Annotated in this window: 58 protein-coding genes (1 of these 58 only partly in view); 26 read left to right on the forward strand and 32 right to left on the reverse strand. The window is 55.0% G+C overall.

Annotated elements, in window-relative coordinates; genetic code table 11:
• Positions 1-181 (forward strand): hypothetical protein (locus ACOTX3_RS19630; RefSeq protein WP_421634980.1); only part of this gene is annotated, 181 nt, incomplete at its 5' end.
• Here the strand turns inward: ACOTX3_RS19630 and ACOTX3_RS19635 are convergent.
• Both ACOTX3_RS19635 and ACOTX3_RS19640 read right to left on the reverse strand, forming a co-directional pair.
• Positions 178-894, reverse strand: a complete 717-nt coding sequence (locus ACOTX3_RS19635) for an SDR family oxidoreductase (protein ID WP_045901095.1) — start codon at positions 892-894, stop codon at positions 178-180. The two genes, ACOTX3_RS19630 and ACOTX3_RS19635, sit on opposite strands and share 4 nt — an antisense overlap.
• Positions 895-1164: 270 nt before the next feature.
• On the reverse strand, positions 1165-1998 hold the full coding sequence (locus ACOTX3_RS19640) for a MipA/OmpV family protein (protein WP_045901097.1): 834 nt from the start codon (positions 1996-1998) through the stop codon (positions 1165-1167).
• 205 nt (positions 1999-2203) lie between these two features.
• Between ACOTX3_RS19640 and ACOTX3_RS19645 the strand changes: the two genes are divergently transcribed.
• The 3 genes from ACOTX3_RS19645 to ACOTX3_RS19655 all read left to right on the forward strand — a co-directional run bounded on the left by ACOTX3_RS19645 (position 2204) and on the right by ACOTX3_RS19655 (position 4920).
• On the forward strand, positions 2204-2881 hold the full coding sequence (locus ACOTX3_RS19645) for a response regulator (protein ID WP_020688169.1): 678 nt from the start codon (positions 2204-2206) through the stop codon (positions 2879-2881).
• Complete coding sequence (locus ACOTX3_RS19650; protein WP_045901100.1) at positions 2881-4269, forward strand: sensor histidine kinase; 1389 nt, start codon at positions 2881-2883, stop codon at positions 4267-4269. Before ACOTX3_RS19645 ends, ACOTX3_RS19650 begins: the two co-directional genes overlap by 1 nt.
• A 171-nt stretch (positions 4270-4440) precedes the next feature.
• Complete coding sequence (locus ACOTX3_RS19655) at positions 4441-4920, forward strand: RrF2 family transcriptional regulator (RefSeq protein ID WP_013096741.1); 480 nt, start codon at positions 4441-4443, stop codon at positions 4918-4920.
• A gap of 58 nt (positions 4921-4978) precedes the next feature.
• Here ACOTX3_RS19655 and oqxB read toward each other — a convergent pair whose 3' ends face one another.
• Entirely contained in the window at positions 4979-8131 is a 3153-nt protein-coding gene (gene oqxB / locus ACOTX3_RS19660; RefSeq protein WP_020688167.1) for a multidrug efflux RND transporter permease subunit OqxB, read from the reverse strand.
• Positions 8132-8154: 23 nt separating this feature from the next.
• Complete coding sequence (locus ACOTX3_RS19665; protein ID WP_246931853.1) at positions 8155-9330, reverse strand: efflux RND transporter periplasmic adaptor subunit; 1176 nt, start codon at positions 9328-9330, stop codon at positions 8155-8157.
• A gap of 334 nt (positions 9331-9664) precedes the next feature.
• Here ACOTX3_RS19665 and ACOTX3_RS19670 point away from each other — a divergent pair, with 334 nt between their 5' ends.
• Entirely contained in the window at positions 9665-10027 is a 363-nt protein-coding gene (locus ACOTX3_RS19670; protein WP_013096738.1) for a helix-turn-helix domain-containing protein, read from the forward strand.
• A 48-nt stretch (positions 10028-10075) separates the two neighbouring features.
• Here ACOTX3_RS19670 and ACOTX3_RS19675 read toward each other — a convergent pair whose 3' ends face one another.
• Positions 10076-10906, reverse strand: a complete 831-nt coding sequence (locus ACOTX3_RS19675) for an alpha/beta fold hydrolase (protein ID WP_020688164.1) — start codon at positions 10904-10906, stop codon at positions 10076-10078.
• A gap of 238 nt (positions 10907-11144) precedes the next feature.
• Here ACOTX3_RS19675 and ACOTX3_RS19680 point away from each other — a divergent pair, with 238 nt between their 5' ends.
• On the forward strand, positions 11145-11456 hold the full coding sequence (locus ACOTX3_RS19680) for a YebG family protein (protein ID WP_130626080.1): 312 nt from the start codon (positions 11145-11147) through the stop codon (positions 11454-11456).
• Between the two features lie 122 nt (positions 11457-11578).
• On the opposite strand, the gene ACOTX3_RS19685 is transcribed toward ACOTX3_RS19680, so the two are convergent.
• Positions 11579-11935, reverse strand: a complete 357-nt coding sequence (locus tag ACOTX3_RS19685) for an ASCH domain-containing protein (protein ID WP_097533532.1) — start codon at positions 11933-11935, stop codon at positions 11579-11581.
• A 159-nt stretch (positions 11936-12094) separates the two neighbouring features.
• Between ACOTX3_RS19685 and ACOTX3_RS19690 the strand changes: the two genes are divergently transcribed.
• The 4 genes from ACOTX3_RS19690 (at position 12095) to ACOTX3_RS19705 (ending at position 15161) form a co-directional block, all read left to right on the forward strand.
• The gene (locus tag ACOTX3_RS19690; protein ID WP_250116786.1) at positions 12095-12772 is read left to right on the forward strand and encodes a DUF1963 domain-containing protein; all 678 of its coding nucleotides are present in this window, start codon (positions 12095-12097) and stop codon (positions 12770-12772) included.
• 74 nt (positions 12773-12846) lie between these two features.
• Complete coding sequence (locus ACOTX3_RS19695; RefSeq protein ID WP_165876001.1) at positions 12847-13635, forward strand: phosphotransferase; 789 nt, start codon at positions 12847-12849, stop codon at positions 13633-13635.
• Positions 13636-13790: 155 nt separating this feature from the next.
• Complete coding sequence (locus tag ACOTX3_RS19700) at positions 13791-14534, forward strand: SDR family oxidoreductase (protein ID WP_250116822.1); 744 nt, start codon at positions 13791-13793, stop codon at positions 14532-14534.
• Positions 14535-14657: 123 nt separating this feature from the next.
• Complete coding sequence (locus ACOTX3_RS19705) at positions 14658-15161, forward strand: DUF523 domain-containing protein (RefSeq protein WP_038980538.1); 504 nt, start codon at positions 14658-14660, stop codon at positions 15159-15161.
• A gap of 24 nt (positions 15162-15185) precedes the next feature.
• On the opposite strand, the gene ACOTX3_RS19710 is transcribed toward ACOTX3_RS19705, so the two are convergent.
• The gene (locus ACOTX3_RS19710; RefSeq protein ID WP_038980540.1) at positions 15186-16025 is read right to left on the reverse strand and encodes an MBL fold metallo-hydrolase; all 840 of its coding nucleotides are present in this window, start codon (positions 16023-16025) and stop codon (positions 15186-15188) included.
• The gene (locus ACOTX3_RS19715) at positions 16022-16564 is read right to left on the reverse strand and encodes a hypothetical protein (RefSeq protein ID WP_038980541.1); all 543 of its coding nucleotides are present in this window, start codon (positions 16562-16564) and stop codon (positions 16022-16024) included. Before ACOTX3_RS19715 ends, ACOTX3_RS19710 begins: the two co-directional genes overlap by 4 nt.
• A gap of 134 nt (positions 16565-16698) precedes the next feature.
• Here ACOTX3_RS19715 and ACOTX3_RS19720 point away from each other — a divergent pair, with 134 nt between their 5' ends.
• Complete coding sequence (locus ACOTX3_RS19720) at positions 16699-17601, forward strand: LysR substrate-binding domain-containing protein (protein ID WP_250116787.1); 903 nt, start codon at positions 16699-16701, stop codon at positions 17599-17601.
• Positions 17602-17638: 37 nt separating this feature from the next.
• Positions 17639-18562, forward strand: coding sequence for a LysR substrate-binding domain-containing protein (locus ACOTX3_RS19725; RefSeq protein WP_038980547.1), 924 nt, complete (start codon positions 17639-17641; stop codon positions 18560-18562).
• Positions 18563-18608: 46 nt separating this feature from the next.
• Here ACOTX3_RS19725 and ACOTX3_RS19730 read toward each other — a convergent pair whose 3' ends face one another.
• The 6 genes from ACOTX3_RS19730 to ACOTX3_RS19755 all read right to left on the reverse strand — a co-directional run bounded on the left by ACOTX3_RS19730 (position 18609) and on the right by ACOTX3_RS19755 (position 25896).
• On the reverse strand, positions 18609-19079 hold the full coding sequence (locus tag ACOTX3_RS19730) for a hypothetical protein (RefSeq protein ID WP_114518767.1): 471 nt from the start codon (positions 19077-19079) through the stop codon (positions 18609-18611).
• Positions 19080-19230: 151 nt separating this feature from the next.
• Entirely contained in the window at positions 19231-20169 is a 939-nt protein-coding gene (locus ACOTX3_RS19735; protein WP_038980551.1) for an omptin family outer membrane protease, read from the reverse strand.
• Positions 20170-20412: 243 nt separating this feature from the next.
• The gene (locus ACOTX3_RS19740) at positions 20413-23484 is read right to left on the reverse strand and encodes an efflux RND transporter permease subunit (protein ID WP_038980552.1); all 3072 of its coding nucleotides are present in this window, start codon (positions 23482-23484) and stop codon (positions 20413-20415) included.
• Positions 23481-24587 (reverse strand): efflux RND transporter periplasmic adaptor subunit, encoded by a 1107-nt coding sequence (locus tag ACOTX3_RS19745; RefSeq protein ID WP_421631633.1) that lies wholly within the window; start codon positions 24585-24587, stop codon positions 23481-23483. The genes ACOTX3_RS19740 and ACOTX3_RS19745 overlap by 4 nt, the downstream gene beginning before the upstream one ends.
• Positions 24588-24661: 74 nt before the next feature.
• On the reverse strand, positions 24662-25276 hold the full coding sequence (locus ACOTX3_RS19750) for a TetR/AcrR family transcriptional regulator (protein WP_014831802.1): 615 nt from the start codon (positions 25274-25276) through the stop codon (positions 24662-24664).
• 152 nt (positions 25277-25428) lie between these two features.
• Complete coding sequence (locus ACOTX3_RS19755) at positions 25429-25896, reverse strand: DUF1348 family protein (RefSeq protein WP_013096727.1); 468 nt, start codon at positions 25894-25896, stop codon at positions 25429-25431.
• Positions 25897-25999: 103 nt separating this feature from the next.
• Here ACOTX3_RS19755 and ACOTX3_RS19760 point away from each other — a divergent pair, with 103 nt between their 5' ends.
• Positions 26000-26584: a TetR/AcrR family transcriptional regulator gene (locus ACOTX3_RS19760; RefSeq protein ID WP_250116788.1), complete on the forward strand. Its 585-nt coding sequence runs from the start codon at positions 26000-26002 to the stop codon at positions 26582-26584.
• Between the two features lie 51 nt (positions 26585-26635).
• Here the strand turns inward: ACOTX3_RS19760 and ACOTX3_RS19765 are convergent, their stop codons facing one another.
• The 4 genes from ACOTX3_RS19765 to ACOTX3_RS19780 all read right to left on the reverse strand — a co-directional run bounded on the left by ACOTX3_RS19765 (position 26636) and on the right by ACOTX3_RS19780 (position 28933).
• Positions 26636-27232 carry an NAD(P)H-dependent oxidoreductase gene (locus ACOTX3_RS19765; protein ID WP_045901123.1) on the reverse strand — a complete coding sequence of 199 codons (597 nt, stop codon included), beginning with the start codon at positions 27230-27232 and terminating at the stop codon, positions 26636-26638.
• Positions 27233-27306: 74 nt separating this feature from the next.
• Entirely contained in the window at positions 27307-27900 is a 594-nt protein-coding gene (locus tag ACOTX3_RS19770; protein ID WP_038419347.1) for a TetR/AcrR family transcriptional regulator, read from the reverse strand.
• A gap of 63 nt (positions 27901-27963) precedes the next feature.
• On the reverse strand, positions 27964-28734 hold the full coding sequence (locus ACOTX3_RS19775; protein ID WP_029883111.1) for a hypothetical protein: 771 nt from the start codon (positions 28732-28734) through the stop codon (positions 27964-27966).
• A 1-nt stretch (position 28735) separates the two neighbouring features.
• Positions 28736-28933: a hypothetical protein gene (locus ACOTX3_RS19780; RefSeq protein WP_013096722.1), complete on the reverse strand. Its 198-nt coding sequence runs from the start codon at positions 28931-28933 to the stop codon at positions 28736-28738.
• Positions 28934-29191: 258 nt separating this feature from the next.
• Between ACOTX3_RS19780 and ACOTX3_RS19785 the strand changes: the two genes are divergently transcribed.
• From ACOTX3_RS19785 to ACOTX3_RS19820, 8 genes are read left to right on the forward strand one after another with little or no spacing between them, the layout of a single operon-like run.
• Positions 29192-29626: a nuclear transport factor 2 family protein gene (locus ACOTX3_RS19785; RefSeq protein ID WP_013096721.1), complete on the forward strand. Its 435-nt coding sequence runs from the start codon at positions 29192-29194 to the stop codon at positions 29624-29626.
• Positions 29623-30342 carry an SDR family NAD(P)-dependent oxidoreductase gene (locus tag ACOTX3_RS19790; protein ID WP_058678963.1) on the forward strand — a complete coding sequence of 240 codons (720 nt, stop codon included), beginning with the start codon at positions 29623-29625 and terminating at the stop codon, positions 30340-30342. The genes ACOTX3_RS19785 and ACOTX3_RS19790 overlap by 4 nt, the downstream gene beginning before the upstream one ends.
• Positions 30339-31601 (forward strand): NAD(P)/FAD-dependent oxidoreductase, encoded by a 1263-nt coding sequence (locus ACOTX3_RS19795; protein ID WP_058678962.1) that lies wholly within the window; start codon positions 30339-30341, stop codon positions 31599-31601. The genes ACOTX3_RS19790 and ACOTX3_RS19795 overlap by 4 nt, the downstream gene beginning before the upstream one ends.
• Complete coding sequence (locus tag ACOTX3_RS19800; RefSeq protein ID WP_058678961.1) at positions 31598-32320, forward strand: DUF1365 domain-containing protein; 723 nt, start codon at positions 31598-31600, stop codon at positions 32318-32320. The genes ACOTX3_RS19795 and ACOTX3_RS19800 overlap by 4 nt, the downstream gene beginning before the upstream one ends.
• Positions 32317-33537, forward strand: a complete 1221-nt coding sequence (locus ACOTX3_RS19805; RefSeq protein ID WP_038980570.1) for an SAM-dependent methyltransferase — start codon at positions 32317-32319, stop codon at positions 33535-33537. The genes ACOTX3_RS19800 and ACOTX3_RS19805 overlap by 4 nt, the downstream gene beginning before the upstream one ends.
• A complete protein-coding gene (locus tag ACOTX3_RS19810; RefSeq protein ID WP_058678960.1) occupies positions 33534-34019 on the forward strand; it encodes a DUF2878 domain-containing protein in 486 nt (161 codons plus the stop codon). The genes ACOTX3_RS19805 and ACOTX3_RS19810 overlap by 4 nt, the downstream gene beginning before the upstream one ends.
• Positions 34016-34540, forward strand: coding sequence for a hypothetical protein (locus tag ACOTX3_RS19815; protein WP_058678959.1), 525 nt, complete (start codon positions 34016-34018; stop codon positions 34538-34540). Before ACOTX3_RS19810 ends, ACOTX3_RS19815 begins: the two co-directional genes overlap by 4 nt.
• A complete protein-coding gene (locus ACOTX3_RS19820; RefSeq protein WP_058678958.1) occupies positions 34537-35064 on the forward strand; it encodes a DUF3833 domain-containing protein in 528 nt (175 codons plus the stop codon). Before ACOTX3_RS19815 ends, ACOTX3_RS19820 begins: the two co-directional genes overlap by 4 nt.
• Positions 35065-35066: 2 nt before the next feature.
• On the opposite strand, the gene ACOTX3_RS19825 is transcribed toward ACOTX3_RS19820, so the two are convergent.
• Both ACOTX3_RS19825 and ACOTX3_RS19830 read right to left on the reverse strand, forming a co-directional pair.
• Positions 35067-35525, reverse strand: coding sequence for a DMT family transporter (locus ACOTX3_RS19825; RefSeq protein ID WP_013096713.1), 459 nt, complete (start codon positions 35523-35525; stop codon positions 35067-35069).
• A gap of 4 nt (positions 35526-35529) precedes the next feature.
• Positions 35530-35964: a DMT family transporter gene (locus tag ACOTX3_RS19830; protein WP_058660712.1), complete on the reverse strand. Its 435-nt coding sequence runs from the start codon at positions 35962-35964 to the stop codon at positions 35530-35532.
• A 96-nt stretch (positions 35965-36060) separates the two neighbouring features.
• Here ACOTX3_RS19830 and ACOTX3_RS19835 point away from each other — a divergent pair, with 96 nt between their 5' ends.
• Positions 36061-37002, forward strand: a complete 942-nt coding sequence (locus ACOTX3_RS19835; RefSeq protein WP_058678957.1) for a LysR family transcriptional regulator — start codon at positions 36061-36063, stop codon at positions 37000-37002.
• On the opposite strand, the gene ACOTX3_RS19840 is transcribed toward ACOTX3_RS19835, so the two are convergent.
• Together ACOTX3_RS19840 and ACOTX3_RS19845 are read right to left on the reverse strand one after the other, a co-directional pair.
• Positions 37003-38031, reverse strand: a complete 1029-nt coding sequence (locus ACOTX3_RS19840) for a methionine synthase (protein ID WP_013096710.1) — start codon at positions 38029-38031, stop codon at positions 37003-37005. It abuts the gene before it with no gap.
• A 27-nt stretch (positions 38032-38058) separates the two neighbouring features.
• Positions 38059-39033 (reverse strand): DUF1852 domain-containing protein, encoded by a 975-nt coding sequence (locus tag ACOTX3_RS19845; protein WP_250116789.1) that lies wholly within the window; start codon positions 39031-39033, stop codon positions 38059-38061.
• Between the two features lie 171 nt (positions 39034-39204).
• Between ACOTX3_RS19845 and ACOTX3_RS19850 the strand changes: the two genes are divergently transcribed.
• On the forward strand, positions 39205-39744 hold the full coding sequence (locus ACOTX3_RS19850) for a DUF2058 domain-containing protein (RefSeq protein WP_013096708.1): 540 nt from the start codon (positions 39205-39207) through the stop codon (positions 39742-39744).
• A gap of 6 nt (positions 39745-39750) precedes the next feature.
• On the opposite strand, the gene ACOTX3_RS19855 is transcribed toward ACOTX3_RS19850, so the two are convergent.
• Both ACOTX3_RS19855 and azoR read right to left on the reverse strand, forming a co-directional pair.
• On the reverse strand, positions 39751-40437 hold the full coding sequence (locus tag ACOTX3_RS19855) for an RluA family pseudouridine synthase (RefSeq protein WP_058678956.1): 687 nt from the start codon (positions 40435-40437) through the stop codon (positions 39751-39753).
• A 90-nt stretch (positions 40438-40527) separates the two neighbouring features.
• Positions 40528-41133, reverse strand: a complete 606-nt coding sequence (azoR, locus tag ACOTX3_RS19860; protein WP_013096706.1) for an FMN-dependent NADH-azoreductase — start codon at positions 41131-41133, stop codon at positions 40528-40530.
• A gap of 204 nt (positions 41134-41337) precedes the next feature.
• Here azoR and hrpA point away from each other — a divergent pair, with 204 nt between their 5' ends.
• Positions 41338-45240, forward strand: coding sequence for an ATP-dependent RNA helicase HrpA (hrpA, locus tag ACOTX3_RS19865; RefSeq protein ID WP_047351784.1), 3903 nt, complete (start codon positions 41338-41340; stop codon positions 45238-45240).
• A gap of 495 nt (positions 45241-45735) precedes the next feature.
• Here the strand turns inward: hrpA and ACOTX3_RS19870 are convergent, their stop codons facing one another.
• The 4 genes from ACOTX3_RS19870 to ACOTX3_RS19885 form a co-directional block, all read right to left on the reverse strand.
• On the reverse strand, positions 45736-46395 hold the full coding sequence (locus ACOTX3_RS19870; protein WP_058678955.1) for an O-methyltransferase: 660 nt from the start codon (positions 46393-46395) through the stop codon (positions 45736-45738).
• An 84-nt stretch (positions 46396-46479) separates the two neighbouring features.
• Positions 46480-47859, reverse strand: a complete 1380-nt coding sequence (locus ACOTX3_RS19875; RefSeq protein WP_250116790.1) for an efflux transporter outer membrane subunit — start codon at positions 47857-47859, stop codon at positions 46480-46482.
• Entirely contained in the window at positions 47856-48938 is a 1083-nt protein-coding gene (locus ACOTX3_RS19880; RefSeq protein WP_058678953.1) for an HlyD family secretion protein, read from the reverse strand. The genes ACOTX3_RS19875 and ACOTX3_RS19880 overlap by 4 nt, the downstream gene beginning before the upstream one ends.
• A gap of 22 nt (positions 48939-48960) precedes the next feature.
• The gene (locus ACOTX3_RS19885; protein ID WP_032618457.1) at positions 48961-50613 is read right to left on the reverse strand and encodes an MFS transporter; all 1653 of its coding nucleotides are present in this window, start codon (positions 50611-50613) and stop codon (positions 48961-48963) included.
• Positions 50614-50834: 221 nt separating this feature from the next.
• Here ACOTX3_RS19885 and ACOTX3_RS19890 point away from each other — a divergent pair, with 221 nt between their 5' ends.
• Complete coding sequence (locus ACOTX3_RS19890; protein ID WP_058678952.1) at positions 50835-51629, forward strand: YdcF family protein; 795 nt, start codon at positions 50835-50837, stop codon at positions 51627-51629.
• 67 nt (positions 51630-51696) lie between these two features.
• Here the strand turns inward: ACOTX3_RS19890 and ACOTX3_RS19895 are convergent, their stop codons facing one another.
• The 3 genes from ACOTX3_RS19895 to gap form a co-directional block, all read right to left on the reverse strand.
• Positions 51697-52359: a DUF1120 domain-containing protein gene (locus tag ACOTX3_RS19895; RefSeq protein ID WP_013096699.1), complete on the reverse strand. Its 663-nt coding sequence runs from the start codon at positions 52357-52359 to the stop codon at positions 51697-51699.
• A gap of 260 nt (positions 52360-52619) precedes the next feature.
• On the reverse strand, positions 52620-53282 hold the full coding sequence (locus ACOTX3_RS19900; protein WP_013096697.1) for a DUF1120 domain-containing protein: 663 nt from the start codon (positions 53280-53282) through the stop codon (positions 52620-52622).
• A 250-nt stretch (positions 53283-53532) separates the two neighbouring features.
• The gene (gap, locus tag ACOTX3_RS19905; protein WP_013096696.1) at positions 53533-54534 is read right to left on the reverse strand and encodes a type I glyceraldehyde-3-phosphate dehydrogenase; all 1002 of its coding nucleotides are present in this window, start codon (positions 54532-54534) and stop codon (positions 53533-53535) included.
• Between the two features lie 189 nt (positions 54535-54723).
• Here gap and cybB point away from each other — a divergent pair, with 189 nt between their 5' ends.
• Positions 54724-55254, forward strand: coding sequence for a cytochrome b561 (gene cybB, locus ACOTX3_RS19910; protein ID WP_058678951.1), 531 nt, complete (start codon positions 54724-54726; stop codon positions 55252-55254).
• A gap of 69 nt (positions 55255-55323) precedes the next feature.
• On the opposite strand, the gene ACOTX3_RS19915 is transcribed toward cybB, so the two are convergent.
• Positions 55324-55737, reverse strand: the 3' end of a protein-coding gene (locus tag ACOTX3_RS19915) for an oxidoreductase (RefSeq protein WP_250116791.1). 654 nt of this gene lie beyond the right edge of the window; only the last 414 of its 1068 coding nucleotides appear in the window; its start codon lies beyond the right edge, outside the window; it ends in the stop codon at positions 55324-55326.

The raw sequence follows: 55737 nt of genomic DNA on the forward strand, positions 1-55737 counted from the left end.
TGATGATCTGTTCGTCGGAAAAACGCTTCTTCATGGGGATGTCCTCATGTGGCTTATGAAGACATTACTAACATCGGGGTGTACTAATCAACGGGGAGCAGGTCATACTAACTGCGACAATATCAAATTTCTGCCCTGGATAGGCGTTATCTATTTCCACAGAGTTTCTGAACGTTTCTAACGTCCTCCCAGGCTTCCTCCCCCATCAACAGGCAGTACTACGCCAGTAATAAAACTCGCTTCTGGTGATAAAAGAAAGGCTATTGCTGAAGCCACTTCAGCAGGAGAACCCAGTCTGCCCATTGGAATTGTCGATAAAATACGTTGTTCTGCTTCACTTCCAACAGGTCGTGTTTTATGAAAAAGCTCTGTCTCTATTGGCCCAGGAGCAATCGCATTCGAGGTGATCCCGAATTGAGCAAGCTCTAATGCCCAGGTCCGTGTACAACCTACCAGAGCACTTTTTGCTGCTGAGTAAGCTGTTCGGTCAATCGCACCGTAGATGGCACGGCTACATACATTAACTATTCTTCCCCAGCCTCTGCTCTTCATGTTGCCGATGAGTGCTTGTGTTATTTGAACTGCCACCCGTACGTTTATATCCATGACCTTCAGGAACGTTTGAATATCAATGCCTCCAAGTTGTTGAGGTAAGGCTACACCCACATTATTTACAATGCCGTGAATTTCGTGATTTTCGACTATTTTTAATAAAATTAAGTTTGTCTCATCAGCGCTACTCAGGTCAGCCGTATATAAAATCCCCGGAAAGCTGGCATCAACATTACGGGCAATACCCACAACCTGGTGACCCTGTTCTGATAATTTGTCACTGAGTGCTCTTCCTATCCCTTTTGTTGCACCAGTGATTAGATAAGTGCGATAAGGCCCCATATTAAAATCCTCAGTTTCGTTTGGCAGAATGAGAATCCAATGCTTACTGAAATCCCATTTTTTACTAACCCTCTATTAGGCTAGCAGAATAATTGCCAACGTTCGCTCCTCGCTCAAAACCGACGCTCACGCAGGAACAGAATGGCGTATTGGTACACATGCCAGCCTGCAATCATGACCTGTCAACCTGACGCGATACGTTCCTTATCCCTATCAAGTGCCGCCCCGTCATCTAACACGGGGCGGGAATTGGCGTTCCATCCAAATAAATCAGAAACTGTACGTAACCTTCAAACTTCCCGTCGGCGAGGTTTTTCGCTGAACAATCGGGCTGTCGGCTGCATCCCCCATCAGCTGCGTAACGCCTGCGCCAGCAACCACGCTCCAGCGTTGGGTGAGCTTGTGCGTCCAGTCGAGATTCGTTGACCAGGCATAAATTCCGGCTCCAGCGTCATATCGGGCAAATCCGGATGCGGCGGACTGGGATGCATTCACCCCATAGTAAGTCTGCATATACTTGCTGCTGCCCCAGCTACCGGTCAGCGACAGCGTCACCGCGTTGTTCGGTGAGGTAAAGAGCGGGCTGGAAATGCCGAAATGCAGCGCTTCGCCGTTGTCTCGCTCCGAAACCGGCACCTCTGCCTGCAATTGCAGATTCAGCCAGTCGGTCACTTTGTACCCCAGCCCTGGCACCACCAGAGCCGAACCTTTGATGTCGCCCATACCGCGCAAATAATCGCTGCCGCCGCTGATCGAATCGCTGTCCACGTCCCGATCCTTACGGCCCGCGCGATAGCTCAGCGCCGCGCTGTAATCCAGGTTGCCGATGTTGTTGCCGTAACCGATCCCTCGCGTGGTGCTGACGAAGAATCCGTTATACATCGCGTAATCCACCACCACCGCCGTGGTGGCGCGGTTTTTATCCGAACCCGAATAGTGGGGCGCAACATCCACGCCTCCGCCTAAGGTCAGCACGTTGCCCAGTTGTTCTGAGGCCAGTACCGGGGTGGCCAGTAATGCCAGCAGCGCGCCTGGCACGATGCTCTTCAGACTGAGCCCCGGGAGCGAAAGGGGGAACGAGTGACGCAGTTCGATATGTCTCATTAAAGAAGTCCTTTTGGATTCAAATGATTACGTTACAAGCGGTGTTAATCGCCAGAGCGCCCAGTTTGAATGTCCACCCTAAGGTTCTTATGAGCTCAAAATGAAGAAAGACTGAAGCAGATGCCGATGATGCAAAACTGTTAAATTACCTGTTACCGTCTCTTTCTTAAGACGTTCTTCATTCACGGTTGATAAAGTTGCCCTTGTGAAAATATTACTTATTGAAGACGACCTTGATCTCGGCAATGGCGTGCGTATTGCCCTTGCAGATCAAGGATTAGATGTCATATGGGTCCGCCGCAAAGAGGATGCGCTGCATCAACTTGCTGTCTGCGCACCTGAACTTATTCTGCTCGACCTGGGGCTGCCGGATGGCGATGGCATGAGTCTGATGGCGTACGTACGTCAGCAGCTAAAAGGCATCCCCGTTATTATCCTGACGGCGCGAGGAACGCTGCAGGATCGCCTGAGCGGGCTGGATGCCGGTGCCGATGACTATCTGGTTAAACCGTTTGTGCTCGCCGAGCTGCTGGCCCGGGTGAGGGCGCTTGCGCGACGCAGTTATGGCTATCAAAACGAGGCGGTAGAAATCAGAGGATTATCCCTGCATGTGCCGACGCGTCGCGTCGCGGTGAGTTCCCGCCATATTGAGCTGACGGCCAGCGAATACGCGCTGCTTGAAACCCTGATGTTGCGTGCTGACCGCGTGCTTACGCGCCGTTTTCTGGAAGAAAGGATCTTTGGTGCGAAAGAAAACATGAGTAATGCGCTTGATGTGCATATGGGGAACTTGCGTCGAAAAATTGGCGACGGCTATGTACGAACGGTACGGGGCGTCGGCTATGTCATTGACACCGTTGCGATTCAGAAGGAAGCAAATTGATGCGAAACCTGTGGCGTTTCCTGCGGGTGCCCACGCTGGTGCGGCGAATCATGGTCGCTCAGATGCTTCTGCTGACACTGCTGTGGTGTCTTTTTTTAACCTGGATGCTGTGGGATGACTTGCGTAGCCCCCCGATCCTGACCGGCGATAAGACATATAAAACCATATTTACTCTTGTTGAACACATGGAAGGGCGTACGCAGGAACGAAGCGAGGTGCTGGAGCAGTTCAGCCAGGCGTTGCGGGAGGATTACGGCGGAGGAGACGATGCGGGACTCTCCATCACCATGATTATTCGCAAGCATAACGCAATACTGTATGCCTCTGCTGGCGCACCGATAGGCGTGAAAAATACCCGGTTGGGGAAGATTGAGCGAATTCACAGCGACGGGCGTAGCTGGACCAGCCGCACGCTAAAATCCGCGAATTCCGACGTGGAGGTGACGCTGGTGACGCCTGCTGCGGGGTGGAACTTCTTTATCTACCTCAACTCGCGTGGCTACTACATCATGCCGCTGCTGGTGTGTATTCCTTTTCTGCTGTTTCCCGCATGGCTGTCCATCCGCATCGCTATGCGCCCGTGGAACAACGTCGTGAATGAAATTGCCTCACGCGCGCCAGAAGATCTCTCTCCGTTAAAGGCGGTTCCAACGCACCGGGAGCTTAGCCAGATGGTGAATGCGATTAATCAGTTCCTTGCCAGGGTGCGAGAAAGCACGGAAAGGGAGCGGGTATTTATTGCCGATGCCGCTCACGAACTGCGCACGCCGCTGGCTGCGATGCGAATCAATGTGGAGGCGTTGCAGGCCTACGTCAGCAGTGATAATCAACAGGCGCTACTTGCAGGGATTATTCGCAGCAATAGCCGGGCAGCGCGTCTGGTTAATCAACTTTTGCTGATGATGCACAGCGAAGCAAGCGTGGATACGGCGATGGAGCCGGTGCCGCTTACGACGCTCATCCAGGAGCGCATGGCGGTGCTGGCACCGCTCGCCGCGGAACGCAATATTGAGCTTGAATTCTACGCTCTGGAAGAAAGCTGGGTGAGCGGTGTCAGAGAACGTCTGATGTCGCTTATCGATAACGTGATTGAAAATGCCATTAAATACAGCCCGCAAGGCGGGCGGGTGGAGGTCGATCTCTTTTCGGCGGAGACGTCCACTCAATTCAGCGTCTCCGATGCCGGGCCGGGTATTCCGGTTGCGTTGAGGGAACGGGTGTTTGACCGGTTTTTCCGCGATCCGAATCAGGTGCAGAACGGGAGCGGGCTGGGTCTGGCCATCGTTAAAGCGGTGGCGCAGCAGCACAACAGCAGCGTGAGCCTGAGTACCTCTGCTGACGGTGGGCTCAGGGTGACGGTGGATTTTCCCAACCCGGCGTTTGCCTGAAGAAAACGGGAGGGTGATCCCATTTCGTGCGCGATGGAAACTCTTTTTTACGGGGCGGGTCAAAGTAGATAGCTTCAAAATAATTACGGTATTTGTTATATTGTTGCTTATTGATTATTCACCTCTGCGGTGCCAAAAAGAATAAGATTCACCGCAACCCAGGATACGTAAATGTTAGATTACCGCTTCCCGACAGCTTTGCAGATGGTTCTCAGCGTAGCGATGGCGGAGCAATTGGGTGAACGTTCGACGAGTGCGATTCTGGCCTACGGCCTGGAAGCGAATCCGAGCTTCATCCGCAAACTGATGGTTCCCCTCACGCGTGACGGTATTATCGTCTCAACGCTTGGTCGCAACGGCTCAATTCATCTTGGCCGCCCGCCGGAACAGATCACCCTGCGTGATATCTACCTTTCTGTTATAGAAGATAAAAAGCTGTGGGCGTCGCGCCCCGACGTACCGGCGCGCTGCGTGGTGAGCGCGAATACATGCTGGTACTTTAAATCCATCGCTGAAGAGGCCGAGCAGGCGTCACTCGCGGTCTTAGCCGGTCATACCGTGGCAAGCGCGCTGGAAGAGCTCAAGAAAGCGGATACCAGCGGGTGCGATCCGGTGCCCGAACTGATTGCCCAGTACAAGAAAGCGCATTAATGGCTGCATAAAAAAACCGCCTTCATCGTGAAGGCGGTTTTTTGTTATCTGCAGCGTATTACGCGGGCAAGACCTCTCTTTCCACTTTGCCGCGCGTGACAAATTTACGCAGCGTCACGTAAAACACCGGCGTCAGGAACAGACCAAACAGCGTTACGCCCAGCATACCGGAGAATACCGTGATCCCGGTGACGCCGCGCACTTCTGCACCCGCACCGTGGCCGAGGATGAGCGGGATGGTCCCGGCGATAAAGGCGATGGAGGTCATCACAATCGGGCGTAAACGCAGGCGGCACGCTTCAAGCGCCGCTTCCATAATACCTTTGCCCTGGATTTCCAGCTCGCGGGCAAACTCCACGATAAGAATCGCGTTTTTACACGCCAGCCCCATCAATACCACCAGACCCACCTGCACGAACACGTTGTTATCGCCGCCGGTCAGCCAGACGCCAAACAGGGCAGAGAGCATCGTCATCGGCACGATAAGGATCACCGCCAGCGGCAGCGTCCAGCTTTCGTACAGTGCCGCCAGGACCAGGAACGCCAGCAGAACCGCGACCGGGAAGACGATTAACGCCGTGTTCCCCTGAGTGGCCTGCTGGAAGCTCAGATCCGTCCACTCGATATTCATCCCGTTCGGCAGAATCTGCTTAGACATCCCCTCCAGTTGCGTCATCGCCTGGGTAGAGGAGAGGACGCGCGGATCGGCATCGCCAATCAGGTCCGCCGCCGGATAGCCGTTGTAGCGGATCACCGGATCGGGCCCGTAAGTGGTACTAATGTTCACCATACTGCCAATTGGCACCATCTCACCCTGGTTATTACGGGTGCGCAGATTCGCAATATCTTCCACGCTGTCGCGGTACGGCCCGTCGGCCTGCGCCATCACACGCCAGGTGCGGCCGAACTGGTTAAAGTCATTCACATAAGACGATCCCAGATAGGTTTGCAGCGTCCCGAACAGATCGGTCAGCGACACGCCCTGGGCTTTGGCCTTATCCCTGTCGACCTGCACATCCAGCTGCGGAACGTTCGCCTGGTAGGTGGAGATAGGGAAGTGCATTCCCGGCGTCTGCATAATTGCGCCCGACATGGTGTTCACCGCATTTTGCAACGCACCGTAGCCCAGACCGGCCCGATCCTGAATGTACAGCGAGTAACCCGACCCCTGACCCAGCCCCAGAATAGGCGGCGGCAGAATGGAGAAGCCAAAGCCCTGCTGGATTTGCGCGATTTTGGCGTTGATCTCGGCGTTAATTTCCGCCGCCGTGTGTTTACGCTGGTCAAACGGTTTCAGGCCAAAGAAGACCGTCCCGGTATTCGGCGTATTGGTGAACTGCAGCGCATTCAGCCCCGGGAAGGCGACCGCATAATCCACGCCCTCGGTGTTCATACCGATTTCGCTCATTTTGCGGATCACCGCATCGGTACGTGCCAGCGATGAGCCTTCCGGCATTTTCACGCCGCCAATCAGGTACAGCTTATCCTGAGTGGGAATAAACCCGCCGGGTACGGCTTTAAACATCACGCCTGCGGCACAGAGCAGCAGCACATAGACCACAAACACCGCACCGCGTCGTCCGAGCGTTTTGCCCACCAGCCCCTGATAACCGTTCGAGCTACGGTGGAAGAAGCGGTTGAACGGACGGAAAATCCAGCCGAACAGGCGATCGATAAGCCGGGTAGGGAGGTCCTTCGGCGCGCCGTGCGGCTTCAGGAGCAGGGCGGCCAGCGCAGGCGAAAGCGTCAGCGAGTTAATGGCGGAGATCACCGTTGATATCGCAATCGTCACCGCAAACTGCTTGTAGAACTGACCCGTAACCCCCGAAAGAAACGCCATCGGCACGAACACCGCGCACAGCACCAGCGCAATCGCGATAATGGGCCCGGAGACTTCACGCATCGCCTGATGCGCTGCCGCCAGCGGCGCAAGACCCTCTTCGATATTTCGCTCGACGTTTTCCACCACCACAATGGCGTCGTCCACGACGATACCGATCGCCAGCACCAGCCCGAACAAACTCAGGGTGTTAAGCGAAAAGCCCAGCAGGTAGAGAACGCTGAACGTGCCCACCACCGAGACCGGCACCGCGATCAGCGGAATGATCGACGCACGCCAGGTTTGCAGGAACAGAATGACCACCAGTACAACCAGCACCACCGCTTCCAGCAGCGTCTGCACGACCGCGCGAATGGAGTCACGCACGAATACCGTCGGATCGTACGGTGCCGCCCATTTCATGTCTTCCGGGAAACGGGTAGACAGTTCTGCCATTTTAGCGCGCACCGCGTTAGACAGATCGATGGCGTTCGCTCCCGGCGACTGGAAGATACCAATCCCGACCGCGTCTTTATTGTTGAGCTGGGAGCGCAGCGCATAGCTACCGGAGCCCATTTCAATGCGCGCCACATCGCGCAGGCGCACCAGCGAGCCATCCTGCGCGGTTTTCAGGATAATATTGCCAAACTCTTCTTCAGTATGCAGACGACCCTGCGCGTTAATGGAGATCAGGAAATCGCTCTCTTTCGGCAGCGGCTCGGCGCCCAGCTGTCCGGCGGACACCTGCACGTTTTGCTCCTGCATCGCCGTCACCACGTCCGAGGCGGTCAGGCCGCGTGCCGCCACCTTATTTGGATCCAGCCAGACGCGCATCGCGTATTCGCCCGAGCCAAAAATCTGGATTTGGCCGACGCCGGGCAGACGCGCCAGTTCATCCTTCACTTTCAGCGTGGCGTAGTTACGCATATAGAGTGAATCGTACTTACCGCCGGGCGAAAACAGATGCACCACCAGCGTCAGCGTCGGCGACTGCTTCTGGGTGGTGATACCCAGACGGCGAACGTCTTCCGGCAGGCGCGCTTCGGCCTGTGACACGCGGTTTTGTACCTGAACCTGGGCCTGATCCGGGTCGGTTCCTGGGCGGAACGTGACGGTGGTCACCAGTACGCCGTCGGAGCCGGCGACGGACTTCATGTACATCATGTTTTCAACGCCGTTGATCGCTTCTTCCAGCGGCGTCGCCACGGTCTCTGCAATCACCTTCGGGTTGGCGCCGGGATACTCCGCGCGCACCTGCACGCTTGGCGGCACAACGTCAGGGTATTCGCTCACCGGCAACAGCGGGATGGCGATTAAGCCTGTGATAAAAATCAGTATCGACAGCACCGCGGCAAAGATTGGCCTGTCGATAAAAAAGCGGGAAAAGTCCATGGGTCGGATTCTCAGATAAGGGATCAGTTAAGGGCGGCGCGGGTGGTCATGGCAACGGTTTTCGCGTTAACCGGCATGCCCGGCATAAACACTTTTTGTAAACCGTCGACGATGACTTTATCGCCAGGCTTCAGCCCCTGCTGGACGATACGTAAACCGTCGGCCAGACGCCCTGGCGTAATATCACGTCGCTGCGCTTTACTCTCTTTATCAACGACATAGACATACTTACGATCCTGATCGGTCAGCACCGCCTTGTCGTCGATAAGCGTGGCCTGGAACTCCGCGCTGCCCGGCAGGCGGACGCGGGCAAACAGTCCCGGCGTGAACTGACGCTGAGTGTTATCCAGCAGCGCGCGCATGCGGATGGTGCCGGTACTGGGTGTTAACTGATTATCAAGAAAATCGACTTTGCCCTGATGGGGATAGCCGTCTTCGCCCACTAGACCAATCTCAACCGGTAGCGCCTGGTGAGTGCTGGTGGCACCTTGCCCGCTGAGGGCGAGTTTTTGATAGTGAAGGTAGGTTGACTCATCCACGTCAAAGTAGACGTAAACCGTCTTCTGCGAGACCAGCGTGGTGAGCACGCTGGCGCTGTCACCGGCGGTAACGAGGTTCCCGCTGGTGATCAACGCGCGGCTGGCGCGCCCGTCGATAGGGGCGGTCACTTTAGTGAAATCCAGGTTCAGCTGCGCTGCATCCACCGCCGCCTGTGCGGCGCGAATGTCGGCCTGGGCCTGGACGGCAGCAGCACGGCGCTGCTCCCACTCTTCACGGGATACCAGATTGGTATTGACCAGTTTATCGGTACGGTTTGCCTCGCTTTGCGCCAGGCTGGCCTGCGTTTTGGCTCTTGCCAGCGCTGCCTGCGCCTGTTCCAGCGTGGCGCGATAGGTTCTGTCATCGATCGTGAACAATACCTGGCCTTTTTTGACCTCCTGACCGTCGGTGTAATTCACTTTATCAATGTAGCCGGAGACGCGAGGGCGGAGCTGTACGCTTTCCACCGCCTCGATCCGGCCATTAAAGCTATCCCACTGGCTAATGGATTTGACGACCACGTCAGCGGCGCTGACGGTGGGCGCTTGTGGCGCGGCATTTTGCGCGACACCCTCGTCACACCCGACGAGCAGGGCGGAGAGTAACACCGCGCCCAACGCGTTCAGATGAAAATTACCCCAGGTTTTTTGCAGGCTCATTATTTTTATTCCGGTAGTTGTAGCCGCCGGGCAAGACGCAACGGGGGACGCCGCGCCACTTCCTTTGTCCGGGCTGGCTTAAGGCCATTTGTGTCGTTCATCGCCACAAAACTGTAACAATTGTGAATACACTATCGCGGCGATTGTAGGTAGGCGCTAAATTTAGTGCAAGAATAATTGTTGCACTTTATGTGCTATTTGAGGCCGGGGAAAAAGGCGCGTTTTCGGCAGGGAATTAAATGCAACAATAAAACTTGCATTTAACATCAAATCGGGCCATCTTTAAATGCAACAAACAAAGGTGCTTTTTACTACGTGGCGTGTGGGGGAGAAGATGGACACTGGCGCATTTATTCACGATCTGCTCGACTGGATCGATAACAACCTGGATAGTCGTCTGGACATTGAGACCGTATCAAAGCGTGCAGGCTATTCAAAATGGCATCTTCAGCGGATCTTCAAAGAACACACGGGTTATCCTATTGCCGAGTATATCCGTGCGCAGAAACTTCAAAAATCGATGGAGCGGTTAACCCATAGCGATGAGCCGATCCTGAACGTGGCGATTGCGTTGGGCTTTGACTCCCAGCAGTCTTTCAACCGCAGCTTTAAGCGTCAGTATGGTCAGGCACCGGGGGCATGGCGTCGCAGCATTGTCAGCCCGAAAACGCGGCATTTATGCCAGACATCCCCCTAGCCTGGGCGGGAACCGTTTTGCTCCCGCCTGAGGGGGTAATGTGCGGGGTTAACTGTTTATAAAGGCGAGAAGATCGGCATTGACCTGATCGGCATGTGTCGTTGGGATACCGTGAGGCGCGCCTTTATAGGTATGCAGGGTTCCGTTTTGGACCAGCTTGACTGACATCGCGCCGGAATCTGCATACGGCACCACCTGATCGTCATCCCCATGGATGACCAGAACAGGGATGGATATCCCTTTAAGGTCTTCCGTGAAGTCAGTCTGTGAGAAGGCCACAATCCCATCGTAATGCGCCTTGGCGCTTCCCATCATTCCCTGACGGTACCAGTTATAGATGACCGCTTCGGAAGGCTTCGCCCCCGGGCGATTAAATCCATAGAACGGTCCCGCGGGCACGTCATAATAAAACTGAGGGCGATTCGCCGCCAGCTGGGCCTGAAAATCATCAAACACTGACTTTGGCGTACCCTGAGGATTACTCTCCGTCTTCACCATCAGGGGCGGTACAGCACTGATCAATACGGCTTTGGAAACTTTGTCTTCACCGTGCCGGGCGATATAACGCACCACCTCACCACCGCCGGTTGAATGCCCGACATGCATCGCACCCTGTACGCCAAGATGTTCTACAACGGCGGCCACATCGTCAGCGTAGTGATCCATATCATGGCCGTCCCACACCTGATCTGAACGCCCATGACCGCGACGGTCATGGGCCACAACGCGGAATCCTTTATTGACGAAGAACAGCATCTGGGCGTCCCAGTCATCACTGCTTAGCGGCCAGCCGTGATGGAAAAAGATCACTTTCCCGTCTTTTGGACCCCAGTCCTTGTAGTAGATATTGACGCCATCGCGAGTTGTTACATAACCCATGATTATTCTCCACTCAGATAGACAGATTGCATGAAAGGCAGAAATGAAATGCGGTATACGGCCCGACTCCGCCGCGAATTAAGAAGTGTAGTTCATACGCTGGCCGTCTGGGTTAAGGCTCACCCACAGGCGGGCAGAATGGGGCAGCGGTAAGGAGGACGTGCAGAAAATAAATTTTAGCTGCAACCTACACCGTGAAGGGTTATACTGTATATAAACACAGTGAAAGGGGCGCATCATGGCGGTTGAAACAAAATATGTTGTTGTAAGAAAAGGTGAAGAGAAAATGACATTTGCCAGTAAGAAAGAGGCTGACGCGCACGACAAACTGCTCGACATGGCAGACGCGTTCACCGACTGGCTGCTACAAAGCGGACTGCAGATGGACGAAACGCAGGCTGAAGATCTGGGGTTGTATCTCGCCGAGCAGAAAGAGGCCGTGCAGCATATTCTGCGTACCAGTAAACTGCCCGATCTCAACGCTGTAACCGATAAAACAGCCTCTGATGAGGCTGGCAATAAAAAAATCCGAGCCGTGAAAGCTGCCTGACAGGGACATTAACGGTGGAAAAACAGTCGAGATACTGGAATACGTCTTACACCAGGGCGCCGGTGGCGCCTTTCACACCTTCACTGCTACGTCCTGGCCCGGGCGATTAATTTTCTCTCCTTTCACAGCACCTCAACCACTTCAAATTCTTCTGCAATCAACTCCATATCTTCAGAAAAATGACCTTCTCGGGTGAAAAATCGCTGATGCTCTTTCTGCCAGTATTCAAGGCTTAAATCGCCTTCACCTTCTTTACGGGCAAACGCCTCGGTCACATCACAAAAACGCACCAGTCGCATTGAAACCAGCCGGGTTACACAGACCGGAACATTCTGGCCATCAAGAATAATGTTATAACTCCCGATCCGCGGGGCAGACACCTCCTGCTGATAAGAGGCAAAAGATCCGCAGGAAGCGGTTTTGATCCCTTTTTTAATCAGGTCTGCAAGCTCGCTGGCCAGTTCCGGGCTGTCGCCCATTTGTCAGGCACCGGCGCCTGGGTACTTCACTTTTAATTTCTCAACCGCAAACATGATAAGCCCTTTTTATATGCAGGTCTGATGAATAATGATTACGATATAATAAAAACGTCTTTATTTCAGACTGTATAGAGTCTCTCCATACGTAAGGCGACAAATATGAAATCCAGGAGTGCGTTAGTTTTAGACGAGCTCAGATCCAAATTACGTCCTGCATCGGTGGCACAAGTGGGCGGTTTTCGTCCCCCGGCAGACCCCCTTACATCCTGGTTTTTAAACGGTGTCGCTCTTCCCGGTGAAGGATTACCACTCTGGAAGGGGCAGCCGATGTTTCCGCTTCTTCAGATTCGTATAGATGAGCTTCCCGTTATCCCTGAGCAACTGAAGGACGTGGCACTCCTGGTGCTCTTTCACAATATTGAAAGCCATTCATTTGATAAACCTCATGGTGAAGGTTGGCTCATACGAGAATATGCCACCCTTGAAGGGCTTGAGTTATTGCCTGCGACAGACACGCCTTATCGCGCATTTCCGGTTCGATGGATAGGCGTTAATGATGATGCGCCGGGATGGGAAGATGCCTGGGATATTATTGACCTTTCTGACGTAAACGATGATCAGGAGGCAAGTGACCGCTTCCATGATGATTTTAAACGCTACAGGGGAACCAAGGTCGGAGGATACCCGCTGGAGATACAACATGGCGTGGGGATAGAAGACTTTGTCTTTCAGGTGGGATCAGAGGAAAAGGTCAACTGGATGTGGGCGGATAATGGTATCGGCTATTTTCACAAATCACCGGAGGGACTCTGGACGTTTTCGTGCCAGTTTTACTGAGCATACAACGTTAGCGTCTCGCTTCAGGTGGATTCTCCGTGCCACCGTCCCAACTCATTCATAAGAGACAGTGCATGTCTGCTACGGATTTATCCAAAATGGGCACCGCGAAAGTGATGCTGAGTGTAAGTGACTGCGGGCATAACGTGATTGAAAAATGTCCTGTCGGAGAGGTGGAGTACAGCTTTTATCAGTACGCTGCAACGGAGCTTAATCAGGCTGGCATTGTTACCCCAATGCTCTTTTCCGCTGATGCCCCTTTACGCAAGTTAATACTGGAATATATTCCTGAAAAAGTTGAACAGAACGATGCCGCAGGTGACGACGCCATCGCTATGTTGGCACGCTTGCATAGTTTCCCCGCAAATTCTGAATGGATTTACCACAGCCACTCGTGGTCAGAACTGGCGCTCGAAAAGTCCCTCATGCTTTTAGCGTTACCAGATAAAAGTACGCAGCAATTTCGGCTATTTCAGGAATGTAGTGATGTTTTGTTCGCTTGCCCAAGCCTAATCTCTGGCGATAGCAATGCTGGCAATTGGGGAAGAAGAGAAAACGGTGATTTGGTTCTTTTCGACTGGGAACGATTTGGAAAAGGGAGTCCTGCGATCGATCTTGCCCCTCTGATAAAAGGGATGGGTTCGAAGCTAATGTTTACTGATATTGCTGAACGCTATTGCCAGTTCTCTTTCCATCATGACCGTAATGCGTTAGCGAGAGAAATTGCCATTGCCAAAGCATGGATTGTCACCGAAGTCATTGTGCTACTTAATGAGCGGCAAAACGCAGACTTTCCTTTATATCTCGACTGGTACAGGGAACATCTTCCTGGCTGGTTAGATGATGTCATCACGATGCTATGAATGATCATCTTCAGGCTTCATCGACATATTGAGTAGACAATATTCGATGTTGCCTGTCTTTCTTACATGTAAATGGCACTAACGGAAAGATGTCGCTCCGCCTCCCCATGCTATATCTCCACCAACACATAATCACTACAAACGGAGACATGAAGATGCTGAGAGGTAAAAGAGCCGTCATTACTGGCGGCGGCGGGGGATTTGGACAGGCGTTGTGCGTGTGGTTGGCACGAGAAGGCGTCGAGGTGGATTTTTGCGCGCGGCGCGCTGATGATATTCAAAACACCTGCAGCATCATCACTGCTGAAGGCGGCATGGCAAAAGGGTATCTCTGTGATTTAACCCAACCTGATTCCATTTCTCAGTTTTCTTCACAGCTGTTAACGTCAGACAAGCCTGTAGACATTTTAATCCTCAATGCTGCTCAGTGGTTGTCAGGAAGGTTTGACGATCAGCCAGACACAGAAATTATCAATACCATCAGTTCAGGTCTGACTGGTTCGATTCTCTTGACTCAGGCATTACTGCCCGGATTAAGACGTTCAGCCAGCGCTGATATCATCTCGATTATCTCTACCTGTGGGATCCCGAATTTCACCGATTCAATTGCGCATCCCGCTTTTTTCGCCAGTAAACATGGGCTGAGCGGGTTTATAACGAAACTGTCGCGGCAAATGTCTGAAGAAAACATACGTGTTACTGGTCTGTATCCACCCGATTTCGAAAATACCGGATTAGAGCCAGCTTTTGATGATCAATCCAGAATGGGGGACGGTCTGCTGAACGGGCGCTCGGTCTGGGAAACCATTCGTTTTGTACTGATGCAACCTCGCAGTTGCCATATCAGCCACATCTATTTTCAAGGCCCAACGCGCGAAGATCTGATTAGCAGGGGCTGAATCGGTTAACGTTGATGTGATAAGTACGTGCACGTCGCGCACACAGCCAACCTTCACCATCCACGCCAGTACCCGCAGCGTGTTACACTTCCTCACTTTCATCATCTACACGACAGGGAAGCGATGATAAATAAAATTCTGGTCAGTGCGTGCCTGATGGGGTTCAGGGTGCGTTACAACGGCAGCGAAAAAGCGAAGGCGATGGCGCAACTCTCCCGCTGGCAAGCGGAGCAGCGGTTAGTGATCCACTGCCCTGAACTGGCTGCCGGGTTGCCGGTACCCCGACCACCAGCAGAGATTTTGTCGGCCGACGGTCGGGATGTCATGCGCGGGCAGGCCAGAATCATTGAGAATACGGGCCAGGATGTCACAGAGCACTATCAGCTTGCCGCCTGGCTGGCGCTACGTACCGCACAGGAGCATGGTTGCCGCGCGGCGCTGCTCACGGATGGCAGCCCAACCTGCGGGAGCCAGCATATCTATGATGGTTCTTTTACCGGCGTGCGCAACACGGGGATGGGTGTCGCGGCAGCATTACTCGCTGAACATGGGATCGCGGTATTCTCAGAAACGCAGCTTCCGGAATTGATGCGCTGGATTGACGAAAGAGAAAAGCCCGTATGCTGAACGCGAATGAACAAGCCTGACGTCTTAACCAGAGTAAGAGAGTCGATATCCACTTCCCATACGGAGAACGCGCGCAAACCCTTGCGGCCCGATATGCATTCCCGCAACGAGCAGATTTTCCCTGACCGCGCGTTCCAGCACCTCTTTGCGCGTTGCTTCGGCCTGTGCAGGATCCGCGTCAAAGGCGATGCGAACCTCCGGCAGGGCAGACTGTATATGCGGGTAGTGGACAATATCTCCCCATATCAGTAAGTCCTTGTCATGCGAGTGAATGAGAAACCCGGTATGTCCGGGCGTGTGGCCGGGTAACCAGACCGGCAGGATCCCTTCGGTAACACTGTTCTCATCGAAAAAACGCACCTGTTTACTACACGCCTGTAACGTCTGGCGCACGAACCTGAAATTACGCGCTGCACGCGCATCGGCACTGTTTAGCGTGTTATCGTCCCACCAGTGTTCCGCTTCCAGAGGGTGAAGAAAAATATCTGCATGTTGATAGACAGGACGCTGTTCAGCATCCAGCAGACCACCAATATGGTCCGGATGACAGTGCGTTAATAAAACGGTATCCACCTCGTCAGGAACCACGCCAACCGCGGCGAGATGGGTGATAAGGTCACCCCCCACGTTGTTCACCCCACCTGCGCCAGCGTCAACCAGAATAATTCTCCCCCGGCCCCGGATGAGGTAGCCATTGATGTGAATATCGCCGGGTTCCGCGACGCCTGCATGCTCCTGAATTTCGTTTGCCGCTGCGTTTTCTATTCCTGAGAGCAAATCGAGACGAGCTGACAGAACGCCGTCACTGAGCGCGGTAATCTCAAAATCGCCAATCTGGCGCACCGGGAAGGTGGACTGAATCATCGCGTACTCCGCTGTTCTGGTTGCGTATTGTTGCCTGAACGCTGCAACTGGGGTGTCAGTGGTTCGTAGAGATAGACCTCAGGAAGAGGCGAAGCCTGCATGGCAGTTTCACGAGGCAACACCCACGCAACGCGACGTTCCGGGGAACAATCCAGCCCCACGGCCTGCATGTCGATGGCCCTGTGTCCGGCAGGACTAACGAGATGAGTGCTTAACAGCAAAATTTGATCGCAGGAGAGAGCTGGCGCCGGATCTTCACAGGCATAGAGATTACGGTGCCAGTCAGTTATGCACCTCTGCCAGCGAGAAAAATTACCGCCGCCTTTCAGACGGTACTCTTCACTGTGCAAAACATCCGCGTTGGTAACGGTATGCAGGGCAAGATAAACCGGGCAGCCAGGCGTGATGGCCCGAAAACGCTGAGACGTCATAAATCCGGTCACGGAGAGAAGAGCGGGCAATTTCTCCTGACTATAAAACGTGCTCCACTCAGCTTCGCTTGGCGGATCGTTATACGAACATTCCACGATATAGAACATCACAACCTCTTCACTTAATGACTTTTCATCATGCTACACGCTGTTTTTCGTGCGTTAAATCGATACTATGTCATGGTTCAGTGACATTAACTCATCGACTGCGCAGAATATGCGCGGCCTCAGGACCAGGCTTAATGCGTAAAAAGATACCCAGTAGCGCCTCTTTGCAGGCTTTTGATGCCGCTGCCAGGCATGGTAATTTTGCCCGGGCTGCAGAGGAGCTCTTTCTGACTGAAGGGGCGATTAGCCGCCAGATTGCACGTCTGGAATCGCTGTTAAACTGCAAACTGTTTGACCGTACCGGGAGCCGCGTAAAGCTGAATCCTGCTGGCGCGCGCTATGCTCATCATGTACGTGAAACTCTTGAGCGGCTCGAAAGGGAGACTCAGGACATCATGGGCATGCAGGAGGGGATTCAGAGTCTGGATATTGCCGTGCTGCCGACGTTTTGCAGCCGCTGGCTCATTCCCCGCCTGAGCCGCTTTACCTCGCAGTTCCCTGAGATCTCAGTCAATCTAGCGGCCAGAACGGATCCGTTTATTTTGCCCGGGAGCGGCTTTGATGCCGTCGTTCATTTTCAACATCCCGCCTGGGCCGGGATGCGACTGCAGCCGTTGTTTGAGGAAAAACTGGTGCCGGTGTGTCATCCTGCACTGTTAATGGATAAGGAACCCGGTGAGCAACTCAATGCACTTGCGCTGATCCATCGCCGGCAGAATCCGGATGCGTGGCATCGCTATGCGTTGGAAAGCGGGATCAGTCTTGATAACCCGTCTCAGGGCGTACGGTACGATCTTCATGAAATGGCGATCGCTGCTGTGCTGGCAGGTCACGGCGTCGCATTGATACCACGCATGTATATCGAAAACGAACTACGCAGCGGCATGCTGGTTTCGCCATGGCCTGCCTCAGAAAGGTTAATTAAGACATTCTGTTTCATTAAACCGGCGGAAACGGGAATCAATGACGCGGCGTTACTGACGTTTGAACGCTGGCTGCTGGCTGAAATCACTACGCCTGCCAGTCACTCAAGATGAAGCTCTGGTTTCGGCCGCCATCCTGTAAAGGGGAATTATGTCCTTACCACCACTCTATGCCCTGCGCGCCTTTGAAGTCGCTGCGCGAGTAAACTCCTTCAGTAAAGCCGCTGAGGTGCTCAATATTACTCCGGGCGCGGTCAGCAGACATGTCCGCACCCTGGAAATGTGGTTCGACTGTGAGTTGTTCAAACGGCAGGGGCCGAGAGTGGAGATCAGTGAGGCGGGGCGTGTTCTGGCCGGGCAGCTTCACGAAGGGTTCAGGAGTATCGAGTGGGCCTGTCGGGCTTTCAGAAGTGAAAACCACCTGTTGCGGCTGAAGGCACCCAGTACGCTCACCATGAGATGGTTGCTTAACGTCCTGCGATCGTTTCGTGAACATCATGAAAAACCCAACGTTGAAATAGCCAGCGTCTGGATGGATATCGATACCGTTGATTTCACGCGAGAGCCCTATGATTGCGCGATCCTGCTGGGCAACGGCCATTTTGGCGAGTCAACGGAGAGCCGATTGCTTTTCAGTGAATGGCTTATTCCGGTCTGTAACCCCGCTTTACTGGAATCTGCCCGAGAGCAACTTTCGCAGTGCGATCTGATCCATCCTTCCCCGGACAGACGCGACTGGCGGCGGTGGCTGAGAAGAACGGGGTTATTCCCCGGGCTTGATATGAGTCGCGGAACGGTTTTCGACACCCTTGAACAGGGGAGTAGTGCCGCCATGAACGGCCATGGCGTCGCGATTGCCGACCTGCTGCTTTCGCTTGACGCGCTGAATAGCGGCCTGCTTGCGCTGCCTTTCAAAGAAGCCATTGCCACCGGAGACGGTTATTATATTGTCTGGCCGAAAAATTCACTCAGGAAAAAGAGTATTGAATGTCTGCTGGACTGGCTTGACCTGCATGCCCCGGTCATTCCTTCTCTTGATATCATCTGTCTGGAATACGACGAGCATCGGCTGTAGTTATCAAAAGCAGGATATGCCGCGGGCGTATCCTGCCCTATAAACTTCAGGCGTAAGGAATATTTGCCATTTTTTTATACCTTTCCGGCAATGCACCGTTCAGGTTGAGAAGTTTATCGAGAATAGTGATCGCAGGCGTATTGTTTGCGCGCTCTGAATCTACTATCGCTGCACGCAATATAGTGGCAGCCGACGTGACTTTCTGAAAGTACGCCTCGGACTCGGGTGTTTGTAATTCACCTGAAAGGGCGTAACGCACCAGCGGCCATCCTGAAAAATCCAGTACGGGAAGGGGCTCACCTTCTTTTGGCAGATTAGCGGCGAGCAACGCCTCAGCTTGCATGGGGTCGTTGTGAGCGGCACACAGAATGTGAAGGCGATGCACAAAGGCCGCAAGGGCGACATCGTTCTCTTTTTCTGCTGACAGCGATTCCAGCAGTGCCGATAAATTGGCGCCGGATGAATATTCATCTAGTGAGACCAGCTTCATTAAATGAAATATAACGTCAAGCGTCATGTTTGCTCCCTGAACATTTATCAATTTTGAAGGATGATATTTCAGGGACGTCGCGTTTGAAAAACGACAAATAGTCAGAATCAATGTGAGTTTAACTCAACATCACAAAAAGGCCCCGTCAGGGGCCCGATCTTGATTAACCACAACGGGATCAGAAGCGGTATTGCAGACCCGCGGTAATGGTATAGTTGCGGTTTGAAATACCGGCAGCATCTCCGCCAATAGAGCCCGATTCGCCAGTATTGGTATCAATAATCTGCGTACCGCCTTTACCTTCTTCGTAACTGCTATAGGTAAATTCTGCGAACACTTTGGCGTTCGGCGTGACGTAATAACCTGCGTCAACCGACGCACCGTAATAGCGGGAATCAGAGGTCTTCTCACGGAAGGTCAGATCGCGCATATAGTGCTCGTCGTTGTCGTGCGCGCGTACCCAGTCACTGAATTTAAACAGGGCATTGAATTCAAAATCATTGAAACGGTACTGGCCCGCCAGACCAATGTACGGCATGGAGAAGCGCTGGCTATAGCCAATACCGCGTTCACCTGCCGGGAAGTTGCCCGTATTGGTGCCGTTATCATAATTATAAGAGCCACCGGTCGCCGTCCAGCTGAAGCGCGTTTCCTGATAACCTGCGGTTACGCCAGCTTTATAGTTATCGCCCTGGAAGATCCAGCCTATAACGTTGAGATCGTATTCATTGGCGTAATTGACGTTGGTCGCAGGATGGGATGAATGGTCTGTCCAGGAGGATTGTTTTGCATTCATCCAGTCGTAGTCATCCATATGACCCGAGCCTGATGCCAGAGACGTCCAGCCGCGGGCGTTCAGTGTCAAAAATGAATAAGCATCCCAGGAAATATCACCTTTCAGAATGGCAACATTTTTGATTTTCCAGTCGAGCTGGCTGATTTTTCTTCCTGTGACTTCGTCGTACACCATTTCATGGGATTTTCCGCTCAGCATCCCGGCAGAGGCTGAAACCGATAAACTTTCCGGTGAAAAATCCGGTATGGCTTGTGCGGATCCTGCATATACTGCCCCTGAAAACGCGGCCATCATCATTCCGGCAATAATGTTTTTTGTCATTTTATTTTCCCTAAATCAAATTTAATCAATGCCTTGCAGACAAATCTTAAAAGTCATACAAATAAGAATCAACTGCCAGTTTTGGTATTTTTTTATTATTTGACGTAGGGAGCGATATTTAACTTTGGGCCGCCTCAGTGAGGCGGCGAAAGGTGGGATGAATAAACATTGAGTCGGTGCAAAATAGCTGTCGGTAATTAAAAATGCACTCCCGGATGTAATAAACTTAACGCATTCTCCCCGTTAATTTGAAACGCTCCTCGCAGGCCGGATCCTGAACCAGATCGCATACATCGCCGGCAGGAAGACCAGGGTGATGATCGTTCCGCCCAGCGTCCCGCCAATCAGCGTATAGGCCAGCGTCCCCCAGAATACGGAATGGGTCAGCGGTATGAATGCCAGCACGGCGGCCAGGGCTGTTAGTAACACCGGCCGTGCCCGCTGGACGGTCGCTTCGACCACCGCATCGAACGGGGCGAGACCTTCCTTCTGGTTATGCGTAATCTGCCCGATAAGGATCAATGTATTTCGCATAAGAATGCCCGAAAGCGCAATCAACCCGACAAGTGCATTGATCCCAAAAGGTTGATTGAACAGCAGCAGCGTGGGAACCACGCCGACCAGACCCAGCGGGGCAGTCAGAAAAACCATCACCATCGCCGAGAGAGATCGCACCTGCACAATGATGATCAGTAACGTCAGGGCAATCATTATCGGGAACAACGGCACCATGGCCTGTGTGGCTTTACCTGATTCCTCAATTGAGCCTGCCATCTCAATGCGGTATCCGGGCGGGAGCGTATCAATAATCGGTTTTAGCTGTTTCATGATCGCCACCGACACATCCGGTGGCTGAAGATTGTCGGCGATATCTCCGCGCACGGTAATGGTGGGCGTGCGGTCGCGACGACGCAGGAGCGGGTCTTCCATTTTGACCTCAATCTGACCGATTTGCGACAGCGGCACCCGCTGTCCCGCACTGCCAACCAGGGTAAACCCTTCGATCTTCGCCGGATCAAGACGAATATCGCCCGCAGCGCGTCCTGTAACCTGTACAGCGCGAATATCTTCACGCACGGCGGTAATCGGTACACCCGATAACAGGAACTGGAGCTGCTGAGCCACGCTATTTGAGGTTAAGCCGGTGGCCTGCAGACGGTTCTGATCGAGGGTGAAATGGAGTGTGGGCACCCGTGAACCCCAGTCGGTGTTGACGGTTCTCATCATCGGGCTGGCCTGCAGAACGCCTTTAACCTTATCGGCGATGTCGCGAAGCGTATCGACATCGGGCCCCATCACACGCCAGGCAACCGGGAAGGGGGAGTAGGGGCCAAACACCAGTTGTGTGACACGCACGCGCGCTTCCGGCGCAAGTCCACCGGCGACCGCTTCCCGGAGCCGGAACTTGAGCGCCTCGCGTGACGTCTGGCTGTCCGTCATCACCACGATTTTCGCAAAAGAGGGATCGGGTAATTCAGGTGCCATGGCCAGGTAAAAACGTGGTGAACCCTGCCCGACGTAGGCGGTCACGATGCTGGCTTCCGGCTGCTGTTTTAACCACGCTTCGATTTTCGCCGTTGCGGCGCTGGTCTGCTCAATTGAGGTGCCATAAGGCATCTGCACTTCCACCAGCACTTCAGGGCGGTCGGACGTAGGGAAAAACTGTTTTTTTACCAGTCCCATACCCACTACGGCCAGGGTAAAAATGAAGATCACGGAACCGGCCACGATCCACTTTCTGGCAATTACCCGGGCCAGCAGCTGGCGAAAACGGTTATAGCGCGGGGTGTTATAGATGGCGGCATGGCCCCCTTCGACTTTGGCGATATCTGGCAGGATCTTAACGCCAAGATAGGGCGTGAACACCACCGCAACCAGCCAGGAGGCAATCAGGGCGATGCCGACAATCCAGAACATATTGCTGGTGTATTCCCCGGCGGTCGACTGGGCGAACCCGTTTGGCATAAAGCCAATTGCCGTCACGAGGGTACCGGCCAGCATGGGGGCGGCGGTATGGCTCCAGGCGTAAGCGGAGGCTTTGATTCGGTCGTAGCCTTCCTCCATTTTCACCACCATCATTTCAATGGCGATAATGGCATCATCAACCAGTAAACCCAGAGCAAGGATCAGTGAGCCCAGCGTTACGCGGTCAAAGTTTATCCCCGCCGCCTCCATCACCACGAAGACGACTGCCAGCGTCAGGGGAACCGCCGCCGCGACTACCACGCCCACGCGCCAGCCCATGCTGACAAAGCACACCACCATCACCACAAGCAGGGCGACGAAGAATTTGATCATAAATTCATCCACCGACGAGCGGATATTCACGGACTGATCGGTGACTTTGGTCAGGGTCATTCCCAGCGGCAGGTTCTCGTTGATCTTAGCCGTTTCGGCATCCAGCGCTTTTCCCAGCGCCAGACCGTTCCAGCCCTCCCGCATCACAATACCTAACAGCAGCGCCGGTTCACGCTGGTTACGGATCTGCAGAGTCGGAGGATCTTCATAACCGCGTTCAACCGTTGCCACATCAGACAGCCTGAGCGTTTTACCCTGAGCGACCAGCGGCGTATCGCGGATCTTCTGCAACGTATCAAAAGCACCATCAAGGCGAATAAAGATCTGTGCACCCTGTGTTTCTATGGAGCCTGCTGGCGTGAGAACGTTCTGACTGTTCAGCGCGTTGAAAATATCCTGCGGCGCCAGCCCCATCGTCGCCAGACGGTCATGAGAGAGGGCGATATAAATCCGCTCGGCCTGTTCGCCGATGATGTTCACTTTTTTGACGCCAGGCACGTGCAGGAGCTGCTGGCGCAGGCTTTCAGCATCACGCACCAGCAGACGCTGCGGTTCACCCTTTGCCTTCAACGCAAAGAGGGCAAAGGTGACATCCGCAAACTCGTCATTGATCATCGGGCCCATCACACCTGCCGGGAGATTTTTGCTCTCATCGCCAAGCTTTTTGCGCGCCTGATAGAACTCTTCCTGCACCTCGGAGGGGGGCGTCATGTCCTGTAAGGAGAGGGTGATAAACGCCATGCCCGGGCGGGTATAGGTTTCGGTGCGGTCATACCACCTGAGTTCCTGCAGCCGTTTTTCCAGCGGTTCAGCAACCTGATCCTGCATTTCCTGTGCGGTTGCGCCGGGCCAGACGGTAATCACCGTCATTTGCTTTACCGTGAAGGGCGGATCTTCAGCCCGTCCCAGTCCAAAGAAGGCGTAAATACCGGCAAGCGTCACCAGAATAATCAGAAACAGCGTGATGGCACGCTCGCGCACGGCAAGCGCTGAGAGGTTGAAGCGTCCGTCGCTCATGGCTGACTCCCCGCCTGAGCCGTACCGCGTTGTTCAGCCAGACGGACAGCTTCACCGTCATGCAGAAGATGGGCGCCCAACGCCACAATTTTCTCGCCAGGTTTGACGCCGCCCGTCACCTGCGCGGCATCGTCGCTCACGCTCAGCACGTTGACGGGCTGCCACATCACTTTTGCGGGCTGCGCGGAGATCCGCCACACGCCGGGCCCTTTGCCTGCATCGTACAGAGACGCCAGCGGAACCTGCATTACCTGACGTTCAGCATTTTGTTCAATATACAGGGTGACGGTCGCACCCAGCGGCGCGTTAGCCAGCGAGCCTTCCAGCACATAGCGCGCTTCATAGGTGCGGGTGGTGGTATCGGCTGCATCAGAGAGCAGGCGCAGTGTCGCGGTAACAGGCTGTGCCTCGCTGCCATAACGCGTTGCCAGCGCTTCACTACCGACGGCAGGGCGCAATGTCTCTGGTAACTGGACGAGCGCCTCGCGTTGCCCTGAGCGGGCCAGTCTGATCACCGCCTGTCCCGCACTGACCACCTGGCCGGGTTCTGCAAGCGTCTCCATGACCACGCCGTCGGAATCGGCCAACAGCACGGCATAGCCGGTCGCATTTTGCGCGACGGTGGCCTGAGCGCGTGCGGCACTGAGTTCAGCTCTGGCGGCATCCGCCGCGGCTTTTATCTGGTTATACTCCGAGGCAGAGACAGCACCTGTTGCCACCAGGCCGCGATAGCGCGCCTCATCGCTGGTGGCTTTTCTCGCCCGGGCCTGGGCGGCATCCACCGCCTGCTGCTGTGCTTGTGCCTGTAACTTCAGGTCAACCGGATCCAGACGCATTAACGGCTGGCCCTGCTTAACGGTCTGCCCCGTATCAACAAGGCGTTCAAGGATTTTGCCCTGAACCCGGAAACCGAGATCGCTTTGCGTTCTGGCAACGACCACACCCGTAAACGCGCGGGACGCATCGTTCGCCGGTTCAACGGAAGCGGATCTGACAAGCGGTGGCTGGGTGCGCGGATCGTCGGTGGCGGGGTTATCACCGCATGCCACCAGGGCGAAAGGGAGGAGACAAACGGCAAAACGGGCGGAATGAAGCCTGAGCATGGGGAAACCTTATCGTATCAAAGGACGGTTTCCGCATTCTCAGACCATTGACCAATAAAGTCAATGGTCACAAATCAGGGGGCCAGGCTTCGTAAAATCAGGGAAGGGAGGAGGAGTGCTGCGGTCGGGGCGGTTTCGAGGTTATATTGCAACTGCACGGGGTTGATGAAAGGGCACATCACCATGTATATAGCGTAGGTCACCTCATCCAGGGGCGTTTTTCTTTCGAACTCCCCGCTTTGGCGGCCTTCAACAATGATGCTTTCAATCAGTTTCATCAGGCTCTCGGTATACCGCTCGGTAGACGGCCACTTATCCCGCGCGGCAACGGCGGCGATGTCATAAAGTTTACGATCGTGGAAAAAGAGTTCGCTGCCAGCCTCGGTTAACGCCCGGAAAAGGCGGCGCATTTTTTCACTGGCCGACGGCGCGTCGGCGATGGCTGTTTCCACCGCCGTCATGATCAGCGCCAGGCGGTTAGCGCAGATAACCTCGCCAATTGCCTGTTTGGAATCGAAAAATTTATAGATATAGGCTTTTGAAAAACCGATGGATTTAGCCAGTTCTGCCACGGTGGTTTTTTCATAGCCGTAATGGCCGAAGTGCTCAAAAGCCGCTTCGACGATTTGCTCGCGGACAGAGTGGTCAAGGGGACCACGCGTTGATGGGGTGTTCATATTTTTCGTCATTGTTTCAGCTTAGCGCGACGGGCATCAGTTGACAACGAGTGACCATTGTATGATTTGGTCACTCTTTTAATCATGTATTTTTCAGTGCTGTGAGCCTGAGTGTATCACTCTTTGCCCGGAGTTATTGCAGAAGCCCGGAGAGATGAAGGATCCTATAACCCCAGATCGCTCAGGGACGGGTGATCGTCCGGGCGTCTGCCCAGCGGCCAGTGAAAGAGCCGTTCAGATTCCTTGATGGGCATATCGTTGATGCAGGCAAAACGCCGCTTCATGAGGCCGTCCGGCTCGAACTCCCAGTTTTCATTGCCGTAAGAGCGGAACCAGTTCCCTGAATCATCATGCCATTCATAGGCATAGCGTACGGCGATGCGGTTGTCGGTAAATGCCCAAAGCTCTTTTATCAGGCGATAATCCAGCTCTTTCTTCCATTTCCGCTCAAGGAACGCCTGCGCCTCCGCGCGATTCGTGGCGAACTCCGCACGGTTACGCCACTGCGTGTCCAGCGAATAGGCCAGTGCGATTTTTGCCGGGTCGCGGCTGTTCCAGCCATCTTCTGCCAGCCTGACTTTTTCTATGGCGCTTTCACGGGTAAACGGCGGTAAAGGGGGGCGTGTGTTCATCTCGGCTACCTCGGGTTGATAGTATGTAGACAGGTCTGTCTACTTGCGTTAATCTATGCCTGTAAATACCGTCTGTCAACACACTGTTTGAGGCCAGATAAGCGTGAATACTCTCACTACGAATAATGATCAAAAAGTCAGCGTCAGAGATAAAATATTACTCACCGCGCACGAACTCTTTTATTCCACCGGGTTCAGAGCAACGGGCGTTGATACGCTTATCAAACAGGCAAAAGTGACTAAAGTGACGTTTTATCGCCATTTCCCGAGTAAGAGTTTGCTTATTCTTGCCTATCTGCAATATCGGCACGAGCTGTGGATTACCTGGTTTGAAACCACGCTTCGACAATATCTCGAAGAGGGGCGGGCTGCATCGGACGCATTAGCTGCAACGCTTAACGGGTGGTTTATTTCCCCGTTGTTTCATGGCTGTGCGTTTATTAATGCCAGCGCAGAAGCAAAATCAGAATCAGAAGACAATGAAAGTGAAATAAAAGCCATTTGCCGCAACCATAAATCTGAAACCCGGGAAAAAATTGCCTCCCTCACCGGTATTGCCGATGAGGCTATTAACACGCAGATTTTAATGCTGATAGACGGTGCCATCATACATGCGCAAATGGGTATGGATACCAAAGAGGTGGTCAGCCAGTTGCGAAGGGGACTTGAAGCGCTGATACCGCGCTAATTACGGCTTTGCGTGCGCAGCCAAACCTCGGGAATGGCTGCGCCGTACGATTCAGATCTTAGTGAGGCTTTGCAGGAATTCGTCCACCTGCTGAGGAGTGGCTGAATCGGCCTGATAGAGGATATCGAGCGTCACGTTTTTAAGGCCACAGAAGCCAAACACCCCTTCAACAATCTGGGTCTGAATGGCACCGGAATAACCGTGCTTATCGAACCCGGCCAGATCGCTGCCCGCCGTTGCGACCAGGCGCACGGGCACATCACGTAAATTACCCACAATGCGACCATCTTCAGCCACTTTATAGGCCCAGTTCACGGTCAGCACCCGATCAAACCAGCCTTTCAGAAGGGCGGGAACGGACCACCAGTAAATCGGGAAGACAAATACCAGCATATCCGCGCGCTCGACACGCTGCTGCTCGCGCAGCACCTCGTCCGGCAGCGCGCGGGCATCGCCGTGGTAGAGGTCAAGATCGGGTCGAATCATGGTCGGGGAAAAACCTTCGGCATGCAGATCGGCTATTTCAACCTGCGTACCCTGTTCCTGTAACTTCCCGGCAATTCGCTGCGCGAGGGATTGGGATAACGAATTTTCGACCGGGTGAGCCGTCACGATCAGGGCAGTATTGATGGCGTTTGATGCAGACATAGAGACCTCAACAGGGTGAGTGAAGATGCCTCTATGTTACTATTGGTAACTTAACTGTCAATCTGGCAGGGCACTCATTTTGTGCTGTCCAGATAGGTATTGAGGACGCCGGTCATCGCGCCGCTGAGCATCTCTTCGGCAACGTTACGCGCGAGAATCCCATTTCCGGCAGCCGTACTGAGCGCATCCGCGGCCCCAATAATGGCCGTCAGGGCCGCTTCACCTGTTACCCCTTGCAGCACAATAAAAGGGGCAAGCGCCATCCGCAGGCAGTCTGCGCAGTCGGCCACGCAGGCCTCGCGGAAAATCTGCAGCGCCCGCGAGCCGGACAGAGCCGCCGCTATGGGGCCCGTTTCGGGGCCCGCAGAGATCGCGCAATCGATATACGCGGCGCTGAAAAAACGGATCGTCTGTGCCAGCGTTTTATTGTCTCTGTTCAACGTCTCGCGAAATTTCTTGAGCTGCCTGTCGCTGAAGTCCTGATAGAGCGCCATCAGCAGCCCTTCACGATCGCCAAAATGATCGTAAGGAATGGGTTTGGTGACGTTGGCGCGCTCGGCCAGGAAACCCAGCGTAAGGGCCTCAGTGCCTTGCTGGCGCACAATTCCGCGCGCGACTTCCAGCAGCTGTGCGCGGCGTTCTTCTTTTCTTAAGCGCTTAACAACCATCTTTTCCTCAAATCAGTTAACTACCAAAGGTAGTTTACACGTTTTACTGAACGGATGAGAAGCTCATTGCGCGGCTTTTTCCTGCTGAGCCATGTCGAGCACGCTGGCGCTTGCCGGGTCGAACAGCGCAAGGCTCTCAATCTGGTTGAGCATAATCACCTTTCTGAAATCCATCGCACTTCTGGGCTCAGAGTCGAGGGTGATGTCATGCCCGTCATACCATTTGCTGTAGTTATTTTCGATGCGAAAATTCATCGTCTGGCGATCGCGATAGCCACTCAGCATGGGAATAAGCACGATATTGGCCGTTTTCTCATATTCCAGCGTCGCCGTATGGATCATGCCGACATAGATACGCCCCGACCGTAGCGTCACCTGCGCCAGCTCGCCTTGCTCCATGCACTGATAAAGCAGTTGTTCAATCCCGCTCGCCTGCGCCAGGCGCTTATAGAGCTTTTTCCTGCCTTCACCGTCCAGTCGGGCGCTGCCCGCCCAGTTTGAGCGGTAAAGACAAAACAGGATGGCGAAGGCCAGCATCACCACTACGGGCGCCTGGATGCCCAGGAAACTCCAGTTCATAAAGTCCATTTGCCAGTCGGCATAACGCTCTGACGTAAAGTGGAAGGTGTTGTCAGCCGCGGAGAGGGCGAGCAGCAGCAGCCAGAGCAGCCCGGTGGCGATCACGCCTTGCAGAACGAAGATCGAGCCGTAAAGGGCAACCAGAAAATAGACATCCCAGCCGAAGGATCGCTTGATTTTGAAGCGGGTAGAGAGGTCGCGGCTGGTGTACCAGTACCCGCAGACCATCAGCACCATAAATATCGCCGTTCCCATATTACGCCCTCTTTAACGCATTGACGTGGCGCAGAAAATCCTGGCGTACCTCGTTGCTTTTATAGTTCACCGAGGCATTACCATCCTGGTCGATGATAATCCGGTCGCCATCCTCAACGGCTTCAATGATTTCCTGCTGACTCATCACCTGAAGTAACGATTCCGGGCTGGAGAAAAGGGAGAGAAAGAAACGTCTCATCGCATGTCATCCTTATGAATAAAAAGAATAAGCCTGGAAGAGAACGGGGGAATTTACCTTAGGGTTAACCTGAAAAAGTAGCCCGATGGCGGTCAGCCCTTATTGCGCCTCGAGTTCCGGCACGAAAGTAACTTGCCCAACTCACTGATAATTAAAATAATAAAAATATATTTCCGTACAAACTTGGACAAATAACTCGAATTGTGTAAGTTTTAATTATGCGCTTACGCTACGTTGTTTACCGCCAGGATGTGACCCATGAACCTTTTGCCTGACGTCATCAGTCGGTTTGTTGATTACTACACCGCGCTGGATTCCCAGCCGCCCTCGGCGCTGGCGGGGCTTTACCATCCCGATGCCACGCTTATCGATCCGTTTGGTGAACATAACGGCCTGTTCGCCCTGCAACGCTATTTCACCCATCTGCTGGCGAATGTCGAACACTGTCGTTTCACGCTTGATTCCCCTTTGATCGGCGAGCATCGCTTTGTTGTCACCTGGGTCATGCACTGGTCGCACCCGCGCATTGCCGGTGGCGAGCCTCTGGAACTGCCTGGCTGCTCCGTGGTGGACGTGGAAAAGGATCGGATTATTCGCCAGCGGGACTACTACGATGCCGGAGAGATGATCTACGAACATCTGCCTTTGCTTGGCTGGGCGGTTCGCGGCGTGAAGCGGAGGGTGAAATCATGATGACGGTCCTGATCACCGGCGCCAGTTCAGGCATTGGGGCGGGGCTGGCGCAATCTTTTGCCCGTGACGGTCACCATGTCATCGCCTGCGGGCGGGATCCGGCGCGTCTGGAAGCCCTGCATCAGCACAGTTCAAACATTACGGTACGCCTGTTCGATATGACAGACAGGGACGCCTGTCGCCAGGCGCTGACGGGCTGCGCGGCCGACCTGACGATCCTCTGTGCCGGAACCTGCGAATATCTGGAACACGGCGTGGTGGACGCCGCGCTGGTAGAGCGGGTGATGACCACTAACTTTCAGGGGCCTGTCAATTGCCTTGCCGCGCTGCAGCCACAGCTTGTGGCCGGTAACCGCGTGGTGCTGGTGAGCTCTATGGCTCACTGGCTGACGTTTCCACGCGCTGAAGCGTACGGTGCATCTAAAGCCGCGCTCACCTGGTTTGCGCAGAGCCTGCGTCTCGACTGGGAGCCAAAAGGGATTGCAGTCACCGTGGTATCGCCCGGTTTTGTCGACACCCCGTTGACCCGCAAAAATGATTTCGCTATGCCGGGCAGGGTGAGCGTTGAAGAGGCGGTAAAAGCCATTCGCCGTGGCCTGGAAAAAGGTAAAAACCACATCGCGTTTCCAGCGGGATTTGGTCTGATGCTGCGGCTGCTTTCCGGGCTGCCAGCGTTCTTACAGCGCGCACTGCTGCGCAGGATGGTGCGCTCATGAAGATCGCCATTATCGGCAGCGGCATCGCCGGGCTGACCTGCGCCTGGCGCCTTGCCGGCCATCATGAGGTCACCCTGTTTGAAGCCGGTGCCACCCCCGGCGGCCATACCGCCACGGTTGACGTGCCGACGCCGCAGGGTACCTACGCCATCGACACCGGTTTTATCGTCTACAACGACCGCACCTATCCGCGCTTTATGGGGCTGCTTAGCGAGCTGGGCATCAGCGGGCAAAAAACGCAGATGAGCTTCTCGGTACACAATCCGCAAAGTGGGCTGGAGTACAACGGCCACACCCTGACGACGCTCTTTGCACAACGTCGTAACCTGGTGAACCCGGCGTTCTGGCGTCTGCTTGGGGAGATTGTCCGTTTTAATCGCCTGGCGAAACAGGCTCTGAAAGAGGACGTGGAGCCCGGCGCGACGCTGCAAACGTTCCTGGAACAGCATCGCTTTACGCCGTTCTTTGCGCGTCATTATATTCTCCCGATGGGGGCGGCCATCTGGTCGTCGTCGCTACAGGAAATGAAACGTTTTCCGCTGCCGCTCTTTTTACGCTTCTTTGAGAATCATGGTCTGCTGGATATCACTCAGCGCCCGCAGTGGTACGTGGTGCCCGGCGGCTCGCGGGAGTATATCCGCGCTATTCTGGCACAGCTGGGTGACCGGCTCACGCTGCACCTCAACGCGCCGGTGCAGCGGGTAAGCCGTGATGCACAGGGGGTCACCCTCCATCTTGAAGAATCGAGCCACCGTTTTGATCAGGTGATTTTTGCCTGTCACTCCGCCCAGGCGCTGACCATCCTCGACGCACCTTCCGCCGCTGAGCAGGAGGTGCTGGGCGATATTGGCTGGCAACGTAACGAGGTGGTGCTGCACAGCGATCCGCGCTGGCTGCCGGTGCGTCAGCGCGCCTGGGCCAGCTGGAACTACCGCCTGAGCGAACAGGATCAGGCCAGCGCCTGCGTAACGTACAACATGAATATCTTGCAGGGGCTGCCCGCCGGTAGCCCGCTGTTCTGCGTCACCTTAAACCCGGAAACGCCAGTGGACGAACGCTTCGTGCTGCGGCGCTTCGTGTATGAACATCCGCTGTTTAACCCGCAAAGCTGGCGGGCACAGGCGCGCCGCAGCGAAATCAACGGTCACCAGCGGAGCTGGTTCTGCGGCGCGTACTGGTACAACGGCTTTCATGAAGATGGCGTGCGCAGCGCGCTGGATGTCGTCAATGCGATAACAGCCGGGGAGGGAAACCGATGAACAGTTGCCTCTATCACGGCGTATTACGCCACCGCCGTCTCCAGCCGAAAACGCATGAGTTCAGCTACGGCGTCTTTATGGCCTGGCTCGATCTCGACGAACTGGAGAAGTTGCCCACCGTTGGCGTGCGGCGCAACCGGTTTGCCGCCGCATCGTTCCATGATGCGGATTATCCGCTGGGTTCGCCGCTTAAAGAGAACGTGCTGAATCGGCTGGAAAGCCTGACCGGCGAACGTCCTGAGGGGCGGGTGATGCTCCTGACGCAGCTGCGCTACTTCGGCTTTCATTTTAATCCCGTCAATTTTTACTACTGCTATGACCCGGCAGAGACGCTGCGCTGGGTGCTGGCCGAAGTGCGCAATACGCCCTGGAACGAACGACATTATTACGCCGTCAATGGTCAGCACGCCCAGCCCACGGAGAAAGCCTTTCACGTTTCTCCGTTTAACCCCATGGACATGATTTACCACTGGCGCTTCAACAACCCGGATAACACGCTGCATATGCACATTGAAAATCATCAGGCGTCAAAGGTATTTGATGCCACGCTGGCGCTTCGCCGCGCACCGCTGACCCGCCCGGCACTGCGTGGACTGCTGCTGCGTATTCCGCTGATGACACTCAAAACCGTTTTCGCGATTTACTGGCAGGCGCTGCGGCTGTGGCTTAAGCGCATGCCTCTGTATAACCATCCTGTCAGCAGGAGTGAACGCTCATGACCGATCCTGTCTTCGCGCTTGAACCCGATATCCCGCGCAACGTTCGCGTCGCGCGCTGGCTGCTCTTTCGCGTGCTGAGCGGCCTTCGTGGCGGCTCGCTCACGCTGCGTGAAGGGGCGCAGACCTTTCATTTCGGTGAGCTGTCTGCCGCGCTGCATGCCGACGTGCAGATCCTCAGCCCGGGCGTCTACTGGCGCGTCCTGACCGGGGGCAGCCTGGCTGCGGCGGAAGCCTGGATGGATGGCGAATGGGAAACCACGCAGCTCACGCCGCTTCTGCAACTGCTTGCGCTAAACAGCCAGGTACTGGGGCGGCTCGAAAACGGGTTCCGCCTGCTTGGCAGACCGCTGGAGCGGCTTCGCCACTGGACGCGGCGCAACTCCCGGGCGCAGGCGCGGGAAAACATTGCGGCACATTACGATCTGGGTAACGCGTTTTATGCCCATTTTCTGGACAAGGAGTTGCTCTATTCCAGCGCGCTGTTTAGCGGGGAGGAGCAGGATCTTAGCGACGCGCAGCGGGCGAAAATGGCGCGTCTGTGCGAACAGCTGGCGCTGAACCCCAGCGATCATCTGCTGGAGATTGGTACCGGCTGGGGGGCGATGGCGGAATACGCGGCCCGTCACTACGGCTGCCGGGTGACCACTACCACGCTGTCGCAGGAGCAGTATCGCTGGGCGACAGAGCGGATTGCCCGGGCCGGTCTGCAGGACCGCGTTGAGGTGTTGCTCTGCGACTATCGCGATTTAACCGGCGAGTACGACAAGCTGGTGTCGATTGAGATGATTGAAGCCGTCGGGCAACGCTATCTGCCAACGTTCTTCCGCACCTGTCAGGCGCGTCTGCGTCCGGGTGGGCGCATGGCGATTCAGGCCATCACCATTCAGGATCAGCGGTATCGCGACTACAGCAAAAGCGTGGATTTTATTCAGCGGTATATCTTCCCCGGCGGCTTTTTGCCGAGCATAACGGCGATGAATGCGCTGATGACGCGCCACACCGATTTTGTGGTGCGCAACCTGTTTGATATGGGGCCGGACTACGCGCGCACGCTGGCGCACTGGCGTCAGCGCTTTCTCCATGCCTGGCAGGAGATTGAAAAACTGGGATTTGATGAGCGGTTTCGCAGGATGTGGCTCTATTACTTTGGCTACTGCGAAGCCGGGTTTAACGCCCGCACCATCAGCGTGGTGCAACTGACCGCCGAGCGCGTATGAAACGTTACGTGCAGGTTTTCGCCATGGCTATCGCGTTCGATCTCTACTGGACGCTGGTGGTGCTGTTTCGCGAGCGTGGCCTGATTATCTGGTGCGTGCTGGCGATCTTCGCCTGCCTGATGTTGCCGCCTGCACACCGCGTTTATGCCATTCTGCTGGCACTCGCGGGCACTCTGCTGGATGCACTCTGGGCGCTGACGGGGCTGATCGCCTTCACCGGTGAATCGCTGATGCCCGTGTGGATGGTGGCGCTGTGGCTGATGTTTGCCACCGTCTGGACGCAGCTCACCCGCACCACAACGTTACCCGGCTGGATGCTGATGCTGCTGGCTTCCGTGGGCGGTCCGGTGGCGTATCTTATCGGTGAGCGGCTCGGTGCCATCGCCTTTCTGGAGCCAACCTTTATCGTCGTCAGCTGGATGGTGCCGGGCTGGCTGGTGCTGATGCTGTTTTACCACTTGCTGACAGGGAGGCAACAATGAGAGCCGCACTCCTGTTCCTCTGGCTCATCACCCTGACGCCTTTCGCCCAGGCAACCGACTGGCTTGGCTGGCGTAAGGTGGGGGATGCCACGCTGACCTGGGGGCCTTTCACCGTTTATACCTCCCAGTTGCGCACCCCTGAAGGGCGCTACACCGGCAAGATGCAGGATCAGGCGCTCATTATCTCCTACGCGCGTGACATCGACAGTGAAGACCTGGTCGAGGCAACCCGCGACCAGTGGCGAGCACAGGGGGTTTTGCAGCAGGAACCGCAGAGCGAAGCCTGGCTGCGAATGCTTGCCTCGCTGTGGCCGGATGTCGGGCCGGGGGCGCAGCTGGCGTTCGTGCTTAACGATAAGCAGGGACAGTTCTGGTACCGCGCGCCTGCCGCATCGGGCACTTTCAGACCCCTGGGGCCGCCTCAGTCGCAAGCGTTCAGCACCCGTTTTCTGGGGATCTGGCTTGATCCCCGCACGCAATACCCTGAGCTGCGTCAGCAGTTAATCGGAGGACAACAATGAAACGTTTTTTGATCATGGCGCTGGGTGTGACGATGTTGCTGGCAGGCTGCAGCACGGACGTGACGGAGTACCGCCAGCAGCAGCCGCGGCTTGATATATTCCACTATTTTCAGGGCAAAACGGAAGCGTGGGGGATGGTGCAGGATCGCAGCGGGAAGCAGCTCCGCCGCTTCCACGTGGAGATTGCCGGGGACGTGATTGGCGACACGCTGACGCTGAATGAACATTTTGTCTACGACGATGGTGAAAAACAGCAGCGGGTATGGCATATCCGCCGCGTGGCGACCGATCGTTATGAGGGCACGGCGGGCGATATTGACGGCGTGGCGACGGGGCAGGCGGCGGGCAATGCCTTCAATTGGCGGTACAGCATGAACGTGAAGGCCAACGGCAGCACCTGGCTGCTGCACTTCGACGACTGGATGTACCTGCAGGATGGTACACACCTGTTTAATAAAACCGAGATGAAGAAATTTGGCGTCACCGTCGCCACGGTGACGCTGTTCTTTACCCGCAAGGCGTAACGTTACTCGTGGGGAGGGGCGTTTTTACTGCCTGAGTAAATGAAAAACAGCGCAATACCCAGGCAGAGGACGGCGGCCAGTCGGCTCATCGAAAACGGAATGGCCGCATTGCCCAGCCAGCCAAAGTTATCAATCAGCATACTCATGGTGAGCTGACCAAAAATTACCGCGACCGTGGCGACGGCGGTGCCGATGCGTTGCACCGCCAACACCATGATCACAATGTACGGTACGCCAAACATTGCCCCGAGAAGCTGCCATTTCGGCACGTCCAGCAGGGTGACTGTCTGTTTTGGTTCAAAGAAAAAAATCAGCAGGGCGGTGACCAGCGCGCCAACGGAGAACGTCAGGAACGCGCTTTTGAATACGCCCACGCGGCTGCCAAGTTGCCCGTTGATCGCCGCCTGAACGCTTAGCGTCGCGCCGCCGCACACGGCCAGAATAATCATCATCAGTGTCATCGTGTTACCCCTGTGCGACCAGAATCAGTGCCGCAATTATAAAACCCAGCGCGACGACTCGTTTCGCGTTGATCTTCCTGTGCGGTGTCCCCAGCAGACCGTAATGGTCGATCAGCAGGCTTTTAAAAACCTGCCCTGCCAGAATGCCAATCATCGTCAGGGCGATGCCGATGGCCGGGGTGGCGAGGGTCAGGATCACCACGTACACCGGGCCAAGTACCCCGCCGAGCAACTGCCAGCCAGGTTGGGCAAAAAACGACGGGCTGTTGCGCGGGCTGAAGAACAGCATCAGCAGAAACGTCAGCGCGGCGCCGACGCCAAAAATGCTGAACGTGGCCCATAAATCACCGACTTTTCCACCCAACGGCCCCAGCAGGCCAGCCTCTACGGAAAGCCCCATCCCCCCGGCAATCACCAGTAAAATCAAAACAAGCTGCATTGTTATTCCTCCGTTTTGCAGGCGGAGAAGATTACGTCGGTCTGGTCATGAGAAAAATGCCATAATGCAGGAAACACCTTTGCAGGATATGCACGAATGTACGACGCCGGGAGCATGAACCTCCGTTCGCTGAAGATTTTTATCGCGGTTTTTGAAGCCGAAAATTTTTCCGTGGTCGCGCGTCGCGAGGGCCTTTCCGCCTCGCAGGTTTCGCGCATTATCCACCAGCTTGAGGACGCACTCGGCCAGCAGCTTTTTTACCGCAATACCCGGGCGGTGATCCCCACAGAAAGTGGTCATCTGTTTATCCGCTATGCCAGGGAGATGATGACGAGTTTTGAGGAGGCTCGTCGGGAGCTGGATGCACGTGCAACGGAGCCTTCCGGCACGATCCGCATTAATGCACCGGTCTTTTTCGGCCAGCGGCACATTGCGCCAGGGCTGCCTGGTCTGACGGCGCGCTATCCGCGGCTGAATATCGAGCTGACGCTGACCGATGATTTTATCGACCCGCACAAGAATGCCGCCGACGTGATCTTTCGCATCGGCGTGCTGACGGACTCCACCTTTCACGCGCGCATTTTTGGTCAGCAGCGCTACCATCTGGCCGCCTCGCCGGACTATCTGCGACAGCACGGCGCACCGCAAGGGCCGGACGATCTGGCGCATCATAAATGCCTGGTCTACCGTGGTTCGTCGGGGCCTAACCGCTGGCTGTTGCGCGGTGCGGGGGAGGAGTGGGTGCACTACCCGGTGATGCCATTAATGACGTCAAATAATGCGGAATCGCTGCTTGCTGCCGCGCTGGGCGGGATGGGGATTGTGCTGTTTCCGGACTGGCTGATTGGCGACCGCGTGCAGCAGGGCGAACTGATCGCACTCCTGCCAGGGCTGGAGTGCGCCATTCATACGGAGCCCCTGAATATTGCGGCGATCTACCCAAACGCGCGGCATCCGCCCCTTAACGTCAGGGCGGTGATTGATCATTACGTCGGGTGTTTCGGTACGCCGCTCTACTGGCAAACGCAGGGCAGGTGATTACGCGCCAAGCTCGTTGCGGATAATCGCGGCTCCGGCGCTCAGCGCCTTCAGCTTACCGTTGGCAACCTGACGGGAAAGCGGCGCCATACCGCAGTTGGTTGACGGGTAAAGCTTGTCGGCATCGACAAACTGCAGCGCTTTACGCAGGGTGTCAGCCACTTCTTCCGCGGTTTCAATGGTGTTGGTTGCCACGTCGATGGCGCCTACCATCACTTTTTTGCCGCGGATCAGCTCCAGTAGATCCATCGGCACGCGGGAGTTGTGACACTCCAGCGAGATGATGTCGATATTCGATGTCTGAAGCTTAGGAAACGCCTCTTCATACTGACGCCATTCTGAGCCAAGGGTCTTTTTCCAGTCGGTATTGGCCTTGATGCCGTATCCGTAACAGATGTGCACCGCTGTTTCGCATTTCAGCCCTTCAATGGCACGCTCCAGCGCCGCAATCCCCCAGTCGTTGACCTCATCAAAAAAGACATTAAATGCCGGCTCATCAAACTGAATGATATCGACACCTGCGGCCTCTAACTCTCTTGCCTCCTGATTGAGGATTTTAGCGAACTCCCAGGCCAGCTTTTCGCGGCTTTTATAGTGCGCGTCGTAAAGGGTGTCGATCATGGTCATTGGCCCCGGCAGGGCCCACTTGATTGGCTTATCCGTGAGCTGGCGTAAGTATTTTGCGTCGTCCACGAACACCGGTTTTTGACGCGCCACGGCGCTGACCACCGTCGGCACGCTCGCATCGTAGCGGTTACGAATGCGCACGGTCTGACGGTTTTCAAAATCCACGCCGCTGAGGTGTTCAATAAAGGTGGTCACAAAGTGCTGGCGCGTCTGTTCGCCATCGCTGACGATATCAATCCCCGCGCGGATCTGCTCATCAAGCGATAAACGCAGCGCATCCTGCTTACCGGCCAGTAACTCCTGATCCTCTAATTTCCACGGTGACCACAGCGTTTCAGGTTGTGCAAGCCAGGTTGGCTTAGGCAGGCTGCCAGCGGTTGACGTCGGGAGCAATGTTTTCATATGTATAACCCTTTTAAATTCGATTAATTAACGCGCGTAGTTATCAGACCACTGCTCGAGTACGTGTTTGTAAGGTTTGATAAATTGTTCTTCCGTGAATTTACCCTGCTCAATGGCCAGCTGGCTGCGTTCAACACGGTCGTAAACAATTTTGGTTAATGAGTGATCCTGCTGATTCAGATCGGGGCGATAGCAGTGTCCTGCCGCCGAGTTAGCGTTATAAATTTCCGGGCGATAGATCTTCTGGAACGTCTCCATCGTGCTGATGGTGGCGATCAGTTCAAGATTGGTGTAATCACTGAGCAAATCGCCGGTGAAGAAGAAGGCAAACGGCGCCACGCTGTTTTCAGGCATGAAATAGCGTACCTTCAGGCCCATTTTCGCGAAGTACTGCTCCGTCAATGACTCGCCATCCGGCGTGTACTCAATGCCCAGCACCGGGTGCTGGTTACCCGTGCGACGATAAGTGTCTTTGCTGGACACGCTCAGGCAAATCACCGGTGCTTTTTTGAAATTCTCCCGGTATTCCGGTGAATTAACAAAATGGCGGAAGATATTGCCGTGCAAGACACCAAACTTCTCCGGAATGGTGAAATGGGGCTGGTTTTTATTATGCTCCAGCAGCAGGACGCTGAAATCGTAATCGCGCACGTAAGAGGAGAAGTTATTGCCGACAATACCGTCGATGCGTTCATTGGTTTTTTTATCGACGATTGTGGTTTGCAATATTTCAATGGCCGGGAAGGTTTTCTCCCCACCAATATTCAGATCCACAGAGACGATCTCAAGCTCGACCGCGTAACGATCGGCATTGGGGTTATCCCAGCGCGCCAGGGCGTTAAAGCGGTTATTGATCATCACCAGGGTATTACGCAGGTTCTCCTGACGTTTTTCCCCGCGGGCGAGGTTGGCAAAGTTGGTGGTCGTACGCGTATTCTCTGACGGGTTATAATTTTCATCGAAGCAACTGCGCTTAAGGGTAAATGTAAAAGCTTTACTCATCTTGGTTATGCATCCTAAGTTCATGTTGCCAGGAAGTTATCAATGCATAATTTATGCCTGACGCGGTGGCGCAGGGGAAGTGACTTAATTTCACAGCAACATGAGCGAACTTCATGAACTGCTCAGTTCCAGTTATACTGCCCAAAATTTCCAACCGGTTTAAACACACTCATGACAAAACTCACCTTACAAGAGCAGATGCTGAAAGCGGGCTTAGTCTCCAGCAAGAAAATGGCCAAAGTTCAGCGCACGGCCAAGAAATCCCGCGTGCAGGCGCGTGAGGCCAGAGAGGCGGTAGAAGAGAACAAAAAAGCGCAGCTTGAGCGTGACAAACAGTTGAGCGAGCAGCAAAAACAGGCCGTGCTCGCCAAAGAGTTTAAGGCGCAGGTGAAGCAGTTGATTGAGATGAACCGCATCACGGTGGCAAAAGGCAACATCACCTTTAACTTCACCGACGGCAATTTGATCAAAAAAATCGAGGTGGATAAGGCAACCCAGACCCAGTTAATTAACGGTCGTCTGGCCATCGCACGTCTGGTGATTAACGCTAATGGCGATTGCGAATACGCCATTATCCCGGCGGTGGTGGCGGATAAAATTGCCCAGCGCGATGCCGACAGTATTGTGTTAAATAGCGCCCTGAGTCAGGAAGAGCAGGATGAAGACGATCCGTATGCCGATTTCAAAATCCCTGACGATTTGATGTGGTAAGACGGTTCAGAACGGTGCGGCGTGACGGGCGTTAACCGGCTCGCCGCTCACCGGATGAATAAAATTCAACTGACTGGCATGCAGCATCAGCCTCGGCGTTGTTCCGCTGCCAGGCCACGTCCGTCCTCCATATAAATCGCAGCCTAAAATCGGGTGGCCCAGCAGCTGACAGTGAATGCGCAACTGGTGGGTTCGCCCCGTTTCAGGCGTCAGTTCTACCCGCGTGAGCGGCATCGCCGCGTTTTGATGCAGGCGTTCCACCACCCGATAGCGGGAACGGGCGGGTTTGCCGTTAACGGCACAGATCGACATCAGCGGAAACAGCGCCGGGTCTTTGGCAATCGGCGCGTCAATTATCCCTTCATTGTTTTCCAGGTGGCCGCAAAGCAGGGCGCTGTAGACTTTTTCCACGCTGCGCTGGCTGAACTGCTGACACAGCGCGGCGTTGATCGGCTTATTACGTGCAATCACCATCAGGCCGGACGTGCCAAAATCCAGGCGATGCACCAGCGTGCAGCCAGGAAAGTTTTGAACCAGACGATAGTGCACCGAATCGAGATTTTGCGGATTTTTACCCGAGAGGCTAAGCAGACCGGAAGGTTTATTGATCAGCAGCAGATGTTCATCCTGCCAGAGGATCTCAATGTCGTCATGACACGGTGGGGCAATAAAAGAATCAATAATCGCAGACATCAGGCCGCCCGGCTGGAGAGTGGGAGCGGATGATAACGAAATGCGGGAGAAAAGAAAAACCCTCTCACCGGGCGGTGAGAGGGGGAAATCTTAGGCAGCCACCAGGCTGTCGATCGCGGCTTTCGCGTCGGTCTGTGCTTTGGTCGCCACTTCAGGACCGTAAGCGATACCTTCTGCAAACACGAAGTTCACGTCGGTGATCCCGATGAAGCCCAGGAACAGGCTCATGTAAGGCGCAACCAGGTCGGTTGGGGTATCTTTATGAATACCGCCACGGCTGGTCAGCACGATGGCACGCTTGCCTTTCACCAGACCTTCCGGGCCATTTTCGGTGTAACGGAAGGTAACGCCAGCGCGAGCCACCAGGTCGAAGTAGTTCTTCAGCTGGGTTGGGATGTTGAAGTTGTACATTGGGGCGTTGATCACGATAACGTCGTGCGCCTGCAGTTCAGCAATCAGCTCATCAGAGAGCGCCAGGGCTTCCTGCTGGCGTGGGCTCAGCGGTGCATCGCTTGGACGCAGCGCGCCAACCAGCTCGCCATCCAGCACAGGAATTGGGTTTGCAGCCAGGTCACGCACGGTGATTTGGTCTGCGGAATGGTGTTCACGCCACTGTTCAACGAAGTAATCAGACAGCTGACCAGACTGAGAGTACCCTGCCAGAATACTGGATTTCAAAACTAATACTTTGCTCATGGGTGATTCCTGTTTTGCATTTGATTGAAGGGGGTTGCCCCGTTGCTTGTTGACACTTTATTCACAATCCTGCCACAGAGATAGCGCAATATATCGAAGCCTATGTTCGAATTTTTTGAATAAGGCGTGGAAAGCGCTGATGTGGTACTCTATAGCAATCATTACAAAGAGATTTTATCCGGCAGTGCACTGCCCGTTAATGCTATGACAGAACAACAAAAATTGACCTTCCCGATGCTCCTGCAACAGCTTGATTCACTGATGCTGCGCGATAAACAGCGCTTTGCTCGCCGCTTGCACGGGGTGAAGAAGGTTAAAAATCCTGATGCACAACAGGCCATTTTCCAGGAGATGGCGAAAGAGATTGAACAGGCGGCAGGGAAAGTTGTGCTGCGCGAAGCGGCACGTCCGGCAATCACTTATCCGGAAAATCTGCCCGTCAGTCAGAAAAAGCAGGAGATCCTCAACGCGGTGCGCGACCACCAGGTGGTGATCGTGGCGGGGGAGACCGGCTCGGGGAAAACCACACAGCTGCCAAAAATCTGTATGGAGCTCGGCCGCGGAGTGAAGGGCCTGATTGGTCATACCCAGCCGCGTCGTCTGGCGGCGCGTACCGTGGCGAACCGTATTGCCGAGGAGCTGCAAACGGAGCCGGGCGGCTGCATCGGTTATAAGGTGCGTTTCAGCGACCATGTGAGCGATAACACCATGGTCAAGCTGATGACCGACGGTATCCTGCTGGCGGAAATTCAGCAGGATCGTCTGCTGATGCAGTACGACACCATCATTATTGATGAGGCGCACGAGCGCAGTCTGAACATCGACTTCCTGCTCGGCTACCTTAAAGAGCTACTGCCGCGTCGTCCGGATCTGAAAATTATAATCACTTCCGCGACCATCGACCCGGAGCGTTTCTCAAAACATTTCAATAACGCACCGATTATTGAAGTCTCCGGCCGTACCTATCCGGTAGAAGTGCGCTATCGCCCGATCGTGGAGGAGGCGGAGGATACCGAGCGCGACCAGTTGCAGGCTATTTTCGATGCCGTTGACGAACTGGGCAATGAGAGCGCGGGCGACATTCTGATTTTTATGAGTGGCGAGCGTGAGATCCGCGATACCGCCGACGCGCTCAGCAAGCGCGATCTGCGCCACACGGAAATTTTGCCACTTTACGCACGTCTCTCCAACAGTGAACAGAACCGCGTGTTCCAGCCGCACAGCGGGCGCCGCATCGTGCTGGCAACCAACGTGGCGGAAACCTCGCTGACCGTGCCGGGCATCAAGTATGTGATTGATCCGGGTACGGCGCGTATCAGCCGCTACAGCTACCGCACCAAGGTACAGCGTCTGCCGATTGAGCCGGTTTCACAGGCGTCGGCCAACCAGCGTAAAGGGCGCTGTGGACGTGTGTCGGAGGGGATCTGTATTCGTCTCTATTCAGAAGACGATTTCCTCTCCCGCCCGGAGTTTACCGACCCGGAAATCCTGCGCACCAACCTGGCTTCCGTCATCCTGCAGATGACCGCGCTGGGGCTGGGCGATATCGCCGCTTTCCCGTTTGTCGAAGCGCCGGACAAACGCAATATTCAGGACGGCGTACGCCTGCTGGAAGAGCTGGGGGCGATCACCACTGACGAGCAGGCCACCGCGTATAAACTGACGCCGCTGGGACGGCAGCTCAGCCAGTTGCCGGTGGACCCGCGTCTGGCGCGCATGGTGCTGGAAGCGCAAAAACACGGCTGCGTGCGTGAGGCGATGATCATCACCTCGGCGCTCTCAATACAGGATCCGCGTGAACGGCCAATGGACAAACAGCAGGCGTCGGATGAGAAACACCGTCGCTTCCACGACAAAGAGTCGGATTTCCTTGCCTTCGTGAACCTGTGGAACTACCTCGGCGAGCAGCAGAAAGCGCTGTCATCTAACCAGTTCCGCCGTCAGTGCCGCGTGGATTTCCTCAACTACCTGCGCGTGCGCGAGTGGCAGGATATTTATACCCAACTGCGCCAGGTGGTGAAAGAGCTCGGTATTCCGGTGAACAGTGAACCGGCGGAGTACCGAGAGATTCACATCGCATTGCTGACCGGACTGCTGTCCCATATCGGCATGAAGGACGCCGAAAAGCAGGAGTATACCGGCGCGCGCAACGCCCGTTTCTCCATCTTCCCCGGCTCCGGGTTGTTCAAGAAACCACCCAAGTGGACCATGGTTGCTGAACTGGTGGAAACCAGCCGTCTGTGGGGGCGTATTGCCGCGCGTATCGATCCGGAATGGGTGGAGCCGGTGGCGCAACACCTGCTGAAACGCTCATACAGTGAACCGCACTGGGAGCGCGCGCAGGGGGCGGTGATGGCAACCGAAAAAGTGACCGTCTACGGCCTGCCGGTGGTGGCCGCGCGTAAGGTCAACTACAGCCAGATTGACCCGGCGCTGTGCCGCGAGCTGTTTATCCGCCACGCGCTGGTGGAGGGCGACTGGCAGACGCGTCACGCCTTCTTCCGTGAAAACCTCAAGCTGCGTGCTGAAGTGGAAGAGCTGGAGCACAAATCCCGTCGTCGCGACATTCTGGTGGATGACGAGACGCTGTTCGAATTTTACGACCAGCGCATCAGCCACAATGTCATTTCCGCCCGTCACTTTGACAGCTGGTGGAAGAAGGCCAGCAAAGAGACGCCGGACCTGCTCAACTTTGAAAAGAGCATGCTGATTAAAGAAGGGGCGGAGTCGGTCAGTAAGCTCGACTACCCGAACTTCTGGCATCAGGGCAACCTTAAGCTGCGGCTGACCTATCAGTTTGAGCCGGGAACGGATGCGGATGGTGTCACCGTTCATATCCCGCTGCCACTGCTAAACCAGGTGGATGAGAGTGGATTTGAGTGGCAAATTCCCGGCCTGCGCCGCGAACTGGTGATTGCGCTGATCAAATCGCTGCCGAAACCGGTGCGGCGTAACTTTGTTCCGGCCCCTAACTACGCCGAAGCGTTTTTAGGCCGCGTCACGCCGCTGGAGATGCCGCTGCTGGATGCGCTGGAGCGTGAGTTCCGCCGCATGACCGGTACCACGATTGACCGCGAAGACTGGAACTGGGATCAGGTGCCCGATCACCTGAAAATCACCTTCCGCGTGGTGGACGATAAAAACAAGAAGCTGCAGGAAGGCCGTTCGCTCACCGCGCTGAAAGAGGCGCTGAAAGGCAAAGTGCAGGAGACCTTATCCGCGGTGGCGGATGATGGGATTGAGCAGAGCGGGCTGCACATCTGGAGCTTTGGTCAGCTCCCCGAAAGCTACGAGCAAAAACGCGGTAACTACAAAGTGAAGGCCTGGCCTGCGCTGGTGGATGAGCGCGACAGCGTGGCGATCAAGCTGTTTGATAACCCGCAGGAACAGCAGCAGATGATGTGGCGCGGGCTGCGCCGCCTGCTGCTGCTCAACATCCCGTCGCCGATCAAGTATCTGCACGAGAAGCTGCCGAACAAAGCCAAGCTGGGGCTGTACTTTAACCCGTACGGCAAAGTGCTGGATCTGATTGACGACTGCATCTCCTGCGGCGTGGACAAGCTGATCCACGAGGCGGGCGGTCCGGTCTGGTCAGAAGAGGGCTTTGCTCAGCTTCATGAAAAGGTACGCGCGGAGCTGAACGACACCGTGGTGGATATTGCCAAACAGGTCGAGCAGATCCTCACCACCGTGTTCAATATCAACAAACGCCTGAAAGGGCGCGTGGATATGACCATGGCGCTGGGGCTGTCGGATGTCAAAGCGCAGATGGCGGGCCTGGTGTACCGGGGCTTTGTCACCGGCAATGGCTTCAACCGTCTCGGCGACACGCTGCGTTACCTGCAGGCGATTGAAAAACGGCTGGAGAAAATGGCCATCGATCCGCATCGTGACCGTGCCCAGATGCTGAAAGTTGAAAACGTGCAGCAGGCGTGGCAGCAGTGGTTAAACAAACTGCCACCGGCACGTCGTGACGATGAAGACGTTCAGGCGATCCGCTGGATGATCGAAGAGTTACGCGTCAGCTTCTTTGCCCAGCAGCTCGGTACGCCGTATCCGATTTCGGATAAACGTATTTTGCAGGCGATGGAGCAGATTTCGGCTTAACACCCTGTTTTCTCCCTCTCTCTCCGGGCTGAGGGATCCCCATAAATAATGCCTGCACAGACGGCCCCCTCTCCCTTTGGGAGAGGGCTGGGGTGAGGGGGAACATACGGCTGTGGAGGTCATTCCGTTCACTTTATGTTCCTTGCTACTCTGTAACGGCATGACTTGTGAACGTGCCAGGGCGGCTCAGTCGCCGCCGCCCTGGCGACCCGGGCTCCCGGCGGTAAATCGCCGCTTCGCGGTGCCTTCGGCTTATTCCTTCCGGCTTATCGGGGACGGGCGGATGTAACGTCCCTGTAAAGCCGCCCTCTCGGCGCATCCATGCGCCTCGCCCCGGCCTGCAGGAAACGCCTCAGCGATTTACAGCCGGACCAGGGCGTCGCTGTAAGTCATTCATTTTCCTGAAGCAACATTCATCGCTTTCGGTAAAAAATTACTGGGGATCCCTCTCCCGGTGGGAGAGGGCCGGGGTGAGGGCATCAGGCCGCACAATTTTCACCCGTTCACAATTGCCAGCGTAAACCCATCCCACCCCTTAACCCCGACCGTTTGCAGCGCGGTGGTGGTTAAGCGCGGATTGTCCCCCATCATCTCGATAAACCGGCGAACACCCTGCACGCGCGCGTCGTCGCTTTGGCCGTTAATCACTTCGCCATCGCGCACCACGTTATCGCCGATAATCACCGTGCCGGGGCGAGAGTAGTGCAGCGCCCATTCGAGGTAGCCGGGATTGTTTGGCTTATCAGCATCAATAAAGATCAGGTCGAACGGCGGAACGTCGCCGAAATTTTCCAGAGAAGTCAGCGCCGGGCCTTCGATGAGTTCAATGCGTTGGTTGAGACCGGCAAGCTGAATATTCTGCCGCGCCACGCGGGCATGCGTGGAATCGGCCTCAAGCGTAATCAGCTTTCCGTCCGGCGGCAGGGCGCGCGCCATCCAGATTGAACTGTAAGCACCCAGCGTACCGATCTCCAGAACGAGCCGTGCCTGCGTCATGCGCACGAACAGCGCCAGCAGTTGCCCCTGATTGGCCGCAACATCGTGTTCGGGGAGTCCGGCGCGCTGGTTGTTTTCCAGTACCTTGCTCAGTACCTCATCTTCAGGAATAAGCGACGAAATCATGAAATTATCAACTGCAGACCACTGTTGTTGCATAAATTGTCTCCTGAGGGGGAATCGCCGGGTGGCGGCTGCGCCTGACCCGGCCTGTGTGACGAAATCCAGGCCCGTTAAGCGCCTTCAGACATTGACCCAACCGCCGCCCAGCGCTTTATACAAATCAATCTGCGCCAGCAGCAGGTTATTTTTCACCTGCACCACGTTGGTTTGCACCGAGTAAAGTGTACGCTGTGCGTCGAGTACATCCAGATAAGATGAATAGCCGTTGCGATAGCGGTTCTGCGCAATGCGCAGCGTCTCCTGGGCCACCTCCTGCTGGGCCAGCAGTTCGCTAAGTTGTTCCTGATAACGCGTAATGGCGTCAAGGCTGTTGTTCACTTCGGCAAACGCATTGCGCACGGTTTTCTCATAGGCGTACAGCGCCTGATTACGCTGCGACTGGGAGATATCCACCTGCGCATTCAGCGCCTGGCGGTTCAGCAGCGGGGCGAGAATACTGCCGCCTGCGCTCCAGAGCTGTAACGGGTTGTCCAGCAGGCCGGAAAGGGTGCGATCCTGAATCGATCCGGTCGCCGTCAGGTTGATCGACGGCAACAGGCTGGCGCGCGAGGCGGCAAGGCTGGCATCGGCCGCAATAAGCTGACGCTCCGCCTGAACGATGTCAGGTCGTCGGTTAAGCAACGATGACGGCAACTGTGAAGGCAGCCTGAGCGGGGTAAGCATGCTGAAGCTTTCACTGCGCGCCACCTCGCCCGGGTTACTGCCCAGCAGCAGACTCAGGGCATTCTCTTGCTGCGCGATCTGATGCAGCAGCAGCGGCACCTGCGCCCGGGTGGCCCGCAGCTCAGAGTCAGACTGCATCAGCTCCAGGCGCGAACTGTAGCCCGTTTCAAACTGCCGTTTAGCAAGATTAAATGCCTCTTCGCGTGATTTCAGCGTGGACTCTGTGACGCGAAGCTGTTCGTCAAGCGAGAGCAGGGTGACATACCCGGAGGCCACCGACGAGGCGACAGTTAAATCTGCGGCAGCGGCGGCGGCTTTTTGCGCCTCCAGCGAGGCCTGCGCGGCATTGGCCGTGCTGCGGTTGACGCCCCAGATATCCACATCATAGCTGGCGGTGAGGCTGCCTTTGTACAGCGTACTGTATACCGGTAACCCCGTGGCGGCCGATTGCGTCCGGGCGCGGGTGCCGGTTACGCCCGCATCCAGCGACGGAAACAGGCTGCCGTCAGCGGCATAGACTCTTGCCTGATACTCATTGATCCGTTCGCGGGCGATCAGCACGTCGCTGTTATTTTTCAGCGCCTGATCCACATAGCGGTTGAGATTGTTGTCGTGAAAATTTCGCCACCACAGCTGTTCAGGCGAGCTGGCAGGGCCGGATGCCGCCCGCCACTGGGCAGGAATGTGCAGTGACGGTTGGGCAGGTTTTACATCCACCGACTGGCATCCGGTAAGCAGAACGGCAACCAGCAGGCAGGCTAGCGGGCGAAGGGTCATTGCTTCGCCTCCCGCGTATCAATGGTCACCTGTACCGACATGCCAGGACGTAGCAGTGCTGACTCTTCAGGTTTACCCAGCACTTCGATACGCACCGGAATACGCTGGGCGATTTTGACAAAGTTCCCGGTGGCGTTATCCGGCGTGATGGCGCTGAATTCGACGCCGGTCGCCGGGGAGATGCTCTCCACGCGGCCCTGATAGGCTTTGTTATTGAGCGCATCGACGGTAAATTTCACCGGCTGGCCCACGCGCAGCTCCGCGAGCTGGGTCTCTTTAATATTGGCGATCACCCAGTGCTGCGGCGGTACCAGGGTGGTGAGATGGGTTCCGGCCGTGACATACGCGCCCAGACGCACCGCGATCTGCCCCAGCTGGCCGTCACGCGGCGCCACGATGCGGGTGTTTTGCAGATCGATTTGTGCCAGCTCCAGCGCCGCTTTGGCGTTTTCCACATCCGCCTCCAGCGCACCGCGGTTCACAATCACCGTCTGCAGATCCTGGCGCGACATCTCAAGCGTCGCTTTGGCCTGCTCAATATCGGCGCTGCCCTGGGCCGCGCTGGCCAGCGCCGCGTCGCGTTCGCGGACGGAGAGCGAGCCGTCAGCCGTCAGATCTTTCACCCGCTTTAAATCCGCCTGGGTTTTCAGACTCTGGGCGCGGGCATTTTTCAGCGCAGCGTCATTTTTTGCGATGACGGCTTCCGCGCTTTTACGCTGCTGGAGATTGTTATTCAGGGCGGCAATTTTCATCGCCAGCTGCGCCTCGGCCTGATGTACCCGCTGGCGATAGATACGGTCATCGATCTGCAGCAGCAGCTCGCCTTTTTTAACCTGCGCGAAATCCTGTACCTTCACCTCGGTGATATAGCCATTTACCTGCGGGCTGATGAACGTGGTCTGGCCGCGCACGTAAGCGTTATCGGTAAACTGCGCGTGGCGGGTGAACGGCGGGAGCTGCCACGCGTAAAGGATCACCAGCACGCCGACAATACCGATTGCCGCGGCGGTGAAAACGGAAACAATGCGCACATTTTTGCGGGTGTTGGCCTGCTCTTTGGCGGCATCCTGCTGACTCATAAACTCTCCAGAAATATTTCAATTATTTGTTGCCGGTGGCGTTCTTAAGCGCCATACGGGCAGTGATGCGCAGGCGCAGCAAGCGCCATAAAATCCAGATCAGCGTGGCCGCGGCAATACTCGCGGTCAGTAAATAGGTGTCGTTGTAAGCCAGAATGTTTGCCTCAAGGGCGGTCACCGTCTGCAACTGGGTGATCGCCTGCGTGCCCAGCAGGGCGCTGTCGCCAATCAGGCTTTTGTACATCTGGGTATAAAGCTGAATCCGCTCGTTAACCAGCGGATTGAGCGTGGTGAGCTGGTCCGCCAGCAGGCTGGAGTGATACTTTTCGCGCCAGGTCTGGAAGGTACCGAGAATAGCCGAGCCCAGCAGGCCGCCGAGGTTCTGGCTCATGCCGAACATTACCGAGAAGCTCACCAGATTACGCGGGTCGGCGATGACGCCGCCAATTGCGGCCAGCATCGCGGGGGCGAGGAAGAAGGCACTGCCAAAGCCCAGCAGGAACTGGCTGAGCATCAACTGATCCGGGCGCGTCAGGTTGTTGGACTGGCTGTCCAGCAGCGAGGCGACAATCATCAGCACCAGGGAGGTGATAATCGGCCATGCCAGTTTGGTCGGCTTAATGGTCAGACAGCTGGTGACGATCCCGCAGACGATCCCGGCAAATATGGACCACGCCAGGTGCGTCATCTGCTCGTTCTGTAACCCCACGTACTGCAGCCAGCCGATGACGCCGGTGTTTTGCTCGGCCAGCACGATGCGGATCAGCAGCATAATCAACCCAAGGCGCACAATACTGCCGCTCGACAGCCAGCGGGTGTTCAGCAGCGGGTTACTGCGGTTATGTTCAAACACGATGGCGGAAACAATCAGCACCAGTGAGAGCGCCAGCGACCAGCCGATCCACGGCGCTTCAAACCACCAGTCCAGACGGCCCAGCGACAGCACCGCGCACAGCAGCGCCATACCCGGTGCCAGTAAAAAGAAGGTGATAAAGTCTTTTTTCTCAAAGACCTTACGCCGATCGCCCGGCGGCAGTTTCAGCGCAATCACGCACGCCAGCGAGATGAGAGCCAGCCCCAGCTCGAAGAAATAGAGCCCGCGCCACTCATCAAGCTGCAACAGCTCGGTTGAAAAGAGTCGCGCCAGCGGAATGGCCAGCGACGAGCCGGTGATGCCAATGGTCAACGCCTTCAGGCGGTGTTTCGCCGGCCAGGCCTGGATCTGGTAATAAATCCCCAGCGAGCTGAGCGCGGCGGCCACCATCCCGTGTGCGGCGCGCACCATCAGCGCCGAGCTAAGATCGTTGACAAACAGGTGGAAAAAAGTGACCAGCACATACAGCACCAGAAAACCTTCGGTGAAGGCGCGCAGACCGTACTGCTGGCGGAATTTCACCAGCAGCAGGTTAATGGAGATATTGGTCATCACATAGACCGCCGGTAGCCAGGCGATCTCGGTTGACCAGGCGCCGAAGGTGCCCTGCAAATTTTGCAGGTTGGCGGTGACCACCGCATTCCCCAGGGCGCCCGTCAGGCAAACCAGCAGACCGACAACACCATAGGCAATCCGCTTTGGCGTGCTGTGCTCCGGCGTGGAGGGGGAACCCAGCAGGGCGGGTTTCTCGTGTGGCTGCCACTCGCGAGGAGCATAAGGGTCGCGTTCGGGCAGGCGCATAACGTCGTTTACCTTTGATAAAATGGGAGAATTAACAGGCTGGCGATTCTACGTCTGCCGTAAAACATAATACAAGTGAATATGATTTACGCATGTTAATCAAATGTTGAACTGAAGGTTTTAGGAAAAAGAGCGGCCTTATCTCTGGCACTTTAGGAATCAACGCCTGTTTTGACGCGACAAGTGCGGTACGCTAATCCAAATGCTGTAAGGAGGTGACGATGATACCGACAATTTTTCCCTGTTTGCCCGGCAGCACGCTCAGTGCCGTAAACACGGTTGGGCAGTGGCTGGCGCAGGATGACCTGCAACCGGGTCAGTCCGTGGATATGGTGATTCTGGCGGGGAATGCCGTCATTCCAACCATCGAAGCTGCCTGCCGTCTGGCGGCGGAGCAGGGGGTGCCCATGATCATTAGCGGAGGCATCGGACACTCCACCACTTTTCTCTATGCCGCGATTGCGAAACATCCGCGCTATCACACCATTCCCACCACGGGCCGGGCAGAGGCGGCTATCCTGGCGGATATCGCCCGTCAATTCTGGCAGATCCCGGCCGACCGGGTGTGGGTGGAAGATCAATCGACGAACTGCGGGGAGAACGCCCGCTTTAGCCGCGAGTTAATGAAGCACCATCAATTTGCCCCTGAAAGGGTGCTGGTGGTGCAGGATCCAACCATGCAGCGCCGCACCATGGCAACATTCGCCCGTGTATGTCGGGACGAACCCGTATCGCCGGAATGGGTAAGCCACGCGGGCTTTACGCCCGTCCTGCAAAACGGCGACGATGGACTGGTGTTCAGCGATTCCGGTGAAGGGCTCTGGCCGGTGGAACGCTATTTGTCGCTGGTGCTGGGTGAACTGCCGCGCCTTCGCGACGATGTTAACGGTTACGGTCCGGCAGGACGTGATTTTATTGCCCATGTGGAGATACCTGATGAGATCGAGGCGGCGTGGAATATCTTACGCAACGATGTCATTTTGACCGATGCGTTGGTAAGCCGATCCCTGTTGTGAATGTGGACGCAAAAAAATACCGGGCCAGCGTTTGCCGCTGACCCGGTATTGAACAAAGCGCGAAAAATTACAGATAAACCAGCGTCATGGTGTTCTGGCCGTCCAGTGGGGTATCGTCGGTAATGGCCAGGGTGGAGGTATCCCAAATCACCAGGTTGGTCACGAAGTTAAAGTTAGCCGTGGTGATAGCCAATGGGGTGGTGGTGCCGGTTTCAGCAAAGGCGATGGTCTGGAAAGTATCGCTGCGTGGAATACCGGAATATTTCCAGCTTGTTGCGGACCAGTCGTGGTTATGCCCAATAGGGTCTACAGTTTTACCGTCTGCGGTGGTACCGGTCATCCACATGCCGTAGTTACCGATCTTTTTCCCGTCGTTCGTGAAACCAACGCCATAAGTATAATATTTATTTGTAATATTCTTATTCTTACCAATATCAACAGGAAGTTGTGCGTTGCTGTCGCTGCGATTATCGGTGATAGTGAAACCTATTTTGGTTGGCGCAGAGCAATTTATGGTCACAGGTATCTGTTTCTGACCGAGTTGATTATGTGAGTTTTCGGATAACTCACCGAGACGAATAAAGCCGTAATCGATAACACCGCCGTTACCCAGCTCAGCAGTACATGCTGCGTTGGTTAATGTACCTTTAACCTTAATAACAGCAGTTCCGGCTGCAAAAGCTGATGTGGTGCTCAACGCGATGGCTGTAGCCAGAATGATTTTTTTCATCCTTGATTTTTCCTTTTCATGAATATAAGACATGCGGGAATGATAAGTGAACGCAGCGATGGCGTTCCCATTCACCTGGCGGAAATAATATTGAGTATTGAGTTTTTGGTATATTTATTAAAGTTGAATTTATTTTGTAGAAAAACTAAAGATATGCGAAAGCGACAAATAAAAGAAGACTTTTTATTTGTTGTGTGAATATAACGGGAAAAAAGTACCGGTTCAGGGTTACGCTGAACCGGTATAAGCAAATTATATGATTAGAGATATACCAGGGTCATCGTCGCCTGACCGTCGAGAGGAGTATCGTCGGTAATCGCCAGCGCAGTAGTGTCACGAATCGTCAGATTAGTAACAAAGTTAAAGTTAGCTGTGGTGATAGCCAACGGTGCTGTGGTCCCTGTATCAGCAAAGGCGACGGTCTGGAACGCATCACTACGCGGAATACCGCTTTTTTTCCAGATATCAGGATTCCAGTCGTGGTTGTTGACAATCGGGTCTACGACTTTGCCATCTGCCGTGACATCCGTCATCCACATGCCGTAGTCACCAATATTTACGCCTTCGGACGTGGTACCCACGCCGTAAGTATAATATTTCACCGACTGGTTTAAGTTTTTACCGATATCAACCGGCAGCCGCGCGTTGCTGTCGCTACGGTTATCAAGAATGGTAAAGCCCACTTTGGTTGGCGAAGAACAGGTAATGGTGACAGGCACCTGTTTTTGTCCCAAATTATTATTTTCCAGTGCAGAAAGTTCTCCGAGGCGAATATAGCCGTAATCAATGACCCCGCCGTTGCCGATAGAAGGCGTACACGCCGCATTGGTCAACGTTCCGTGTACTTTTAATACAGCGGTAGGTTCTGCGAAAGCTGATGCACTGGCCAGTGCAATTAATGAAGCCAAAATAACTTTTTTCATTGTTGTTCCTTAACAATTTCATTGGTGGTGTTTGTTTTAACAGACCGCTTGCCTGTCTTGTGATTTATATTATTTGGAGTGTTTATAAAATTAAAGCAAGCATATTTAAAACTTCATTTTAGAAGTTCTAATGATAATTAACGTGTGATTTAAAAATTTCGTGAATAATTTTATTCTGGAAAACAGATGATGAAGAGTAAGCCATGCGGTAAGGGAGAGCGACGGATGGTATGACCACCCGTCAGCGTTATTAAAGTGCGGCGTATTTATCAAGCGTGCGCACCAGCTGCGTCACAAAGCCATACTCGTTGTCATACCAGGCGACGGCTTTCACCAGCTGCAGTTCGCCCGCCTCGGTCACTTCGGTTTGCGTGGCGTCAAACACCGAGCCAAAGTGTGAGCCAATCACATCTGACGACACAATCTCTTCATCGGTATAGCCAAAGGATTTATTCCCCTGCGTCGCTTTTTTCAGTGCGGCATTCACCTCTTCAACGGTGACCTTTTTGCCCAGAATGGCGACCAGTTCCGTTACCGAGCCGGTTTTCACCGGTACGCGCTGGGCATGACCTTTCAGTTTGCCGCTGAGTGCCGGGATCACCAGGCCAATCGCTTTGGCAGCACCCGTGGTGTGGGGAATGATGTTCTCCGCCGCCGCGCGTGAGGCGCGCAGATCTTTCCCGCGCGGACCATCCACCAGCGCTTGAGTACCAGTGTAGGCGTGAATGGTGGTCATGGTGCCCACTTTAATCTCAAAAGCATCGTGCAGGGCTTTTGCCAGCGGGGCGAGGCAGTTGGTGGTGCAGGAGGCGACAGAGATAATGGTATCACTGGCGTCAATGGTGTCGTCGTTAACGTTAAACACAATGGTTTTCATCTCACCTGCTGGCGCGGAGATCAGGACTTTTTTGGCGCCAGCATCCAGATGCGCTCTGGATTTTTCTTCCGACGTATAAAAACCGGTGCATTCCACGACGATATCCACCCCAGCGGCTTTCCACGGGATATGTCTGGCCTCTTTCTCGGCGTACACCGCGATGGTTTTACCGTCCACAATCAGCGCGTCTTCGGTGAAATCCACGCTCCATGGGAAGCCGCCGTAGTTAGAATCATGCCGGAGCAGATAGGCCAGTACTTTGGGAGAGGTGAGGTCGTTGATGGCGACGACGGTGTTGCTGTCCTGGGTTTCAAGAAGGCGACGAAGTACCAGGCGTCCAATGCGTCCAAATCCGTTAATGCCAATTTTACTCATGATTTTCTCCTGTAAACGTGTCGATGCGACAGTTTGAACTTATCCAGGCTTAGACCATGAGGGGCAGGGCAGCAATTGAAGATGCTTCATGCCCCGGGAAGTATTTGAAAATCCATACAGAAAAGTTAATGAATTTTTAAGGAAAGGTCGTTATGTTGGCGCGGTAACTGTTTTTTATCGGAAAATCACATGCGCACTAAATATACAGGCCTGCAAATCGGCATTCACTGGCTGGTGTTTCTGTTAGTTATCGTCGCCTACTGCGCCATGGAGTTCAGAGGCTTCTTTCCGCGTACCGACCGACCGCTGATCAATATGATCCACGTCTCATGCGGGATCGCTATCCTGGTATTGATGGTGACACGTCTGCTGGTGCGCCTGAAGTTCCGCGCGCCGCCGATTGAGCCGAAACCGAAAGCGATGATCACAGGCCTTTCGCATCTGGGGCATCTGGTGATTTATCTGCTGTTTATTGCTTTGCCGCTGATTGGCCTGGTGATGATGTATAACCGTGGAAACGACTGGTTTGCCTTTGGCATCGCCATGCCGCACGCGGCGGAATCCAACTTTGACCTGGCTGATGGGCTAAAAGAGTGGCACGAGACGCTGGCTAACCTCGGCTATTTTGTCATTGGCCTGCACGCAGCGGCGGCGCTGATGCATCACTATTTCTGGAAAGATAATACGCTGCTGCGCATGATGCCGAAAAAGCGGCTATAGTCCTCAACACTTTTGCCGCCTTTCTCGCCGGGTGGCGCTGCGCTTACCCGGCCTACAAAACCCGTTTTTTTATTGCAGCAGAGCACGCTCTTCAGCCGTTAACGCCAGTCCCTGGGTTGACCCGGTCTCTGACGATTTCACCGCCGCTTCCTGTACCGCCATCACCGCTAATGCCTCGACAGGATGAACCGGATTGGCAATCTTCCCGAGCAGAGCATCGCGCACATTAATGTAATACTGGCGCTGATCGCCTTTCGGCGTGGTAATGTTCTGCGGCGCGCCGTCAGCCCCAAAGAACACCATACTGTCGCTGTCCTCACCCCAGGTTTCACTTCCCGGAATGATACCGGTCAGCAGCTGGGCTTCCTGCTGATCGATACGGGCCTTCACCACGCTGCCCTTATCCCCATGGACGGTAAAGCGCGCGGTCCCCCCGGCGACCAGCATGCTGGCGTGCAAAATAACCTTATGATCAGGGTAGTT

Source organism: Enterobacter cloacae complex sp. IR5384, assembly GCF_049237265.1.
Lineage (GTDB): Bacteria > Pseudomonadota > Gammaproteobacteria > Enterobacterales > Enterobacteriaceae > Enterobacter > Enterobacter cloacae.

Bases quoted from the DNA above. Each gene is read 5' to 3' on its own strand.
- ACOTX3_RS19885 (WP_032618457.1), bottom strand. From the start codon at position 50,613: ATGCGCCTGCCCGAACGCGACCCTTATGCTCCTCGCGAGTGGCAGCCA.
- gap (WP_013096696.1), bottom strand. From the start codon at position 54,534: ATGAGTAAAATTGGCATTAACGGATTTGGACGCATTGGACGCCTGGTA.
- ACOTX3_RS19740 (WP_038980552.1), bottom strand. From the start codon at position 23,484: ATGAGCGACGGACGCTTCAACCTCTCAGCGCTTGCCGTGCGCGAGCGT.
- ACOTX3_RS19895 (WP_013096699.1), bottom strand. From the start codon at position 52,359: ATGAAAAAAATCATTCTGGCTACAGCCATCGCGTTGAGCACCACATCA.
- ACOTX3_RS19870 (WP_058678955.1), bottom strand. From the start codon at position 46,395: ATGCAACAACAGTGGTCTGCAGTTGATAATTTCATGATTTCGTCGCTT.
- ACOTX3_RS19730 (WP_114518767.1), bottom strand. From the start codon at position 19,079: ATGACGCTTGACGTTATATTTCATTTAATGAAGCTGGTCTCACTAGAT.
- ACOTX3_RS19810 (WP_058678960.1), top strand. From the start codon at position 33,534: ATGAAACGTTACGTGCAGGTTTTCGCCATGGCTATCGCGTTCGATCTC.
- ACOTX3_RS19900 (WP_013096697.1), bottom strand. From the start codon at position 53,282: ATGAAAAAAGTTATTTTGGCTTCATTAATTGCACTGGCCAGTGCATCA.
- ACOTX3_RS19680 (WP_130626080.1), top strand. From the start codon at position 11,145: ATGGCGGTTGAAACAAAATATGTTGTTGTAAGAAAAGGTGAAGAGAAA.
- ACOTX3_RS19775 (WP_029883111.1), bottom strand. From the start codon at position 28,734: ATGGGAACGGCGATATTTATGGTGCTGATGGTCTGCGGGTACTGGTAC.
- ACOTX3_RS19675 (WP_020688164.1), bottom strand. From the start codon at position 10,906: ATGGGTTATGTAACAACTCGCGATGGCGTCAATATCTACTACAAGGAC.
- ACOTX3_RS19700 (WP_250116822.1), top strand. From the start codon at position 13,791: ATGCTGAGAGGTAAAAGAGCCGTCATTACTGGCGGCGGCGGGGGATTT.
- ACOTX3_RS19765 (WP_045901123.1), bottom strand. From the start codon at position 27,232: ATGTCTGCATCAAACGCCATCAATACTGCCCTGATCGTGACGGCTCAC.
- ACOTX3_RS19780 (WP_013096722.1), bottom strand. From the start codon at position 28,933: ATGAGACGTTTCTTTCTCTCCCTTTTCTCCAGCCCGGAATCGTTACTT.
- ACOTX3_RS19840 (WP_013096710.1), bottom strand. From the start codon at position 38,031: ATGAAAACATTGCTCCCGACGTCAACCGCTGGCAGCCTGCCTAAGCCA.
- ACOTX3_RS19640 (WP_045901097.1), bottom strand. From the start codon at position 1,998: ATGAGACATATCGAACTGCGTCACTCGTTCCCCCTTTCGCTCCCGGGG.
- ACOTX3_RS19835 (WP_058678957.1), top strand. From the start codon at position 36,061: ATGTACGACGCCGGGAGCATGAACCTCCGTTCGCTGAAGATTTTTATC.
- ACOTX3_RS19720 (WP_250116787.1), top strand. From the start codon at position 16,699: ATGCGTAAAAAGATACCCAGTAGCGCCTCTTTGCAGGCTTTTGATGCC.
- ACOTX3_RS19880 (WP_058678953.1), bottom strand. From the start codon at position 48,938: ATGAGTCAGCAGGATGCCGCCAAAGAGCAGGCCAACACCCGCAAAAAT.
- ACOTX3_RS19770 (WP_038419347.1), bottom strand. From the start codon at position 27,900: ATGGTTGTTAAGCGCTTAAGAAAAGAAGAACGCCGCGCACAGCTGCTG.
- ACOTX3_RS19820 (WP_058678958.1), top strand. From the start codon at position 34,537: ATGAAACGTTTTTTGATCATGGCGCTGGGTGTGACGATGTTGCTGGCA.
- ACOTX3_RS19790 (WP_058678963.1), top strand. From the start codon at position 29,623: ATGATGACGGTCCTGATCACCGGCGCCAGTTCAGGCATTGGGGCGGGG.
- ACOTX3_RS19795 (WP_058678962.1), top strand. From the start codon at position 30,339: ATGAAGATCGCCATTATCGGCAGCGGCATCGCCGGGCTGACCTGCGCC.
- ACOTX3_RS19655 (WP_013096741.1), top strand. From the start codon at position 4,441: ATGTTAGATTACCGCTTCCCGACAGCTTTGCAGATGGTTCTCAGCGTA.
- ACOTX3_RS19855 (WP_058678956.1), bottom strand. From the start codon at position 40,437: ATGTCTGCGATTATTGATTCTTTTATTGCCCCACCGTGTCATGACGAC.
- ACOTX3_RS19800 (WP_058678961.1), top strand. From the start codon at position 31,598: ATGAACAGTTGCCTCTATCACGGCGTATTACGCCACCGCCGTCTCCAG.
- ACOTX3_RS19825 (WP_013096713.1), bottom strand. From the start codon at position 35,525: ATGACACTGATGATGATTATTCTGGCCGTGTGCGGCGGCGCGACGCTA.
- ACOTX3_RS19745 (WP_421631633.1), bottom strand. From the start codon at position 24,587: ATGCTCAGGCTTCATTCCGCCCGTTTTGCCGTTTGTCTCCTCCCTTTC.
- ACOTX3_RS19750 (WP_014831802.1), bottom strand. From the start codon at position 25,276: ATGACGAAAAATATGAACACCCCATCAACGCGTGGTCCCCTTGACCAC.
- ACOTX3_RS19690 (WP_250116786.1), top strand. From the start codon at position 12,095: ATGAAATCCAGGAGTGCGTTAGTTTTAGACGAGCTCAGATCCAAATTA.
- ACOTX3_RS19845 (WP_250116789.1), bottom strand. From the start codon at position 39,033: ATGAGTAAAGCTTTTACATTTACCCTTAAGCGCAGTTGCTTCGATGAA.
- azoR (WP_013096706.1), bottom strand. From the start codon at position 41,133: ATGAGCAAAGTATTAGTTTTGAAATCCAGTATTCTGGCAGGGTACTCT.
- ACOTX3_RS19875 (WP_250116790.1), bottom strand. From the start codon at position 47,859: ATGACCCTTCGCCCGCTAGCCTGCCTGCTGGTTGCCGTTCTGCTTACC.
- oqxB (WP_020688167.1), bottom strand. From the start codon at position 8,131: ATGGACTTTTCCCGCTTTTTTATCGACAGGCCAATCTTTGCCGCGGTG.
- hrpA (WP_047351784.1), top strand. From the start codon at position 41,338: ATGACAGAACAACAAAAATTGACCTTCCCGATGCTCCTGCAACAGCTT.
- ACOTX3_RS19650 (WP_045901100.1), top strand. From the start codon at position 2,881: ATGCGAAACCTGTGGCGTTTCCTGCGGGTGCCCACGCTGGTGCGGCGA.
- ACOTX3_RS19685 (WP_097533532.1), bottom strand. From the start codon at position 11,935: ATGGGCGACAGCCCGGAACTGGCCAGCGAGCTTGCAGACCTGATTAAA.
- ACOTX3_RS19755 (WP_013096727.1), bottom strand. From the start codon at position 25,896: ATGAACACACGCCCCCCTTTACCGCCGTTTACCCGTGAAAGCGCCATA.
- ACOTX3_RS19695 (WP_165876001.1), top strand. From the start codon at position 12,847: ATGTCTGCTACGGATTTATCCAAAATGGGCACCGCGAAAGTGATGCTG.
- ACOTX3_RS19725 (WP_038980547.1), top strand. From the start codon at position 17,639: ATGTCCTTACCACCACTCTATGCCCTGCGCGCCTTTGAAGTCGCTGCG.
- ACOTX3_RS19830 (WP_058660712.1), bottom strand. From the start codon at position 35,964: ATGCAGCTTGTTTTGATTTTACTGGTGATTGCCGGGGGGATGGGGCTT.
- ACOTX3_RS19635 (WP_045901095.1), bottom strand. From the start codon at position 894: ATGGGGCCTTATCGCACTTATCTAATCACTGGTGCAACAAAAGGGATA.
- ACOTX3_RS19850 (WP_013096708.1), top strand. From the start codon at position 39,205: ATGACAAAACTCACCTTACAAGAGCAGATGCTGAAAGCGGGCTTAGTC.
- ACOTX3_RS19785 (WP_013096721.1), top strand. From the start codon at position 29,192: ATGAACCTTTTGCCTGACGTCATCAGTCGGTTTGTTGATTACTACACC.
- ACOTX3_RS19735 (WP_038980551.1), bottom strand. From the start codon at position 20,169: ATGACAAAAAACATTATTGCCGGAATGATGATGGCCGCGTTTTCAGGG.
- ACOTX3_RS19815 (WP_058678959.1), top strand. From the start codon at position 34,016: ATGAGAGCCGCACTCCTGTTCCTCTGGCTCATCACCCTGACGCCTTTC.
- ACOTX3_RS19805 (WP_038980570.1), top strand. From the start codon at position 32,317: ATGACCGATCCTGTCTTCGCGCTTGAACCCGATATCCCGCGCAACGTT.
- cybB (WP_058678951.1), top strand. From the start codon at position 54,724: ATGCGCACTAAATATACAGGCCTGCAAATCGGCATTCACTGGCTGGTG.
- ACOTX3_RS19710 (WP_038980540.1), bottom strand. From the start codon at position 16,025: ATGATTCAGTCCACCTTCCCGGTGCGCCAGATTGGCGATTTTGAGATT.
- ACOTX3_RS19665 (WP_246931853.1), bottom strand. From the start codon at position 9,330: ATGAGCCTGCAAAAAACCTGGGGTAATTTTCATCTGAACGCGTTGGGC.
- ACOTX3_RS19715 (WP_038980541.1), bottom strand. From the start codon at position 16,564: ATGTTCTATATCGTGGAATGTTCGTATAACGATCCGCCAAGCGAAGCT.
- ACOTX3_RS19670 (WP_013096738.1), top strand. From the start codon at position 9,665: ATGGACACTGGCGCATTTATTCACGATCTGCTCGACTGGATCGATAAC.
- ACOTX3_RS19705 (WP_038980538.1), top strand. From the start codon at position 14,658: ATGATAAATAAAATTCTGGTCAGTGCGTGCCTGATGGGGTTCAGGGTG.
- ACOTX3_RS19890 (WP_058678952.1), top strand. From the start codon at position 50,835: ATGATACCGACAATTTTTCCCTGTTTGCCCGGCAGCACGCTCAGTGCC.